The sequence below is a fragment of the Luteimonas sp. TWI596 genome, from assembly GCF_039674105.1.
Classification (GTDB): domain Bacteria; phylum Pseudomonadota; class Gammaproteobacteria; order Xanthomonadales; family Xanthomonadaceae; genus Luteimonas.
The window spans coordinates 110,090-151,620 of record NZ_JBDJMU010000010.1; the positions used below are offsets into that span (position 1 = coordinate 110,090).

Here is a 41,531-nt window from a genome sequence, read left to right on the forward strand (position 1 = left end):
ATCCCATTACAAGGAAGCACCATGCACCACTTCGTTCCTCGCTGCGTCCTGGCTGTCTCGCTGCTGGCCGCAGCGGTCTCGGCCGCGCACGCGCAGAGCGCGCTCGACCGGCTCAAGGGGTTGGGCGGCGGCCGGGCCCAGACCGCCCTGGATGTCGGTAGCGACGTCGTCAAAGGGCTGACGCTCAGCGATGCCGACATCGCCACCCTCGGCGCCGAGGCCGCGCTCGCCTACGATGCCGAGAATCTCGTCGCGCCCGCCAGCGATCCCTACGCGCAGCGGCTGGCGCGTCTGGTCTCCGGCTGGGAGAACGATGCCGGCCTGAATCTCAACTTCAAGGTCTACCGCACGCCCGAGATCAACGCCTTCGCCTTGCCCGACGGCTCGGTCCGGGTGTTCAGCGGCCTGATGGACGCGATGGACGACGACGAACTGCGCTTCGTCATGAGGCACGAGATCGGCCACGTCAAGCACGGCCACAGCAAGGCCCGGTTCCGCACCGCCTATCTCGCCCAGGCGGCGCGCAAGGGCGTGGCGAGTACCGGCAACGCAGCCGGCCGCCTGGCGGCGTCCGAACTGGGCGGCGTGGTCGAAGACGTGGTCAAGGCGCAGCATTCGCAGTCCAACGAGCTCGAGTCCGACGGCTACGGCCTGGGGCTGTTGCAGCGCGGCGGCTTCAATCCGCAGGCGGCCGTGACCGCATTGCAGAAGCTCGACGACGGCGGCCCCAAGGCCGGCATGCTGTCCAGCCATCCCGATCCGGCGCGGCGCGCACAGCGCATCCAGGCGCAGTTGCGCTGAGGGCGCGGGGCACGCGTCGCGAAACGCTGCGTTGTTCCGATTTGGCACCGGCTATGCGTATCGTAGCCGGGCCTTGTCGCCAGTTTGACCTCCGTCGGAGGACAATGGCGCATTCATCTAAGAGGAGTCCCGCTGATGGCCTACACCCTTCCCGAACTTGGCTACGCCTACGACGCGCTCGAGCCGCACATCGACGCCAAGACGATGGAGATCCATCACACCAAGCACCACCAGACCTACATCAACAACGCCAACGCCGCGCTCGAAGGCACCGAGTGGGCGGATCGCCCGGTCGAGGAACTGGTGGCCAACCTCGACAAGCTGCCCGAGGACAAGCGCGGTCCGCTGCGCAACAACGCGGGCGGCCATGCCAACCACTCGCTGTTCTGGACGGTGATGTCGCCCAAGGGCGGCGGCGCGCCGGTCGGCGATGTGGCCAAGCACATCGACAGCGACCTGGGCGGTTTCGATGCGTTCAAGGAGGCCTTCACCAAGGCCGCCATCAGTCGCTTCGGCAGCGGCTGGGCCTGGCTGTCGGTCGACAAGGCCGGCACGCTGAAGGTCGAGAGCAGCGCCAACCAGGACAATCCGCTGATGCAGGGCATTGGCTCGGGCAACACCCCGATCCTGGGTCTGGACGTCTGGGAACACGCTTACTACCTCAAGTATCAGAACCGTCGCCCGGACTACATCGCCGCGTTCTACAACGTCGTCGACTGGAACGAGGTCGAGCGCCGCTACCAGGCCGCGGTCAAGGGCTGAGCCTGCGCCCACGCCTGTGGCAACCGTTCCGGCCGCGCAAGCGGCCGGAATGCGTTCGGGGTGCCGGATCCGGCGGTCAGCGCGCGGTCCGGCGCGCGAGCGTCCGTGCGACCGGGCAGTCGGCGCGGTGCGCGCCGGGCAGATAGCCCAGGCTCATCAGGAACTCGCCGGTGATCTCCCCGCCGGTGAACCGGAATGTGCGCTTGAACAGCTTCACCCACGATGCCTTGTCGCGCGGCCGGCCGTCTTCGTTGGCGTGCGCGTCCAGCCACGCGGCGAAGCCGCCATGACTTGCACGCAGGCCCTGTACGACCTGGGCGTTGTGGACCGCCGCGTCGATCTTGAGCCGGTTGCGGATGATCGCCGGGTCGGCCAGCAGGCGCGCGCGGTCGGCCTCGCCGTAGCCGGCGACAGTATCGACATCGAAGCCGTCGTAGGCGGCACGAAAGCCCGCGCGCTTGCGCAGCACTGTCTCCCAGCTCAGCCCGGCCTGGTTGATCTCCAGCAGCAGGCGCTCGAACAGCACCGCTTCCTCGCGCTGCGGAAAGCCGTACTCGGTGTCGTGGTAGGGCCCGTGCAGTGGATGGCCGGGCGCGATGTCGCAGTAGCCGCTCATGCGCGCAGCATAGGCAGGCCCGGCGCCGGGCGCCAGACACCGGCTTGCGCCCTTCACGGGGGCCGCGCGACCATGCGCCATCGCCCAGCAGGAACTGCCGATGGAAATCGCACACCGTCGTGTCGCCACGGTCCACTTCACGCTGTCGGACACCTCCGGCGCGCAGATCGCCACGACCCGCGGCCATGATCCGCTGGTCTACATGCACGGCAGCGGCGCGATCATCCGTGGGCTGGAAGAGGCGCTCGAGGGGCACAGCGCGGGGGACACGTTCACCGTCGAGATCCCGCCCGAAGCCGGCTTCGGGCCGCGCCACGACGGCTTGGTGCAGCGCCTGCCGCGCAGCGTGTTCACCGGCAGCGCCGTGCCGGCGGTCGGCGAGAAGCTGCGTGCGCAGACCGAGAAGGGCCCGCTGGACGTCACCGTCACCGCGCTCGATGCCGACAGCATCACGGTAGACGGCAACAATCCGCTGGCCGGGCGCACGCTGCGCGCCGAGGTCGAGGTGGTCGGCGTGCGGGTGGCGACGCCGCAGGAGATCCAGTTCGGGCTGTGACGGCGCGGCGTCACAGCCCGGCCCGGACCGGCGACTAACGCCAGCCGGCGATGCCGATGCGGACCGCCAGGGGGCGGGCTTGCGCGGCAGGCGGCGAGGGTGGGCAGTGGATCGCGCCTGCGCGATGCTGGCCTTCAGGTCGTGCACGCGTCGCCTGCGGGGCGGCCGGCTAGAATGTCGCCATGTCGTTCTTCGCCAATCACCTGCTGGTCGCGCTGCCGGCGCTGCAGGATCCCGACTTCGCGCGCTCGGTCGCGCTGATCTGCCAGCATGACGCCGATGGCGCGATGGGTGTGGTCGTCAACCGGCCCTCGGAGTACACCCTGGGCGAGGTGTTCGAGCAGATGGGCATCGTGCTCATCGACCAGCGCCTGCGCGACCACCGTGTACTGGCCGGTGGGCCGGTGCATCCCGAGCGCGGCTTCGTGCTGCACGACGGCGACCCGCGCTGGGACTCGAGCCTGGCGATCGCCGAGGGGCTGAGCGTGACCACGTCGCGCGATGTGCTCGAAGCGATGGCGGCCGGCGAAGGGCCGGACAACGCGATCGTCGCGCTCGGCTGTGCCGGGTGGGGCGCCGGCCAGCTCGAGCAGGAACTGACCCAGCACAGCTGGCTGACCGTGCCCGCCGATGCCCCGTTGCTGTTCGACACCCCGCTCGACGCGCGCTGGCAGGCGGCGGCCGGCCGGATCGGCGTCGACATGACCCTGGTCGTCAGTCACGGCGGACGGGCGTGAGCGAGGCCGGGTCCGAATCCGCTGCCCCGGCGATCCGCCGCGACGGCACGGTGCTCGGGTTCGATGTCGGGGCGCGGCGCATCGGCGTGGCCGTGGGCAGCGCGTTCGGCCACGGCGCGCGCGCGCTGGCGGTGGTCGACGTGCATGGCGGCCAGATCGACTGGCCGGCGGTCGTGCGGCTGCACAAGGACTGGCGGCCCGACGGCATGATCGTCGGCGACCCATTGACCCTGGACGGCGGCGACCAGCCCGCACGGGTCCGGGCGCATGCGTTCGCGCGCGAACTCGTCGCCCGCTTCGGCCTGCCGGTCGTGCTGATCGACGAGCGGGCGAGTTCGATCGAGGCGGCCCGCCGCTTCGCTGTCGACCGGGCCGAGGGGCGCCGGCGCCGCCGCGACGCGGCGACACTCGACGCGGTCGCCGCGGCGGTCATCGTTGAGCGCTGGCTCGCCGCGCCGGACACCGGCACGCCGGTGATGCGCTGACCGACGCGCGCTATCCGCGCGGGCACCGGGTGCGGGACAATCGAGTTCCCGCCGCTGCCCGCCCACCGCGATGTCCCAGACCGCTTCTTCCGCGCAACTCGACGCCGACGGCCGCCTGCGCCATCTGCTGACCCTCGACGGCCTGCCGCGTGCGAGCCTGGAGATGCTGCTCGACCGCGCCCAGGCGATCCTCGACGGGGACGAGCGCAATGCGCGCTTGGCCGGCGTCGCGGTCTGCACGCTGTTCTTCGAGCCATCGACGCGGACCCGGCTGAGCTTCCAGCGCGCGACCCAGCGCCTCGGCGCCGACGTGCTCGGCTTCGACGCGTCGACCTCGTCGACGACCAAGGGCGAGACCGCGCTCGACACGTTCCGCAACATCGAGGCGATGGGCGTGCGCGGTTTCGTCGTGCGCCACAGTGCCGACGGCGCGGTGGCCGCGCTGGCGCAGGCCGCCGCGCCGGACACCGCACTGCTCAATGCCGGCGACGGGCGCAGCGCGCATCCCACGCAGGGCCTGCTCGACATGCTGACCTTGCGCCAGGCCAAGGGCACGGATTTCTCGGGTCTGCGCGTGGCGATCGTCGGCGATGTGAAGCACTCGCGGGTCGCACGCAGCGACCTGCAGGCGCTGCGCACGCTCGGCGCCGGCGAGATCCGCGTGTGCGGCCCGGCGGCGCTGCTGCCGGACGAGGCCACGCTGGCCGGCTGCGCGGTCTCGCACGATCTGGATGCCGCGCTCGACGGTGTCGACGCGGTGATGATGCTGCGGTTGCAGCGCGAGCGCATGGAGGAAGGCCTGGTCGGCTCGCTGGAGGACTATCACCGCGACTACGGACTCGACGCGCGCCGGTTGCGGCTGGCCGCGCGGGATGCGGTCGTGCTGCATCCCGGCCCGATGAACCGCGGCGTGGAGATCGCCGACGAGGTCGCCGACGGCCCGCAATCGTGGGTGCTGCGCCAGGTGCGCAATGGCGTCGCGGTGCGCATGGCGGCGCTGGAGGCGCTGCTGGCCTGAGCCCGGGCGCGGGCCGGTTACGGCGACGCGAATCGGGTATCGTGCCTGCCTTTCGACCCAGGCCGGCCCCGATGCAGCCCACCTCTACGCCCCGTCCCGAGGCCGCCCGCCCGGTCGCGGTCTCCGCGCACGCGCTCAAGCCGCGCCAGCTGGTGATGATGGGCCTGGGCAGCGCGATCGGCGCCGGTCTGTTCCTGGGCTCGGGGGTCGGCATCCAGGCCGCCGGTCCGGCGGTGCTGCTGTCCTACCTGATCGCCGGCGCGCTGGTGATCGTGGTGATGCACGCGTTGGGCGAGATGGCGGCGGCCAAGCCGGCCAGCGGCGCGTTCTCGGTCTACGCCGAGGACGCGATGGGCGCCACCGCGGGCGCGACGGTCGGCTGGCTGTGGTGGCTGCAAGTGGTGATCGTGATCGCCGCCGAGGCGGTCGGCGCGGCCGGCCTGCTGAAGACCCTGTGGCCCGGCCTCTCGGTGCCCGGGCTGGCGCTGACGTTCATGGCGGTGTTCACCGCGATCAATCTGCTGGGGGTGCGCAATTTCGGCGAGTTCGAGTTCTGGTTCGCGATCCTGAAAGTGGTCGCGATCCTGGCCTTCATCGCGGTTGGCGTCGCGCTGTTGCTGGGCTGGCTGCCGGACGTCGCATCGCCGGGGCTGGCGCATTTCCATGCCAATGGCGGCTTCGCGCCGAACGGGCTGATGGGCGTCGGCGCGGCGCTGCTGGTCGTGGTGTTCGCGTTCGGCGGTACCGAGATTGTCGCCATCGCCGCTGCCGAGACCGACGATCCGGCGCGCAGCCTGGCGCGTGCGATCCGCACCGTCGCCTGGCGCATCCTGGTGTTCTACCTGGGCTCGATCGCGGTGATCGTCGCCGTCGTGCCCTGGGACAGCCCAGCGCTGGCCTCGCCGTTCGCGGCGGTGTTGCAGGTGGCGCGCATTCCCGGTGCAGCGGCCGCGATCACCCTGGTCGCGGTGATCGCGCTGCTGTCGGCGCTCAACGCCAACCTCTACGGCGCGTCGCGGATGATCTGGTCGCTGGCCCGGCGCGGCGAGGCGCCGGCGGTGCTCGGGCGCAGCGATCGCCGCCAGGTGCCGGTCGCCGCGGTGCTGGCCAGCGTCGCGTTCGGTTTCCTTGCAGCGGGCCTGGAACTGCTGTTCCCGCAGCGGGTGTTGCCGGTGCTGCTCAACATCGTCGGCGCGACCTGTCTGCTGGTCTGGACGATCGCGCTGGTCTCGCAGCTGATCCTGCGCCGCCGCGCGGATCGGGCAGGCACGGCGCTGCCGTACCGGATGCGCGGGTTCCCCGTGCCGACGCTGGCCGCGCTGGCGATCCTGGGGCTGATCTTCGTGCTGTTGATCGCATCCCCGGACACCCGCGCGCAGTTCCTGTCGATGGTGCTGTTGACCACGGTGGTCGCCGCGCTCGGCGCGCTGGCACGCCGGCTGCGGACCGGGGCGCGGTCCGCGCGCTAGTTGCCTGTCGGGCGCGGCCGGCGATGCCGGCACGCGTTCTGCCCGGTCGACGCGTCGCTCAGCGCCGCTGCGCGAACAACCAGTCCCACATTGCTTGTGTGGCGTACGCCGCGTCCCAGCTGTTGTGATTGGCGTCGGGGAATTCGGTGTAACGCACGTCGGCGCCGACGCGCTGCAGCGCTGCGTACATCCGGCGCGACTGCTCCGGGGGCACGACGTCGTCGCGGGCGCCATGGAACAGCCAACTGGGGATATCGCGCAGCCGTTGCGCGGCGGCATCGAACGGGTCGGGCGCCTCGCGGGTCGATTCGACCTGCAGGCTGTTGAGATCGGGGCGGGTGCCGGGCGGGGTGATACCGCCGCAGACCGGCACCAGGGCCGCGAAGCGCTCGGGCGCTCGCAGGGCCAGCGACCAGGTGCCGTAGCCGCCGCGGGACATGCCGGTCAGCGAGGTGCGGCGCCGGTCGCCGTCGAACTCGACCGTGGCGGCATCGAGCGCGGCCAGCGCCATCGTCGCCACGTCGCCTTCCCACGATGTGCCCTCGGGCGATTGCGGAAACACCACCAGGGCCGGGAAATCGGCCGCGTGCGCGCGCACGTGGGGCCCCAGGCCGGCGTGGGTCTGCTTGTCGCCGTCGCTGCCGCGCTCACCCGAGCCGTGCAGGAACAACACCACCGGCAGTGGCCGGGGCACGGCCGCCGCCGGCACGAAGACCTGGTAGGCATGGCGGCGTCCGCCGACCTCGACCGCGCGGCGCACGAAGTGGCCCGATGCCGGTGTGGACGACAACGAGCGGCAACCGGCGAGCCAGGCCGCGCCACCGGCGCCGGCGAGTGCGAGACCGCGCAGCACGCGGCGGCGGGACGTGGAATCGGGGGGCAGGGACATGGGAGGCTCCAGGACGGGGGCGCGCTCAGGGGGCGGGCCGGAGGACGAGGGCGAGGGCGATCGCATGCAGCGCGATCATCGTCACGAAGACATGGCGGTAGGCGCGCTTGGCACTCTTGTGCCGCAGCAGGCGTTGCGCGAGCCAGGCGGCCGGCCAGCCGCCGAGCAGTTCGAACAGGTGCAACTGGGCCTCGGGTGTGCGACGGCGCCCGGCCTGCGCGGCGCGCTTGTCGAGCGCGTACATCCCGAACGTCACCAGGTTGAGGACTGCCAGCGCCGGGACCAGCGCTGCGGGCAGGCGGCCGATGGCGATGCCCCAGGCCAACGCCGCGGCCCACAACGCGATCGCCAGCGTCATCGCCAGCGCGCCGCCGTGCCCTCGTGCGTGCAACCGAGCCGCTGGCGGCGCCTGGCGCCGCCGCCGATCGCGGGCGGCGGTCAGTGACACACGAACCACCCGATGGGCGCGCCAGCGGCCATCGGGCTGGCGTTCGGGCGTGTAGCGCACGATCTCGCCGACGTCCGGCCGGCGGCCGCCCTGGTCGTAGTCGCGGATGTGGAAGAACGCGCGCGGCCCGTCGGCAGGATCGAGCGGCTCGACGAAGCCGTAGCCGCGGCCGTCGTCCCAACTGGCGATCTTTCCCGGTTGCGAGGTCGGCGGCATCGATGAGGCCCTCAGCGCAGCATGATCGCAGTGGCCAGGCCCAGAAAGCTGAAGAAGCCCATGATGTCGGTCACCGCGGTGACGACCACCGTGCCGGCGACTGCGGGATCGACGCGCATGCGCTTGAGCAGCAACGGCAGCAGCACGCCAGCGGTCGCGGCCGAGCAGAAGTTGATCACCAGCGCGGTGAAGATCACCAGCGACAGCACCCAGTCGTGGAACCAGACCAGCGCGACCAGGGCGACCAGGGTGCCGATCAACATGCCGTTGATCAGCGCCACGCGCAGTTCCTTCCACATCAGGATGCGGGCGTTGCTGGCGCCCACCTGGCCCAGCGCCAGGCCGCGCACCATCAACGTGAGCACCTGCACCGCGGCATTGCCGCCGATGCCGGCGACGATCGGCATCAGCACCGCCAGCGCCACGACTTTTTCGATCGTCGCCTCGAAGCGACCGATCACGAAGGCGGCCATGAACGCGGTCAGCAGATTGATGCCCAGCCACACCACGCGGCCGCGCACCGCGCGCCGGATCGGCGAGAACAGATCCTCGTCCTCGTCCAGACCCGCCGCGCCCAGGGCCTGGTGTTCGGCCTGCTCGCGGATGATGTCGACCACGTCGTCGACGGTGATCCGGCCCAGCAGCACGTTACCGTCGTCGACCACCGGCGCGGACACCCAGTCGTTGTCGGAGAACTGGCGCGCGACCTGGTCGGCCGATTCGTCGACATGGATCGAGTCGAGCTCGTCGTCGATCAGCCGATTGATCGGGGTGCCGGGGTCGCGGGTCACCAGATCCTGCAGCGCGACCCAGCCGATCAACTGGTGCCGGCGGTTGACCACGTACAGGTGGTCGGTGTGGTCGGGCAGTTCGCCGCGCAGGCGCAGGAAGCGCAGCACGACATCGACCGTGGTGTCGGCGCGCACCGTCACCACGTCGGGGTTCATCAATCGGCCGGCGGTGTCCTCGGGATAGGAGAGCACCTGCTCCAGGCGCTCGCGGTTCTCCCGGTCCATCGACCGCAGCAGCGTGTCGATGACCGCATCGGGCAGGTCCTCGACCAGGTCGGCGAGGTCGTCGATATCGAGATCTTCGACTGCGGCGACCAGTTCGTCGGGGTCCATGTCCGCGATCAGGCTCTCGCGGACCTCGTCGCCGACGTGGACCAGCACCTCGCCATCGTCGTCGGCATCGACCAGCCCCCAGACCACGATGCGCTTGTCGTGGGGCAGGGATTCGAGCAGGTTGCCGATCTCGGCCGGCGCCAGCGTGTTGACCATGCGCCGCACCGGCCCCAGCCGCCCGCTGTCGAGGGCATCGGAGAGCAGACGCAGCTGGCGCGCGGTCTTGTCGTGGCGGACGGCTTCGGCCATGAACGGCTCCGTTGCGCGTCGCGACGCACGCGGCGCGACTGGGTCAGATGTGCATCGGCGCATTATCCGCGCTGCCTGCCCATCTGCACACCCCGGTCAAGCGCGACGGTTCGCGCGCGTTGGGGTGGGGCACCGGCTCAGCCGGCTGTGCGCTCGGGCTGCGCGGCATCGAGCCAGCGTTCGATCGACGCACGGTCGCGTGCGCGCAGCAACGCCGGCGTCCGCGATCGCAGGGTGCCCAGGTCGATTCCGCGGATCGCGCGGCGCACTTCCAGCAGTGGGGCGGGGTGCAGGCTCAGTTCCTCGATGCCTAACGCCAGCAGCAGCGGGGTGAAGCGCGCGTCGCCGGCGATCTCCCCGCAGACCGAGGCCGAGATGCCGCGCGCACGCGCCACGCGCACGATGCCGTGCAGCAACCGGATCACCGCCGGGTGCAACGGTGAGTACAGGTCGCCGAGCGCATCGTTGTTGCGGTCGGCGGCCAGCAGGTACTGCACCAGGTCGTTGGTGCCGATCGACAGGAAGTCGAGCTCGCGCACGAACGTGGGCAGCGCGATCGCCGCCGACGGCACCTCGATCATCGCCCCCATCGCGATCCGCTCGGCGGTCTCGTGCCCCTCGGCGCGCAGGTCGCGCTGGACGCGGTCGAGCAACCGGCGCACTGCGACGATCTCCTCGCGGCCGCTGACCATCGGCACCAGCACGCGCACCGGGCCGTAGCCCGAGGCGCGTGCGATCGCCCGCAATTGGGTCTCCAGCAATCCGTTGCGCGCCATCGACAGCCGGACCCCGCGCAGCCCCAGTGCGGGATTGGGCTCGTGACGCAGGGCCAGGCCGGTGTCGTCGGCCTTGTCGGCGCCGATGTCGAGGGTGCGGATCGTGACCGTGCGGCCGGTCATGCCCAGCACCAGATCGCGGTAGGCACGGAACTGCGCGTGCTCGTCGGGGATCTCGCGGCTCTGCAGGAACAGGAATTCGGTACGGTAGAGGCCGACGCCGGCCACGCCGAGCGCATGCGCCTCGGCGACGTCTTCGCGCGATTCGGCATTGGCCCACAGCTTCATGTCGACGCCGTCGAGCGTCTTGCTCGGCTCGCGACGCAGTCGGCGCAACTGCTTGCGCTCGCGCTTCTCTTCGCGCACCCGCGCGCGATAGGCGCGCAGGTCCTCGGCATTGGGCTCGACGACGATCTCGCCGGTGGCGCCATCGACGACCAGCACCGCGCCATCGTTGATCTGGGCCAGCGCCTGCGGCGCGTTGACGATGAGCGGCAACTGCAGGCTGCGGGCGAGGATCGCCGAATGCGACAGCGTACTGCCGGTCGAGGTGACGATGGCCAGCACGCCCTGGGCCTGCAGCCGGCCGACCTCCGATGGCGCGATGGCATCGGTGACCAGGATCTCGCCGGCCACGCCCTGCAGCTCGGCCTCGTGCGCATGCAATGCGGCGTGGACCCGTCCGATGACGTGATCGATGTCCTCGATGCGGCTGCGGAAGTAGGCATCGTCCATGCCCTCGAACACCGCGGCCAGGCGGTCGCGCTGCAACCGCAGGGCGTAGTCGGCGCCATAGAGCCCGGTGCCGACGAGCTCGTCCAGGCCCTGCAACAGCTCGGGATCGTCGAGCAGCAGCGTGTGCAGATCGAGGAACTCGCCGACTTCGTGGGCCAGCGCGCCGTGCAACTGGTCGCGCATGATGCGGATCTCACCACGCACCTGGGCGATCGCGGCATGCAGCCGCGCCAGCTCGTCCGGCGCCTGCTCGGGGCCGATCCGCTCTTCGGCGACCTCGAGCGCATGCGGCTCGCGGACGCGCGCACGTCCCAGCGCGTTCCCGCGCGAGGCGCCGTGCCCGTGCAGCGACTGTCGCATCAGGCGCGCTCGCCCGCTACCGGACGGCAGGTCGCGCGCGCGGCCAGCGGGGTATCCATCATCCTTCCTCGTCGAACCGGCGTTCGAACAGCGCGGCGGCTGCGTCCATGGCGGCGGCCTCGTCATCGCCATCGAGCCGCAGCACGACCCGGGTGCCGTGACCGGCGGCCAGCAGCATCACCCCCATGATGCTCTTGGCGTTGACCTCGCGGCCCTTGGCGAGCAGCGTCGCATTGCAGCGGAAGCCCGACAGCACCTGCACCAGCTTGGCGGTGGCGCGCGCATGCAGGCCGAGCTTGTTGGCGACGAGCAGTTCACGTTCGATCATCGGGGGTGGGGCCTGTCCTGGAAGCGGGAGATGGGGGGCGCGTCAGGCGTCGTCGAGCACGACGCCGTTGCGGGCGCCCGCCGCGGCGGTGGCCGGCAAGGTGTCGAGCGCCTGCTCAGGATAATTCATCACCCGCAGCAGCATCGGCAGGCTGAGCGCGGAAATGCGCCGCGCCGGGGTGCCGAGCCGCGCGAGCTGCGCGGCGACGTTGCTGGGGCTGGCGCCGTAGAGGTCGGTGAGGATCAGCACGCCGTCGCCATCGTCCACCGTGCGCATCGCCGCGCTGGCCTTGGGCAGCGACACCTCGAGCGCTTCGTCGAAGGGCACCTCGAACACCGCGGTGCGCAGCGGCAGTTGCGTCAACAGGCGCACGGCCACGGCATGCATCGCCGTGCCGATGCCTTCGTGGGTCAAGAGGAGTACGCCGACGGCCATGCGTGGACGTTACCAGAGCGAGGGGACCGCCCGGAAGCGTCGCGGCCGTGATGCAGCGTCCGCGCCCGCCGCGCGGCCGCTTGCGCCGCATGCGCTGGGTCGGGCGACAGCGCTCAGTCGAGCTCGCGGTGCCAGGTCGCCACGTCCGGCCAACCGGTCTCGCGGGCATGGCGCGCGAGCGCCTCGGCCAGGTAGACCGAACGGTGCCGGCCGCCGCTGCACCCGAACGCGACGGTGACATAGCTGCGCGTGGCACTGCGCATGCGCGGCAGCCAGGTGTCGAGGAACTGCGTGACCTGGGTCGCGAACTCGCCGACCTCGGCATGGGCCTCGAACCAGGTCCGCACATCCACATCGCGTCCCGACAGCGGCCGCAGGCGCGGATCCCAATGCGGGTTGGGCAGCGCGCGCGCGTCGAACACGAAATCGGCATCGGGCGGCACGCCGCGCCGGTAGGCGAAGGATTCGAACAGCAACGACAGCGCGTCGTCGTCGGCGAGTTGCAGCTCGGTGACCACGCGCCGGCGCAACTGGTGGACATTGAGGTCGCTGGTGTCGATCACCGTATCGGCCAGCGCGCGCAGCGGGCGCAGCAAGGTGCGCTCGAGCGCGATCGCGTCGGCCAGCGACACGCCGACGCGGCTGAGCGGATGGCGGCGGCGGGTGTCGGCATAGCGGCGCAGCAGGATCTCGTCGCCGGTCTCGAAGAACACCAGGCGCGGGTCCAGGCCCATGCGGCCGACCTCGGCCAGCCAGGTCGGGATCCGCGACAGGTCGGTGTGCCGGTTGCGCACGTCGATGCCGACCGCGAGCCGACGCGGCGGCTCGTCGGCGCGGGTCACGTTGCCGACGAACTCGGCCAGCATGCCGGCCGGCAGGTTGTCGACGCAGTAGAAGTCCAGGTCCTCGAGCGTGCGCAGCGCGACCGACTTGCCGGCCCCCGACAGGCCGCTGACCACATACAGCAGCGGGGCGTCGGTCATGGCGCGCCTCGCTCGAGAAACTGCGAATGCCGGGCCAGGAACGCCGCTGCCGGGTCCAGGCCCTTGGTGCGCAGTACATGCGTGCGGGTCGCGGCTTCGGCGAGCACCGCCAGGTTACGGCCCGGCATGACCGGCAGCGTGATCAGGGGCACGTCCAGGTCGAGCACGCGGCGGATGCCCAGATCGCCAGTCAAGCGCACCATGCCGTCGCCGTCGCCGGCCAAGGGGTCGGCATTGGGCCGGCTCAGATGCACGATCAGCCGCAGATACTTGTTCCGCTTGACCGCGGTGTCGCCGAACATCTCGCGGATGTTGAGCACGCCCAGGCCGCGCAGTTCCAGCAGGTCCTGCAGCAGCTCGGGGCAGGTGCCGTCGAGCACGTCGGGTGCGATCTGGGTGAACTCGGGCGCGTCGTCGGCGACCAGGCGGTGTCCGCGGGTGATCAGCTCGAGCGCCAGTTCGCTCTTGCCCGAGCCCGATTCGCCGGTGATCAGCACGCCGATCGAGTAGATCTCCATGAAGACGCCGTGCAGCGTGATCCTGGGCGCGAGCACGCGCGCCAGGTGGTACTGCAGCAGGTTCAGCAATTCGTGGCCACGGTTGGGCGAGCTCCACAGCGGCGTCTGCGATTCTTCGGCCGCCTCGCGCAGGTCTTCGGGACAGGGCTGGTCCTTGCTGATGACCAGCGCCAGCGGCCGGTACTGGACGATGCGCTCGATGGTCTCCCAGCGCAGCCGCGAATCCAGCCCGTCGAGCCAGGCCAGTTCCTCGGTGCCCAGGATCTGCACCTTGTTGGGATAGATGATGTTGAGGTAGCCGGCGAGCGACGGGCGGCGGGCGATCGTCTCCACCGCCTCGAGCGAGCGCTGCGCGCCATGCTGGCCGGCCAGCCAGCGCAGCCCCAGCCGATCGTGCAACTGGGCGAACAGCTCCTGCGCTTCGATGGTCGCGTTCATGCGTCGGCTGCGGTGGATTGCCCGACGTCGTCGAGCAGCAGCGCCTGCAGCGCATGGCGGTCGCGGGCACCGCGCAGCGCGTCGCGGAAGGTGCCATCGGAGAAGCGCTCGACCAGGCCCGAGAGAAACTGCAGGTGCTGCTCGACCAGATGCTCGGGCACGCACATCGCGAACACCAGGTCGACCGACTCACCGTCCGCGGCGCCGAAGTCGACCGGCGACGATAGCCGCAGGAACGCCGCGCGCGGCTCGTGGAATGCGCCGCTGCGTGCATGAGGAATGGCGACGCCGCGTCCGATGCCAGTGCTGCCCAACTGCTCGCGTTCACGCAGCGCGCGGCCGAGCAGCGGAGTCATGGTCGGCGAATTGCCGGACAGCAGACGCGCAGCCGAATCGAGCACAGCGTCGCGGGAACCGGGCGCAACCAGCATCACGATGCGGTCGGCCGAGAGCAGATCGGAAAGAGGCATGCCGAGCGGGCTCGAGGACGGGCGTGGGGCCAGCAGTCTAGCCCGATTCGACGCCGGGCCGCCGCCGCGCGCGGTCCGCGCCGCGGCGGGCAGTTCGCTTGCGGCCTGGGAGAGGGCGGTACAGGGCGGCGTCGTGGGTCCGCGGTGCTGGCCGGCCGCATCGCAGCGGCCGGCCAGGGCTGCGATCAGCCGAACGTGCCGTCGCGTGCGGGATTCTCGCCGCGATGGTGGTCGACGATCTTCTTGCGATGCTTGACGACGATCCGGTCGAGCTTGTCGGTCAGCAGGTCGATCGCGGCGTACATGTCGACCGCGCTGGCATCGACGTGCTGGGTCTTGCCGGCGATCGTCAGCGTCGCCTCGGCCTTGTGATCGGGCTTTTCCAGGCTGAGCTGGACGCGGACCTCGAGCGGGCCGTCGAAATGCCGGGAGAGCTTCTGCAGCTTGGTCTCCACGTACTCGCGCAGCGCGGGCGTCACTTCGATCTGATGGCCATGGGTCTCGACGTGCATCGGCAACCTCCTTCAAGGTAGGAAACGGACCGTCGGCGCATGTCGCGGCGGTCCGGGTTCAGAGTAGCGCGGCCGGCGTGGCTGACAAGCGGCCACCGGTCGCACCCTTAGAGACCATCGTGCGGGGCGGGAAGTTCAGGCGATGCGAACACGCTCGTGGGACGAGGCGATCTGCATCGCCTCGCGATACTTGGCCACGGTGCGGCGTGCGACCGGCACCCCGGCGGCCTTGAGCGAGTCGGCCAGACGCGCATCCGACAACGGCTTGCGCGGATCTTCGGCGTCGATCAGGCCACGGATCATCTGCTGGATCGCGGTGCTCGAGGCTTCGCCGCCGCCTTCGGTGCCGATGCCCGATGCAAAGAACGCCTTCAGCGGCAGGGTGCCGCGCGGGGTGTGCACGTATTTGCGCGCGACTGCGCGCGAGACGGTCGACTCGTGCAGGCCGATCTCATCGGCGACCTCGCGCAAGGTCAGCGGCCGCAACGCGCGTTCGCCGAACTCCAGGAACCCCGACTGCTGGCGCACCAGACAGCGCACGACCTTGAGCAGGGTGTCGCCACGCGCCTGGAGATTGCGCAGCAACCAGCGCGCCTCCTGCAGGCGCCCGCGCAGATAGCCCGCGTCGCTGCTGCAGGCGTGCTCGATCATGCGCTCGTAGCCGCGGTGGATCGTCAGTCGCGAATGCTGACGGCCAGCCAGCGTCACGCGCCAGACGCCGCTGTGGCGGCTGATCACGCAGTCGGGGGTGACGTAGTTGTCGTGCGGCACGCCGCCGATCCGCGCGCCGGGCCGCGGGTCGAGGCTGCGCAGCAGCTGCAAGGCGGTCTGTGCCTGCTCGAGCGTGTGGCCCAGCGCGTCGGCCAGGCCCTGCGGGCCGAGTCTGGGCAGTCGCTCGATATGCGTGGTCGCCGCCTGCAGCGCGAGGGTGCGTCCGGGCGTGTCGGCGGGCAGCGCCTCGAGCTGCAGCCGCAAGCACTCGCCCAGGTCGCGCGCGCCAACGCCGGGCGGATCGAAGCGCTGGATCCGGCACAGCACCGCAGCGATCTCCGCCTCGGTGGCGCGGGTCTCGGGCAGCAGTGCCTCGGCGATGCCCGCGAGTGTTTCGCGCAGGTAGCCATCGTCGTCGATCGCATCGATCAGGGCGATGCCGATGTTGCGGTCCCGCGGCGAGACCGGGCTCAGGTGCCACTGCCAGGACAGGTGGTCGCGCAGGTCTTCGGACTGGACGATGCGATCGGCGGGATCGCCATCGCTGTCGCTGTCAGCGTCGCCCCGCTGCCCGCCGGACGCCCGCCAGCCATCGTCGCTGTCCCAGTCGGATGCTGCAGTCTCGTCGTGCGTCGAATTCTGCGTGTCGGGCGTGTCGTCGCTGGCGGCTGAGCCGCCGTGCTCGCCGGCAGAGCTGTCCGGGGTCGGCGCGTCATCCCAGTCGAGCAACGGGTTGCTCTCCACCGCCGCCGCGATCTCGGTCTCCAGTTCCACCGCCGAGAGCTGCAGCAGATGCAGCGCCTGACGCAACTGCGGCGTCAGAACCAGGTGCTGCCCCTGCGATGTCTGCAACCGTGGCTTCATCGTCCCCGGATCTCCATGGCCGGATACGCGAGCACGTTACAGACGGAAGGAATCTCCAAGGTAAACGCGGCGCACGTCCGGATCGGCCAACAGCGCCTCGGGCGCTCCCTGCGCGAGCACGCCGCCATCGCTGAGGATATACGCGCGGTCGCAGATTCCCAAGGTCTCGCGGACATTGTGGTCGGTGATCAGCACGCCGATACCGCGTTCCTTGAGATGGGTGACGATGCGCTGGATCTCGCCGACGGAGATCGGATCGACGCCGGCGAACGGCTCGTCGAGCAGGATCATCCGGGGATTGGCAGCGAGCGCGCGTGCGATCTCCACCCGGCGGCGCTCGCCGCCCGACAGGCTGGCGCCGGTCTGGTCGGCGACGTGGCTGATCTGCAACTCGTCCATCAGATCGGCCAGCGCCTTGTCGCGGCCCGGCTTGTCGAGGTCTTCGCGCAGTTCGAGCACCAGCATGATGTTGTCGGCCACGCTGAGCTTGCGGAACACCGAGGGTTCCTGCGGCAGGTAGCCGACGCCGCGCTTGGCCCGGGTGTACATCGGCTCGGCGGTGATGTCGTGGCCGTCGAGCACGATGCGGCCGGCATCGGCCGGCACCAGGCCGACGATCATGTAGAAACACGTGGTCTTGCCGGCGCCGTTGGGGCCGAGCAGGCCGACGACCTCGCCCGCTTCGAGCGTCAGCCCGAACTCCTTGACGACCTCGCGCTGCTTGTAGCGCTTGCGCAACCCCTCGGCGACGAGCATCAGCGGCCGCCTTCCGGCGTCGACCGGGACGCAGGCTGTGCGGCGGGCGTGGCGGGCGGCTGCGCCGGCTGGCGGTTGCGTGGCTCGAACTGCATGCGCACGCGGCCCTGGCCGTCGCCGCCCCCCTGCACCTGACCGGTGGACATGTTGTAGACGATGCGCTCGCCTTCCATGCGGCCGCGGCCGGGCTGGTTGACGACCGCATTGCCGGTCAGCACCACCGTGTCGTTGGGCATGTTGTAGTCGGCCTGGGCGGCGGTGGCGTCGACCCAGCCGCCATCGTCCATCTGCTGCTTCATCTTGACCGGCCCGCCTGTCAGGATCACGCGCTGGAACTCGCCCCCACGGCGGCGCACATCGGCGCGGCTGGCCTGGATCTCGAGCGTGCCCTGGCTGATCGTCACGCCGTTGGTGAACAGGCAGGGCAGCTGCTCGTTGCTGACCGAGCAGTCGCTGCCGCCGGCGTCGACCGACAGCGTCTGGTTGCGGTCGGCTGCCTTGGCCAGGACGGTGCCGGGCACGAGTGCCAGGACGAGGAGCAGGCTAGCGGCGGGAGTTGGGTTCATTGCGGAATTTGACCTGGGAAAGGAGTTCGATCCGCCCCGACGTAAGATCGGCGCGCATGCCCGTGCCTTGCATTGTAGAGCCGGGCTGGACCACGTCCACGAGCGCGTCGGAGGCCGCCTGGTTGCGTTGCGGGAACACATCGAGCGCCTCGGTGCGCATCGTCGTGGGGCGCGGCGCGCCGTCGGGGCTGGTCGCGGTGACCTCGCCGCGCAGACGCACCAGTTCGTTGTCGTCGGACACCCAGCCGGTCTTGGAGCGCACCTGCCAGTGGCCGCCGGACTCGGCAGGAATGTTGAACACCGGAGTGACCAGTTCCAGCGTGCGCGCGCCCGGAGTCTGCTGCAGTTGCGGCGCCTGCACCGCGAACGCTTCGCGGCCGTCGCTGTCGAGCGCGACGAGGTCGAAATCGCGCAGCAGATAGTCGGTGCGGGTGTCCGCGGGGCCGTCGATGGTCAACCGGTCCTTCTGGCGCCAGGCCGACCAGCCCGATATCAGCGCGCCGGTGAGCAGCAACAGGGTGAGTCCCAGGCGCCAGTTCACGAGACCCGCCCGTCGGCGTGGATCGTCGCCAGGCGACCCTGCGCATGCAGGATCAGGTCGCACAGCTCGCGGCCTGCACCGCGTCCGCCGGGCGCACGCGTGCACCAGTGCGCCGCCGAGACGGCGCAGGCGTTCGCGTCGGCGGGTGCCACCGCCAGGCCCGCTTCGCGCATCGCGCCGACGTCGGCCAGGTCGTCGCCCATGAACGCGACCTGGTCGTCATCCAGGCCGAGCTCGGCGCACAGCGCAATGACCCGGGCCCGCTTGTCGGCGACATGCACGTGCGCCTGCACGCCCAGGTCGGCGGCGCGGCGCTCGACGATGCCGCCGGGACGCGCAGTGACCATTGCCACCGTGATGCCGGCCTTGCGCAGCAGCACCAGGCCCTGGCCGTCGTGGACGTGGAAGGTCTTGATCTCCCGTCCGTCACTGTCGAAGCCGAGCCCGCCGTCGGTCAGCGTGCCGTCGACGTCGAAGCACGCCAGGCGCACGCGCGCCGCGCGCGCGAGCACATCGGGCGGCACGTGGTCGAACAGGGAGGCGGGCATCGGTATCGTTCTGTCCATGAATGGAGAGTGGGGTTACACCACGCGGGCGCGCAACAGGTCCTGAATATTGAGCGCGCCCACGACCCGGCGCCCGGCGTCGAGCACCGGCAGCATCGTGATCTTGCGCGTCTCCATCAGCCGCGCGGCTTCCACCGCCAGCGCGTCGGCGTCGATCGCGATCGGGTCGCGGGTCATGACGTCGGCGATACGGGCATCGCGCACATCGATGCCCGGGTCGGTGAGCGTGCGCCGCAGGTCGCCGTCGGTGTACAGGCCGATCAGCCGCTGGGCCTCGTCCACGACGACGGTCATGCCCAGCCGCTTGCGGCTCATCTCCATCAGCGCATCGGCCAGCGAAGCGTCCGCGCGCACGGCGGGCACCTCGTCGCCGCCGTGCATGACGTCGCGGATGTGCAGCAGCAGGCGCCGGCCGAGCGCGCCGGCCGGGTGGGAGCGAGCGAAGTCGTCGGCGGTGAAGCCGCGCGCGTCCAGCAGCGCCACCGCCAGCGCATCGCCCATGACCAGCGAGGCGGTCGTGCTGCTGGTCGGCGCCAGCGCCAGTGGGCAGGCCTCGGCCGGCACGCTGATGTCGAGATGGATGTCGGCGGCCGTGGCCAACGTCGATGCCGGGCGGCCGGTCATCGCGATCAGGCCGTTGCCCTGGCGCTTGAGCACCGGCAGCAGCATCAGGATCTCGTCCGATTCGCCCGAGTACGACAGCGCCAACACCACGTCGGCGTCGGTGATCATGCCCAGGTCCCCGTGCCCGGCCTCGCCCGGATGCACGTAGAACGCCGGGGTGCCGGTCGAGGCCAGGGTCGCGGCGATCTTGCGGGCGACATGGCCGGACTTGCCCATGCCGGTGCACACCACCCGCCCGCGGCACTCGAGGATGCGCGCGCAGGCTGCGGCGAAGGCGCCGTCGAGGCGGGCGGCCACCGCGTGCAGGCCCTGGACCTCGACCTCGAACACTTGGCGACCGCTGTCGGCGAACGCCGCCGTGGGCGTGGCGGGGCGGGCGGAGACGGCCTGGGCCGCGTCGTCGAACGTATCCGGCAAGGGTCTTTTCCGTTAGGCTAAGCCATTCATTTTATGCGCTTCCCGGCGTGAATGCCCCGCGACCGTCGGCGGCGTCGAAGACGGCTCATCCCCGCTTCACGCGAGGCGGCGCCCGGCCCCGTCCTGCGGCGCCCACAGGATCGAAGACTTGGATACCCGCACCATCACCGCACTCATCCAGCAGGGCATGCCCGACGCCCATGTGCACGTCGAGGGCGCCGACGGCGTCCATTTCGAAGCGCTGGTCGTCTCGCCCGCGTTCGCCGGCAAGCTGCCGCTGGCTCGCCATCGCATGGTGTATGCCACGCTCGGCACGCGCATGGGCGGCGAGATCCATGCGCTCGCGCTGCGCACGCTGACCCCCGACGAGCACGCGCGGCAGACGGGGCAGGGCTGATGGACAGCATCATCGTCTCCGGCGGCGCCACGCTGCAGGGCGAGGTCCGCATCTCCGGCGCCAAGAACGCGGTGCTGCCGATCCTGTGCGCGACGCTGCTGGCCGACGCGCCGGTCGAGATCGGCAATGTCCCGCATCTGCACGACGTGCTGACCACCGCCAAGCTGCTGGCCGGCCTCGGCGCCGGCGTCGAGCACGACGTCGACGGCGCGCGGGTGATCGTCGATCCGCGCGGCGTGCACAGCCATGTCGCGCCGTACGAACTGGTCCGCACGATGCGGGCCTCGGTCCTGGTGCTGGGCCCGCTGCTCGCGCGCTTTGGCGCGGCCGAGGTGGCGCTGCCCGGCGGCTGCGCGATCGGCGCCCGGCCGGTGGATCTGCACATCAAGGCGCTCGAGGCGCTGGGGGCGACGATCACCGTCGAGCACGGCTTCATCCGCGCCCGGGCGCAGCGCCTGCGCGGCGGGCACGTGGCGTTCGAGACGATCAGCGTCGGCGCGACCGAGAATGTGCTGATGGCCGCCACGCTGGCCGATGGCGACACGGTGATCGACAACGCCGCGCGCGAACCGGAGATCGTCGATCTGGCGCAGTGCTTGGTCGCGATGGGCGCCGACATCCGCGGCGCCGGCACCTCGCGGATCGAGGTCCGCGGCGTGGAGACGCTGCACGGGGCGCAGCACGCGGTCGTCGCCGACCGCATCGAGACCGGCACCTTCCTGGTCGCCGCGGCGATGACCGGTGGGCGGGTGACCGCCACGTCCGCGCGTCCCGATACGCTCGGCGCGGTGCTCGACAAGCTGCGCCAGGCCGGCGCCGAGGTGACCATCGACGGAGATCGCATCACGCTCGACATGCACGGCCGCCGCCCGCGCGCGGTCGACATCGTCACCGCGCCGCATCCCGGGTTCCCGACCGACATGCAGGCCCAGTTCATGGCGCTCAACTGCATCGCCGAGGGCCGCGGCACGATCGACGAGACGATCTTCGAAAACCGCTTCATGCACGTCAATGAACTGATGCGCCTGGGCGCAGAGATCGACATCGACGGGCCGCGGGCTTCGGTCACCGGGGTCGAGCGCCTGAGCGGTGCGCCGGTGATGGCGACCGATCTACGCGCTTCGGCGTCGCTGATCCTCGCCGGCCTGGTCGCCGAGGGCGACACCACGATCGACCGCATCTACCACCTCGACCGCGGCTACGAGCACATCGAGCGCAAACTCGGCGGCCTCGGCGCGAACATCCGGCGGGTGCGCTGACGATGGCGTTCCGCGGTCGCATGTCGAGCCGGCGGGTGGCGCTGTTTGCGACGCTCGCCGTGGTGTTGCTGGCGCTGGGCTGGATGCGCTACACCGGCGCGGCAGCCCTGAGCGGCATCGAGTTCAAGGACATGGACTGGAACGAGGATGGCGAACTGACCCGCAGCGAGGTGTTGCAGGGCTTCTTCACGATCGTCGCCGTGCGCACGACCGACGGTGCACGCAGTTGCGTCGATTACCGACGGCGCGGCTCGGGCGAGTCGATCCGTGTCGAGTGCCGGACCACGCCCGCCGCGCCGTAGCCAGCGGGCAGCGTGCGATTTTGCGAGGCGAAATCGCACGCTGACCCCGGTTTTGGCCCGGGCGATCGGCCGTCATCACGCCAATAGAGAAGGCCCCGCAATGCGGGGCCTTGTTCGTTCTGTCGTCAGCGGCGCTCAGTTCACCGATTGCAGGCGCATGTCGATATGGTCGCTGCCGTCGCGGCGCTGCAGCAGCCGGGCCGGGACCGGCAGGTCGTCGACGATCCAGGCCACGATCTCGCGTCGCCCGTCGGTGCGCACCACCTTGGTCGCTTGCAGCGTCCGGCCGCCGACGGTGACCGCCTCGGTCCCCTGGCGCTCGAACACCTGACGCTTGCTGCGGCCGTCCTCGACCAAGCGATAGCGTAGCGGTGAACGGCCGGCCTGCACGTCGCGCACCAGCACCAGGTTCATCAGCATGCCGTCCAGGTCGCCGGGCTGCAGCTTCACCGGACCGCCCTGGTCGTCCTTGACGTCGCCGCGCCAGCGCGCCTCGCCGGCGTTCCAGTCGTAGGTCGCGTTGACGGCGCGGCGCTTGACCAGCATCGCCGCCAGGCCCGACTCGCCACGCTGGGAATCGGTGCTGCTGATCGGCCGCCACTGCTCGCCATTGGCCTCGAACACCGTGCTCTGCTCGAGCCGGGCGCCGGCACCTGCGACATTGAGGCTGTACTTCCAGCGGTCGCTGCCTTCGCGGGCGAGCTTCATATCGGCCTGCGCGCGCAAACCCATGAAGGTCGTCTGGTAGGTCGCGGTGAAGGGCTCGAGCGCCAGCGCCGGCAGCGCGGCGAGCGACAGCAGGGCGGCGCCGCAGGCGGCGAGCAGGCGGGGGCGGCGGGTCGTCTGAGGCATTCAGGGGGCTCCTTGGTATTCAACGAGACGCAGGTCGATCGCGTCCTCGCCGTCTTCGCGTTGCAGGATGCGGATGGGGGTGGGAACGCCATCGGCGATCCAGACGATCATCTCGTCATTGCCGCCGTTGGTCCGTGAAACCCGCAACGCCGAGTAACTGACGTCGGCGACCTGGACGATCTCCGGCTCGGGCGCGGTGAGGTAGGCATAGTCGCGTGCGCGGCCGCCGTCGACGAAACGGTACTGCAGCGCAGCGCCGGGAGCGGCATCGCGGACGAGCGCCAGGTTGATCAGCAGCGCGCTCATGTCGCCGGGCTGCAGCGGCACCGGGGCACGGCGGCGCTTGCTGATGTCACCGGTCCAGGTCGCCACACCGCGTGTCCAGTCGTAGACGCCTTCGGTGCGACGGTTGAATAGCACCGCTGCCTTGCGCAGCGTGTGCTGGGTCAGCGGGCGGAAGGTCTCGCCGACGAGGTCGAAGCGGGTGCCCTGTTCGACGTTCAGCCCGAGGATGCCGGCGAACCCGCGGTTGCCGCGGATGCTTAAGTCGATCCGCCAATTCGGTCCGTCGGGCTGCAGGCGCATGGTCGCAGCGCCCGCCTGGCGGCCCTGGTACCAGGCCTCGTAGGTCGCGACGAACGGCTGCAGCGGTGCCGCGTGCCCGGCGGGCATCCAGGCGATCAGCAGGCCGGCAACGAGGGCAAGGAGAGGGCGCATCCCACCATCATGAAAAGCGCTGGTTGGCTGCCAGCTGAAGCGGCGCCGCCGCATCCCGGCCGTCGATCTGCACCGCGCCGGCCGCGTTCAGCCGGACCCGCCCGGCGGCGATCCAGCGCAGCGTTTCCAACAACAGCGGGTGCTCGCGCGCCAGCACCCGCTGGGCGAGCGTGGCCTCGTCGTCGCCGGGGTGTACCGGGACGCGCGCCTGCGCGATCACCGGCCCCCCGTCGAGGTCGGCGGTCACGAAATGCACGCTGGCCCCGTGTTCGTCGACCCCGGCCGCCAGTGCCTGGCGATGCGTGTGCAGGCCCTTGAAGGCCGGCAGCAGCGAGGGGTGGATGTTGATCATCCCGCCCGCGCGCCCCGCGACGGCCGCCGCGCCGATCAGGCGCATGTAGCCGGCGCAGACGATCAGGTCGGGCGCGGCGACGTCGATCGCCGAGAACAGCGCGGCGTCGTGGGCGCGGCGGTCGGCGTGATCGCGGGGGCGTATGGCCTGCGCGGGCACGCCCGCGGCGCGTGCGCGATCCAGTGCGCCGGCATCGCTGCGGTCCGACCACACGCCGGCGACCGTCGCGTCGAGCGTGCCGGCGGCGACCGCGTCGAGGATCGCTTGCAGATTGCTGCCCCGGCCCGAGGCGAGCACCGCGATGCGCAGCGTCATCGTGCAGTTCCCGTGGCAGCGAACGCGGCGCGCACGTCGGGGCGCGAGAGCACGAGCAGCGCATAGACCCCGAGTGCGGTGCCGAGCGGGATGTTCAAGCACACGAGCGCGGCGACCGCCACGCACAGGCCGTGGCGACGGCGGCGGGCGAGGTCGAGCCCGCCGCGGATGCACAGCGCGCCACCGGCCAGCGCGGCCACAACCAGGGCCCCGACCACCGCGATCATGCCGATCCCGGCGGGGTCGGCGAAATCGTCTGCCGCTTCATTGGCGATTCCGAAGACCAGCAGCACCACCAACGGCAGGCTCCCGGCCAGCGACAGTGCCCCCAGGACGTGGTGCAGCACCGACAGCGTGCGCAGTTGCCCGTCGATCTGCGCCGGCACCGTCACCGGCGCCCGGGGCGGCGCGTAAGGTGCATGGTCGAGGTCGGCGCGCATGCGGCCGGCTCAGCCGATGCGCACGCGCTCGCCGTCGCCGTGCGCGACGACCTCGCCGATCGCCCAATGCGCCAGGCCCAGCCCGTCGAGCGCGGTGCCGAACGCCCCGACGCTGTCGGCCGGCACCACCAGTACGAAGCCGATGCCGCAGTTGAAGGTGCGCCACATTTCGTGGTCGGCCACCGCGCCTTCGCGCTGCAGCCAGTCGAACACCGGCGGCAGCGGCCAGGACGCGGCGTCGATCGTCAGGCCGAGGCCGTCGGGAATCACCCGGATGATGTTCTCGGTCAGGCCGCCGCCGGTGACGTGCGCCATCGCGTGCAACTGCGGCCCGAGCGGCCCGCGCAGCAACGCGAGCACCGGCTTGACGTACAGCGTGGTCGGCGCCATCAGCGCATCGACCAGTTTCACCCCGCCAACCTCGACATCGGCCGGGCTGCCCGCACGCTCATAGATACGGCGGATCAGCGAATAGCCGTTCGAATGCGGGCCGCTGGACGCGATGCCGACCAGCACATCGCCGGCCCGGACCTTGCCGCCGTCGCGCAGCTCCGACTTCTCGACCGCGCCGACCGTGAAGCCGGCCAGGTCGTATTCGCCAATGCCGTACATGTCCGGCATCTCGGCGGTCTCGCCGCCGATCAGCGCGCAGCCCGACAGCTCGCAGCCGCGAGCAATGCCGCCGATGACCGCGGCGGTGGTGTCGATGTCGAGCTTGCCGGTGGCAAAGTAGTCGAGAAAGAACAGCGGTTCGGCGCCCTGCACCAGCACGTCGTTGACGCACATCGCGACCAGGTCGATGCCGATGGTGTCGTGGCGGCCCAACTGCTGGGCGAGCTTGAGCTTGGTGCCCACGCCGTCGGTGCCCGAGACCAGCACCGGCTCGCGGTACTTGCCCGACAGGTCGAACAGCGCACCGAATCCGCCCAGGCCACCCATGACCTCGGGTCGGAAGCTGCGCTTGACCAGCGGCTTGATGCGTTCGACGAGTGCATTGCCCGCGTCGATGTCGACGCCGGCATCGCGGTAGGTCAGGGGAGTGGGGGCGGTCACGGCGGCCGTCGCGAAGCGGAAAGGACCGGGGATTCTAGCAGCCGCGGCTCGCTCGCCGCGGCTGGCGCGGGAATGGATCGCGACGGACCGCTCGCACGGTTTGTGGCACCATCCCGCGTCGATGTCCCCCCGACCCAGGATCAACCGGATGCACCGCCCGAAGCGCTCGTTGGGAATGATGGCGTGGCTGCTGGCCGCCTTGCTGCTGGCCGCCGGCCAGGCGGCTGCACAGCGCGTGGAAGGCGACCGCGCCGAAGGAACCGGCCTGTACTCGGCCGAGATCCCGGTGCGCAGCCAGAACGAGAACGAGCGCACCGCGGGCTTTTCGCGCGCGCTGGCCCAGGTGCTGGGCAAGCTGTCGGGCGACCGCGGGGTCGCCCAGCGGCCGGGCGTATCGCAGGAACTGCGGCGTGCAGAACAGTACGTGGAGGGCTACGACTACCGCCAGGACGAGGGCGTGTCCTCGCGCGGCTCGCCGACCTTCACCACGACTCTGGTGGTGCGCTTCCGCCCCGAGGACGTCGACGGCGTGGCCGCCGCGCTCGGCCTGCCGGTGTGGCCCGACCCGCGGCCCAAGCCGGTGCTGTGGCTGGCGATTGACGACGGCTCCGGGCCGCGGCTGGTCGGGCTGCAGCAGAACAACGTCGCCCGGCCCGTGCTCCAGCGCGCGATCGAACGCGGCTACCGGTTGGGCCTGCCCGGCGGCAGCGCCGCCGAGCAGGCCGCCGTCGGCGCGATCTGGCGCGGCGACACTGCCGCGATCGCCCGCATCTCGGCGCGCTACAACCCGCCGATGCAACTGGTCGGCAAGCTCTACCGCGACGGCAGCGGCTGGAAGGCCGACTGGATCTTCGTTGATGGCGGCCGCGTGCTGGCGCGCTGGAGCGAAACCGGCGACGACGCCCGGCGGATCCTGCCCACTGGCGCCGATGGCGCCGCCGACGCGCTGACCCGCCGCTATGCCAAGGCCAGCCCGGCGGGCGCGCCCTCGACCGAGGCGATCCTGTTCACCGGCATCAACAGCAGCGCCGATTTCATCCGCTTGTCGGCGCAGTTGCAGCGCATGTCGGTGGTCCGTGCGATCCGCCCGGTGCGCGCGACTCCGCGCGGGCTGGAGGTCCAGCTGGACCTGCTGACCGGTCTGAGCGGGTTTCGCCGCATGGCCGACGAGAATGTGCTGGTCGAGGCCGACGGCGCCCCCGAGGGCGTGACCCCCACCTTCCACCTGCGCTGACCGCGCCAGGATCGCCATGACCGAGCACGATCCCGCGACCGCCGACATCGCGCGTTTCCTCCGGCGCCTGCAGTGGGGGCTGGCGCTGGTTGTGGTCGCCTGGGTGATCGGGCAACTGGGCCCGGTGCTCACCCCGTTCGTGCTGGCCGCATTGCTGGGCTGGCTCGGCGACCCGCTGGTCGACCGCCTCGAACGCCGCGGCCACTCGCGCACGCTGTCCGTCTCGCTGGTCTTCGCGCTGATGACGCTGTTGCTGGCGCTGGTGCTGATCATCCTGGTGCCGATGATCGAGCGGCAGATCGTGACCCTGGTCGACAGCCTGCCGGCGTATCGCGATTGGATCATCGGCACCGCGCTGCCGTGGATCGAACAGCGCACCGGCTACGAAGTGGTCGCCTGGCTCGACACCGATCGGCTGATCGAGTTGATCCGCGAGCACTGGCAGCAGGCCGGCGGCGTGGCCGCAGCGGTGCTGGGCTACCTGTCGCGCTCGGGCTTCGCGCTGTTGGCGGTGGTCATCAACCTGGTGCTGGTGCCGATCCTGACGTTCTATTTCATGCGCGACTGGGACCTGCTGGTCGAGCGCTGCGCGTCGCTGGTGCCGCGCGACCACATCGGCACCGCCAACCGGCTGGCGCGCGAGACCAGCGACTCGCTCGGCGGCTTCCTGCGCGGCCAGTTCCTGGTGATGCTGGGGCAGGGGGCGATCTACGCGGTCGGCATGTCGCTGGTGGGCCTGCGCCTGGGCCTGCTGATCGGCATGATTGCAGGCCTGATCAGTTTCATTCCGTACCTGGGCGCGACCGTCGGCATCCTGATGGCGTTGATCGCCGCGATCGTCCAGGTCCAGGGCTTCGACTGGACGCTGCTGATCCTGATCGGCGTGGTGTTCACGATCGGCCAGCTCGTCGAGAGCTATGTGCTGACCCCGCGCCTGGTCGGCGACCGGATCGGCCTGCATCCGGCCGCGGTCATCTTCGCGGTGCTGGCCGGTGGCCAGTTGTTCGGGTTCCTGGGCATGCTGCTGGCGTTGCCGATGGCAGCGGTGGCCAACGTGCTGTTGCGCTATGCGCACGAACGCTATACCCAGAGCAAGCTGTACGCGGGCGACAAGCCGACGATCGCGTTGTCGGGCCGCACGATCGTGCTGCCCGCCGACAGCCGCGACGGCCGCGACGACGAGCCGGTCGATCCGACGCGATGAGTGCGCCATCGCCGCAACTGCCGCTGGCGCTGCGCTATCCGCCGGACCAGCGGCTGGACACGTTCGTCGCAGACGATCCGGCGCTGCTGCCTCAGCTGCGCGATTTCGCACTCGCCGGCGTTCGCCGCGCGCTGTACGTCGCCGGTCCGGCGGGGACCGGGAAGACCCATCTGGCGATCGCGCTGTGCGCGCAGGCCGAACAACTGGGACGCAGCGCCGTCTACCTGCCACTGCGCAGCCTGGCCGGGCGCGTGCGCGCCGCCGCCGAGGCGTTGCAGGGCCACGATCTGGTCGCGGTCGACGGCCTGGAGGCGATCGCCGGGGACCGCGACGACGAGGTTGCGCTGTTCGACCTGCACAATCGCCTGCATGATGCCGGTCGCAGCGTGTTTTACACCGCCGACCAGCCGCCCGAGGCGCTGGCGCTGACCTTGCCCGACCTGCGTTCTCGCCTCGGCCAGAGCGTCCGCGTGGTGTTGACCCCGCTGGACGACGCCGGCCGGCACGCGTTGCTGCGCCTGCGTGCGGAACGCCGCGGTCTGCAGGTGGATGCAGCGACGATCGACTGGTTGCTGCGGCGTGTCGATCGCGACCTGCCTGCGCTGACCGCGCTGCTCGACCGGCTCGACCGGGCCTCGCTGGCCTCGCAGCGCCGGCTCACCGTGCCGTTCGTGCGTCAGGTGCTGGCCGAGGCCTCGTAGCGGCAGTCGCGGCGCCTGCGCGCCGTCATTCCTTCAGACGCGGGCGGATCGTCGCCAGGTTGCAGGGGCGGGTGGTCGAATCGAGCTGGTGGCGGATGATCCGCTCCCAGGCCGTCGTGCAGGCCGAGGTCGAACCGGGCAGAGCGAAGACGAAGGTCGCGTTCGCCAGGCCTGCGAACGCGCGCGACTGCAGCGACGAGGTGCCGATCTCCTCGAACGACACCGCGCGGAACAGTTCGCCGAAGCCCGGCATTTCCTTGTCGAGCAGCGGCAGCAGCGCCTCGGGCGTCGAATCACGGCCGGTGAAGCCGGTGCCGCCGGTGACCAGGATGCCGTCGACATCGGGATCGGCGATCCAGCGCGAGACCAGCGCGCGCATCGCGTAGCGGTCGTCGGGCAGCAACGCGCGCTCGGCGACACGATGACCATCGCTGCGCAGCGCGTCGGCGAGGTAGTCGCCCGAGGTGTCGTTGGCGGCGGTGCGGGTGTCGGAGACCGTCAACACACAGATGGACAGCGGAATACGTTCGTTCAGTGCGCTCATGCAGTCAGATTACCACCGGCATGCGCATGCCCGGCGCGCAGCCGGGTGTGACGGATGGTCGCGATGCCTGCGCTTGAGTTGACTCGAAACGCATGCAGGTCCGCGCACACCCTGGCGGCCCCCCGCCTGCGCGGGGAAGGTTGCAGTCCATGGGGCTTGCGGCGCGGCGCCCATTACGCCCCTCCCCCGCGCGCGGGGGAGGTCGACGCCGGAGGCGTCGGGTGGGGGCTGTCACTGCGCGGTCAGCTGCGCCAGCGCGTCGGCCTGGTGTTCCTGCGACAAGCGGTCGACGAGGGGTTCGAGCTGGCCCTCGAGCACGTTGGGCAGGTCGTAGAGGGTGAGGCCGTCGACCCGATGGTCGGTGATCCGGCCCTGCGGGTAGTTGTAGGTGCGGATGCGCTGGCTGCGGTCTCCGCTGCCGACCTGCAGTCGGCGGATCTGCGCCGTCGCGGCCGCGCGGCGTTCGGCCTCGGCCTCGGCCAGCATCGCGCGCAGCCGCTTCATCGCCTTGTCGCGGTTGGCGTGCTGGCTGCGTTCGGTCTGCGACTCGACCACGGTGCCGGTGGGCACGTGGGTGATGCGGATCGCCGAGTCGGTCTTGTTGACGTGCTGTCCACCCGCGCCCGAGGAGCGGAAGGTATCGACCTTCAGGTCGGCCGGGTTGAGCACGATATCGGTGGCCTCGTCCTCGATCGGAATGATCGCCACGGTTGCCGCCGAGGTGTGGATCCGCCCTTGCGATTCGGTCTCGGGCACGCGCTGCACACGGTGGGTGCCCGACTCGAACTTCAGCCGCGCGTAGGCGCCGGCGCCCTCCACGCTGGCAACGATCTCGCGAAAGCCGCCGTGCTCGCCGGGGCTGGCCGATTCGACCTCGACCCGCCAGCCGCTGCGCTCGGCGAAACGCTGGTACATCCGGAACAGATCGCCGGCGAAGATCGCGGCCTCGTCGCCGCCGGTGCCGGCGCGGATCTCCAGGTACAGGCCGCCCTCGTCGCGGGCGTCGCGAGGGACCAGCAGCGCGAGCAGTTCGGCCTCGAGCGCCTCGAGCCGCGCGGTCGCCGCAGCGATCTCCTCTTCTGCGAGTTCGCGCAGGTCCGCGTCGTCGAGCATCGCGCGCGCAGCCGCAAGGTCGGCATGGGCGGCCCGTTCCTGCGCCAGCGCCACCGACAGCGGTTCGAGCTGGGCGAACTCGCGCGACAGCGCACGGTAGCGGGCCTGGTCGGCGACCGTGGCCGGATCGGAGAGCAGGCGTTCGACCTCGTCGCGACGCTCGGCCAGGGCCTCGAGCTTAGCGCGCAGGGTCGGCAGCATCGGCATCGGTCCGGGCGGGGGCAGGCGGCAGCAGCCGGTCGAGGCTGTCGGCCAGTGCGTCGTCGCCGCGCAACGCGGCTTCGCGCAGCGCGGCGGTAGGCAGGTGCAGCAGCCGGTTGGTCAGGGTGTGGGCAAGCAGCTCGAGCACCGCCTCGGGGGGCTGCCCGGCTGCCAGTTGTTGGCGCGCGCGCGCCAGCGAATCGCTGCGGATCGCGTCGCCGTGCGCGCGCAGCCGCTTGACCGGAGCCAGCCGCGCGCTCGCCGCACGGGTTTCGCCGTAACGGCTGACCTGCAGGTCGATGATCGCCTCGGCATCGTTCGCGGCCTCGCGCCGGCTGCGCCGGTTGTCGTCGAGCGTGCGTTCGAGGTCGTCGACCGTGTACAGGAACACGTCGCGCAGATCGGCGACATCGGGTGCGATGTCGCGTGGCACGGCGAGATCCATCAGCAGCATCGGGCGGTGCTTGCGCGCGGCCAGTGCGGCGGCGACCTGCGGCCGGGTCAGCACCGGCTCGCGGCTTGCGGTGGCCGAGAACACGATATCGGCCAGAAACAGATGGCGATCGATCTCGTCGAGCGGCAGCGCGATGCCGCCGTGCCGTGCCGCCAGTTCCTGGGCGTGGGCATAGGTCCGGTTGGCGACCAGCAGCCGTTTGACCTTGGCCTGCGCCAGATGCCGTGCCGCCAGTTCGATGGTCTCGCCGGCGCCGACCAGCAACACCGCCGAATCGGACGGCCGCGAGAACGATTCCTGCGCCAGCCGCACGGCGAGCGAGGCGACCGACACCGGGCTGTTGCCGATCCGGGTTTCGCTGCGCGCGCGCTTGGCGGTCACGAACGCATGCTGGAACACGCGGTCGAGCTCGCCGCCCAGCGTGCCGGCGCTGCGTGCGGTGGCCCAGGCCTGCTTGACCTGGCCGAGGATCTGCGGCTCGCCGAGCACCAGTGAGTCCAGCCCGGTCGCGACCCGGAACAGGTGGCGCACCGCATCGTCGTCGCGATGGCGGTAGAGATAGGCGTCGAGCGAACCGCCGCCAGTGCCGCCGTCCTGGTCGGGATGGGCGCCCAGCCAGTGGGCCAGCGCGCTGCCGTCGTCGTCGGCCACCGCGTAGAGCTCGGTGCGGTTGCAGGTCGACAGCAGCGCGACCTCGCGCACCGGGGGCAGCGATTTGAGTTCGGCCAGCGCCGTCTGCAGCGCGTCCCCGGAGAACGCGACACGCTCGCGCAAGGCGACCGGCGCGGTCTGGTGGTTGATGCCGAGGGCGTACAGACTCATGGGCTGGCGGGCTCTCCGGGGATGGCGCATCCCGTTCAGGCGCTTGCGATAAGCTTCCGGTGAAGCGCCCATTTTACGGCCCGGTTGCCCCAGATGCCCGTTTTCGATTCCATTCCGGTCGCCCGATTGCGTGCGGCCCTGCTGGTGCCGTTGCTTGGCCTGGCCTGCGTGGCACAGGCGCAACGCCCGTCCGAGGCCGCCGACCCGCTCAGGCGCGACGTGCTGGGCGCCACGCTGGCCGGCGAGTTCGCGGTCCAGGCCGGGCGTCTGGACGAGGCCGCCAATTGGTATCTGGACGCAGCCCGCCACTCGGATGGCGATGCCGGGCTGGCCGAGCGGGCGACCCGCATCGCGCTGCTCGCTGGCGATGACCGTCGCGCGGGTCAGGCGCTGGATCTGTGGCGTCGTCATGCGCCTCAGTCGCTGCCGATGCGGGCTGCCGAGGCGACGCTCTCGCTGCGCAATGGGCGCGACCGCGCTGCGCGACGCCAGCTCGAAGCCTTGTTGCGCAGTGGTGATCCCACCGGCTGGCGCCATGCCTTCACGGTGTTGTCGGGCGGCGGCCGCGACCCGCAGCAGGCGGCGCGGTTGCTTGAGCGGATCGTCGCCGACGGCGCGATTCCCGATGAGTTGCAGGCATGGATGGCGTTCGGCGGTTTGGCCCAGCGCCTCGATCGTCCCGACTTGACCGAACGTGTTCTCGACAACATCGTCGCGCGCTTCCCTGGCGAGCCGCGGGTCGCACTGCTGCGGGCCAGCCAACTACGCGAATCCGGTCGTACCGACGAGGCCCGCGCGGCGCTGGCGGCGATGGCCGAGGCGGCGCTGGCCGCGCCTGACCTGCGTCTGGCGATCGCAAGCGAGTACGAGGCGATGGGCGATCTCGACGCCGCCGAAGCCACGCTGGCCAACGGGCCGCAGGACGGGCGCACCTATGTGCTGCGGGCCTCGCTGCTCGCCCGCGCCCAGGACAAGACGCGGCTGGGGGCGCTGTACGAGGAGGTCAAGGCCGTGGCGCTGGCGCCCAATCCCGCGCAGCGCCTGCTGCTGGGGCAGATGGCCGAGTACCTCGAACAGTACGATCAGGCGCTGGAGTGGTACGACGCGGTGCCGGGCGGCGAAGAACGCTTCCAGGCCAGGCTGCGCGGCGCCCGGGTATTGCACGAGTTGGGGCGCCGGGACGAAGCCTGGGCGCGCTTGCGCGCGCTGCAGGCCGACGGCGCTGCCGATGACGAGTTCCGCCGCAGCGCCTACCTGCTGGAAGCCGAGCTGCGCCAGTCGGCCGACGATCCGGCCGAGCTCGATGCCTACAACCGCGGGCTGTCGGCGATGCCCGACGACCCGGCCCTGCTTTACGCACGCGCCCTGATGTGGGAGCGCCGAGACGACATTCCGCGCGCCGAGGCCGACCTGCGCCGGTTGCTGGTGGCCGAGCCGGAGAACGTGGCCGCGCTCAATGCGCTGGGTTACACGCTGGCCGACCGCACCACCCGTTACACCGAGGCGCTGGAACTGATCGACCGCGCGCGCGTGGCCGAGCCCGACAACGCCGCGATCGTCGACAGCTACGGCTGGGTGCTGCACCGGCTGGGACGCAATGCCGAGGCGCTGGTGGAGCTGCGCCGGGCCTATTCGATGATGAAGGACGCGGAAGTCGCTGCGCATATCGCCCAGGTGTTGTGGGCGATGGGGCGCCGCGATGAGGCCCGCAAGTACTTCGAGGAGGCGCGCGCCATCGACCCGGAGAACCGGTCGCTGCTGCGTGCGCTGGAAGTCACCGGCGCATGAGGCGCTGGCGTGGGATGGCGATGCTCGCGGCGATGGTCGCGCTGTCGGCCTGCACCAGCGTTCCGGTCCGGCCGCCCGCCGAGGTCGTGCGGCTCGACGCCGACGCGCGGGCGGCGGCCGATGCCCGGCTCGCCGCGCGTGAGGCGGCAGTGCGCGCCCTGTCCGAGTTCGGCTTCGCCGGGCGCGTCGCGATGTCCAACGGTCGCGATGGCGGCAGTGGCCGCATCGAGTGGCAGCAGCAGGGCGCGCGCTATCGCGTCGTGCTCAGTGCGCCGGTCACGCGCCAGAGCTGGCAACTGCAGGGCGGGCCGGAAGGCGCGCGGATCGACGGCCTGGACGGCGGCCCGCACGAACGTGCCGATGTCGGGCAACTGCTGTGGGAGACCACCGGCTTCGAGATCCCGGTGGCGGCAATGGCCGCCTGGGCGGCCGGCGCGCGCGCTGACGCCGCACTGTCGGGCGAGGCCCAGGTCGACTACGACGCCGCGGGGCGGCTGGCACGGCTGCACCAGGACGGCTGGACGATCGACTACCTGGAATGGCAACCCGAGACTGCCGGGGCGCTGGCGCTGCCGACCCGCGTGAATGCCGCGCGCGGCACTGCGCGGGTGCGGCTGGTGGTCGATGCCTGGACGCTTCCCGACGTCGCGCCGGCAGCGCCCGTGACGCCATGACCCCGCGGGACGAGGCCGGCTGGTCCAGTTGGCCGGCTCCGGCCAAGCTCAATCTGTTCCTGCGGATCACCGCCCGGCGCGCAGACGGCTACCACGCCTTGCAGACGGTGTTCCGGATGCTCGACTGGGGCGACACGGTGCGCCTGCGGCTGCGAGACGATGGCCAGGTCCGCCGGATCGGTGCCTCGGTCCCGGGTCTGTCGGAGGACGATGATCTCGTTGTGCGCGCGGCGCGATCGCTACAACGTGCGGCCAATTGCACGCAAGGCGTCGATATCGCCGTCGAAAAGCAAATCCCCACGGGTGCAGGGCTGGGCGGCGGATCGTCCGATGCAGCGACTGTGCTGCGTGCGCTCGACCGGCTGTGGGACACCGGTCTGGGCGAGGATCGGCTGGCCGCGCTGGGGCTGGCGCTGGGGGCCGACGTGCCGGTCTTCGTCCGCGGGCGCAATGCCTGGGCCGAGGGGGTGGGTGAGACGTTGACGCCGGTGGCGCTCGAGCCAGCCTGGTATCTGCTCGCCGACCCCGGCGTGCACGTGAACACCGCGGGTCTGTTCCAGGCCCCTGAATTGACGCGAAATGCCCAGCCCGCGACAATGGTCGACTTCGTTTCAGGTGCATCGCTCGGCAACGCGTTCGAGCCGGTCCTGCGGCGCCGCGAACCTGCCGTCGAGGCGGTGTTTGCTGCGCTCGCAACGATCGGCACGCCGCGCCTGACCGGGACGGGCAGCGGCTGCTTCGTCGAATTCGCGACCCGCGAATCCGCCGAGGCCGCCCAGGCGCAGGTCGCATCGCGGGCTCAGACCCGCGTCGTCGCCGGTGCCGCCCGCTCGCCGCTGCTCGACGCACTGGAAATGGAGATCCGGAGTTAGGGATTGGAGATCTGGAGGGCCTGGTGCCTGCCCGATTCCTGATCCCCGATCTCCAGTCCTGTTCGCCATAGGGGCGTCGCCAAGTGGTTAAGGCACCGGGTTTTGATCCCGGCATTCGCAGGTTCGAATCCTGCCGCCCCTGCCATGCCCGTGCGCGCGTGCGTGCGCGGTCCTTCCATCCGCTCGGTCAGAGCGACGCGGAATCTCCGACATGAAAGAAGAACGCAATCTCCTGATCTTCTCGGGCAACGCCAATCGCCCGCTCGCCAAGTCCGTCTGTCGCGAGTTGGGCGTGCGCCAGGGGCGGGCGCTGGTGTCCACGTTCTCCGACGGCGAGGTGCAGGTCGAGATCGAGGAGACCGTGCGCCGCCAGGACGTGTTCGTCCTGCAGCCCACCTGCGCACCCTCGGCCGAGAACCTGATGGAGCTGCTGGTGCTCATCGACGCGCTCAAGCGCGCATCGGTCTCGAGCGTCACCGCGGTGATTCCGTACTTCGGCTACTCGCGCCAGGACCGCCGGCTGCGTTCGAGCCGTGTGCCGATCACTGCCAAGGTCGCCGCGCGCATCATCACCGCTGCCGGCGCCGATCGCGTGCTGACGGTCGACCTGCACGCCGACCAGATCCAGGGGTTTTTCGACATCCCGGTCGACAACGTCTATGCCTCGCCGTTGCTGCTGGCCGACATCTGGCGCGCACACGGCACCGACAACCTGATCGTCGTGTCCCCGGACGTCGGGGGCGTGGTGCGCGCGCGCGCGATCGCCAAGCGCCTGGACGATGCGGAGCTGGCGATCATCGACAAGCGCCGTCCGCGTGCGAACGTCGCCACGGTGATGAACATCATCGGCGACGTGCAGGGCAAGACCTGCGTGCTGGTCGACGACATCGTCGATACCGCCGGTACGCTGTGCGCCGCCGCCGCCGCGCTCAAGGCGCAGGGGGCCATCAAGGTCGTCGCCTACTGCACGCACGCGGTGCTGTCGGGGGCTGCGATCGACAACATCAACAAGTCCCAACTCGACGAAATGGTCGTCACCGACACCATTCCGCTGTCGGAGGCTGCGCGCAACTGCGCGCGCATCCGCCAGCTCAGCGTCGCCGAACTGCTCGCCGAGACGATCCGCCGGATCGCGTTCGGCGAGTCGGTCAGTTCGCTCTACGTCGACTGACCTGCTGCAACGTCTCGTCTGGTCGCGGACGAGACGCATCACCGCCGCGAGGCGGTTCCAACCTAGAAAAAGTGAACACCAACATGGCTACCACGCATGAAATCAAGGTGCAGCGCCGCGAGGACGAGGGGAAGGGTGCGAGCCGCCGCCTCCGTCACGCCGGTGAAGTGCCTGCCGTCGTCTACGGCGGCGACCTCGCACCGGTGAGCATCAAGCTCAGCCACAACGATGTCTGGCTCGCCAGCCAGCACGAGTGGTTCTACGCGTCGATCCTCGACCTGAGCCTCAACGGCGACGTCCAGAAGGTGCTGCTGCGCGACATGCAGCGTCACCCGTTCAAGCAGCAGATCCTGCACCTGGACTTCCAGCGCGTGAACGACAACGAGGTGATCAAGACGGCGGTGCAGCTGCACTTCCTCAACGAGGAGACCTCGCCGGCCGGCAAGGCGGCCGACGTGATCGTCATGCACGAGCTCACCGAAGTCACCGTGACCTGCCTGCCCAAGGACCTGCCGTCCTCGATCGAGGTCGACCTGGCCGATCTGGCTGTCGGCGACATCATCCACCTCTCGGCGCTGAAGCTGCCCAAGGGTGTGGAGATTCCCGAGCTGGCGCTGGGTCCCGATCACGATGTGGCCGTCGTCGTCGCCAAGCACGGTCGCGTCGAAGCCGAGCCGGAAGAGGGCGAGGGCGCATCGGCCGACGTGCCGGCGACCAAGGCCGCGAAGGACGAGTGATTCCGTCCAGGACGCGTGCGCCCGTCGGCGCGCGCGTCCAGGCGGCGTTGCAATGACGACCGGTCTGCAATTGATCGTGGGGCTGGGCAATCCCGGTCCCGAGTACGCGCGGACCCGGCACAACGCCGGGTTCCGCGTCGTCGACGAGCTCGCCGCACGTGCCGGCGAGGCCTTCGGCATCGATGCCAAGCTGTTCGGCGAGACCGCGCGGGTGCGGATCGGCGGCCATGACGTGCGGCTGCTGAAGCCGGCGACCTTCATGAACCTGAGCGGCAAATCGGTGCTGGCCGCGCAGCGCTTCTGGAAGATCGATCCCGAGTGCACGCTGATCGCCCATGACGAACTCGATCTGCCGCCCGGTGTGGCCCGGCTCAAGTTCGACGGCGGGCATGGTGGCCAGAACGGCCTGCGCGACACGATGCGGCTGCTGGGGCACGGTCGGTTCCATCGCCTGCGCATCGGCATCGGCCATCCCGGCCACCGCGACAAGGTCACGCCCTGGGTGCTGGGCCGACCGAGCGTCGAGGACGACATCCTGATCGGCCGCGCCGTGGACGACGCGATCGACGCGCTGCCGCGCGCGCTGGCGGGCAATGTCATGGACGCGATGACGCGGCTGCATACGGCGAAGCCGTAATTGGTGATTGGCGATTCGTCGCGGCATGCGCCGGCTTGTTCGAATCCCCAATCACGAATTACGAATCACGAATCACGGACGCGCCATGGGCATCAAATGCGGCATCGTCGGCCTGCCGAACGTCGGCAAGTCGACTCTCTTCAATGCGCTGACCAAGGCGGGTATCGCTGCGGCCAACTTTCCGTTCTGCACGATCGAGCCGAACGTCGGCATCGTGCCGGTACCGGATCTGCGTCTGAACGCGCTGGCGACGATCGTCAAGCCGCAGAAGGTGTTGCCAACGGCGGTCGAGTTCGTCGACATCGCCGGGCTGGTCGCCGGCGCGGCCAGCGGCGAGGGCCTGGGCAACAAGTTCCTGTCGCACATCCGCGAGGTCGATGCGATCACGCACGTCGTGCGCTGCTTCGAGAACCCGGACGTCATCCACGTCAACAACAAGGTCGATCCGATCGCCGACATCGAGACGATCGATACCGAACTGGCGCTGGCCGATCTCGATTCGGTCGAGCGCGCGCTGCAGCGCGCCGAGCGTTCGGCCAAGACCGGCGACAAGGAGGCGAAGGTCCGCGCCGAGGTGCTCGGCCGCGTGCACAAGGGGCTGGCCGACGGTCAGCCGGTACGGTCGCTCAAGCTGTCGGACGACGACCGCGCAGCGATCCGCGATCTGTTCCTGCTCACGGCCAAGCCGGTGCTGTACATCGCCAACGTGCTCGAGGATGGCTTCGAGAACAATCCGCACCTCGACGCGGTGCGCGCGCGCGCGGTGGGCGAGGGCGCCGAGGTTGTGCCGGTGTCGGCAGCGATCGAAGAGGAGCTGTCGCAGCTCGACGACGCCGACCGTGATGCGTTCCTGGCCGATCTCGGGCTCGACGAGCCAGGCCTGAACCGGGTGATCCGCGCCGCCTACGGCCTGCTGGCGTTGCAGACCTACTTCACTGCCGGCGTCAAGGAAGTGCGGGCCTGGACGGTGAAGATCGGTGCGACCGCGCCGCAGGCCGCGGCGGTCATCCATACCGACTTCGAGAAAGGCTTCATCCGCGCCGAGGTCGTCGGCTACGACGACTTCATCCGCTACGGCGGCGAATCGGGTGCCAAGGAGGCCGGCAAGTGGCGCCTGGAAGGCAAGGAGTACATCGTCAAGGATGGCGATGTGATGCACTTCCGCTTCAATGTGTGATCGCTGCTGCGTGGGCTCTCGCGTGTGAACTCCACGATGTGAGTCCGCGGCGGCGATCTCGCCAAAGGCGTCCTTCGGGGCGCCTTTGGCGCTTCTGGCGTCGCGGCGCGTCCGAGCGCGAGGGCCGCGCCGCGTCGCATGTCGGCTCGGTACGTCCCGGCGGCGTGTCGCGCCTACACTCGGGGTTTCGTCACACCACCGGAATCCCAATGCGCGCACTTGCCCTGTCCGCCTGCCTCCTGCTGTCGAGCGCGGCCATCGCCCCCTCCCTGGCCGCCGCGTCCGACGCGGCCCCGGCCCCTGCTGTCGCCGGTCCGGTGCTGGCGATCCACGGCGGCGCCGGCGTCGTGCGCGGCAATCTGACGCCCGAGGAAGAAGCGTCGGCGCGCGCGGCGTTGACCCTGGCGCTGCGCACCGGCCACGCCTTGCTGCGCGAGGGGCGGCCGGCGCTCGATGCGGTGGTCGCGGCGGTCACCGTGCTCGAGGACGATCCGGCGTTCAACGCCGGCCGTGGCGCGGTGTTCACCCACGAGGGGCGCAACGAGCTCGACGCCTCGCTGATGGACGGTGCCACGCGCGCCGCGGGCGCGGTCGCGGGCGTGCGACGGATCCGCAATCCGATCCAGCTCGCGCGTCGGGTCATGGAGGACTCGCCACACGTGATGCTGATCGGCGAAGGCGCCGAAGCGTTCGCGCAGTCGCAGGGCGTCGAACTGATCGTTCCGGCCTGGTTCCGGACCGAGAAGCGCTGGCAGCAGTTGCAGAAGGCCCGCGCCGAAGGGGCGGCGGCCGAGCGCGCGGCGAGCGTCGTCGCCGATGACCCGCTGCGCTACTTCGGAACCGTCGGCGCGGTCGCGCTCGACGCGCGCGGTGCGCTGGCCGCGGCGACCTCGACCGGCGGCATGACCGACAAGCGCTGGGGGCGGGTGGGCGATGCGCCGGTGATCGGTGCCGGGACCTGGGCCGATGCGCGGTGTGCGGTCTCGGGCACCGGCTGGGGCGAGTTCTACATCCGCAGCGCCGCCGCGCATGCGATCTGCAGTCGCGTCGGGCTGTTGGGCGAGAGCATCGACGAGGCGGCCGCCGCGGTGATCGACCGGGAGATCCCGGCGATGGGCGGCAATGGCGGTGCGATCGCGCTCGATGCCACCGGCCACGTCGTCATGCCGTTCAATACCGAAGGCATGTATCGGGGCTGGATCGGTGCCGATGGCGTGCCGCATGTCGCGATCGGGCGCGACGATGTGGCCGTAGAGGATGGCGCGCCGGCGCGTTGACCGGTACTATGCGCGCCCCGCCATCGCGTACCGCAGGTACCGGGGCGGGGCAGCCTGGCTCCATCGCATCGCGACGTTGACAGGAAGGGAAACTGGCCCCAAAATCGCGGGCTGTTTTCACCGGCAACGCGAAATCGCCGGAGGGATACCCAAGCGGCCAACGGGGGCAGACTGTAAATCTGCTGGCTTACGCCTTCGGTGGTTCGAATCCACCTCCCTCCACCATCTTGCAGTCCGGTGGAACGAACAAGCAGTGCGACAGGTTGTGCGGCAGGCTGGATCCCGGTGCGGGAGTAGTTCAATGGTAGAACCTCAGCCTTCCAAGCTGATGGTGCGGGTTCGATCCCCGTCTCCCGCTCCATTGACGGCTCCGGCCGCATCCAGAGGTTGAAATCGTTGCTCACGTAGCTCAGTCGGTAGAGCACCTCCTTGGTAAGGAGGAGGTCGAAGGTTCGATTCCTTTCGTGAGCACCATATATGCGGATCCTTCCGCGAAGAGCCCGGCCATTCATGGCCGGACTTTTCATTAAGGCAGTCAATTCACAAACGTTCAGCGAGACAAGGCAGCCATGGCAAAGGGTAAGTTCGAGCGCACCAAGCCGCACGTCAATGTCGGCACGATTGGTCACGTCGACCACGGCAAGACGACGCTGACGGCGGCGCTGACGAAGATCGGCGCCGAGCGTTTCGGCGGCGAGTTCAAGGATTACTCCTCGATCGATGCGGCGCCCGAAGAGAAGGCGCGCGGCATCACGATCTCGACCGCGCACGTGGAATACGAGAGCCCGACGCGCCACTACGCGCACGTCGACTGCCCGGGCCACGCGGACTACGTCAAGAACATGATCACCGGTGCGGCGCAGATGGACGGCGCGATCCTGGTGTGCTCGGCCGCTGACGGCCCGATGCCGCAGACGCGCGAGCACATCCTGCTGTCGCGTCAGGTCGGCGTGCCGTACATCGTCGTGTTCCTGAACAAGGCCGACATGGTGGACGACGCCGAGTTGCTCGAGCTGGTCGAGATGGAAGTGCGCGAGCTGCTGAGCAAGTACGAGTTCCCGGGCGACGACACCCCGATCATCTCGGGTTCGGCGCGCCTGGCGCTGGAAGGCGACCAGTCGGAGATCGGCGTGCCTGCGATCCTGAAGCTGGTCGAGGCGCTGGACACCTGGATTCCGGAGCCGGAGCGCGACATCGACAAGGCGTTCCTGATGCCGGTCGAGGACGTGTTCTCGATCTCGGGTCGCGGCACGGTGGTCACGGGCCGT

At 70.4% G+C, this 41,531-nt stretch carries 47 protein-coding genes and 4 tRNA genes; 26 read left to right on the plus strand and 25 right to left on the minus strand.

Going from position 1 to position 41,531, the window contains the following annotated elements; translation table 11 throughout:
- Positions 1-21 precede the first annotated feature (21 nt).
- Together ABE487_RS09740 and ABE487_RS09745 are read left to right on the plus strand one after the other, a co-directional pair.
- Positions 22-801, plus strand: coding sequence for a M48 family metallopeptidase (locus tag ABE487_RS09740; RefSeq protein WP_346451203.1), 780 nt, complete (start codon positions 22-24; stop codon positions 799-801).
- Between the two features lie 135 nt (positions 802-936).
- Positions 937-1,563: a superoxide dismutase gene (locus ABE487_RS09745; RefSeq protein WP_183427425.1), complete on the plus strand. Its 627-nt coding sequence runs from the start codon at positions 937-939 to the stop codon at positions 1,561-1,563.
- 76 nt (positions 1,564-1,639) lie between these two features.
- Here the strand turns inward: ABE487_RS09745 and ABE487_RS09750 are convergent, their stop codons facing one another.
- Entirely contained in the window at positions 1,640-2,179 is a 540-nt protein-coding gene (locus ABE487_RS09750) for a DNA-3-methyladenine glycosylase I (protein ID WP_346451204.1), read from the minus strand.
- A 100-nt stretch (positions 2,180-2,279) separates the two neighbouring features.
- On the opposite strand from ABE487_RS09750, the gene ABE487_RS09755 reads away from it, so the two are divergent.
- The 5 genes from ABE487_RS09755 (at position 2,280) to ABE487_RS09775 (ending at position 6,444) form a co-directional block, all read left to right on the plus strand.
- On the plus strand, positions 2,280-2,735 hold the full coding sequence (locus ABE487_RS09755; RefSeq protein ID WP_346445184.1) for a peptidylprolyl isomerase: 456 nt from the start codon (positions 2,280-2,282) through the stop codon (positions 2,733-2,735).
- A 182-nt stretch (positions 2,736-2,917) separates the two neighbouring features.
- A complete protein-coding gene (locus ABE487_RS09760) occupies positions 2,918-3,472 on the plus strand; it encodes a YqgE/AlgH family protein (protein ID WP_346445185.1) in 555 nt (184 codons plus the stop codon).
- Positions 3,469-3,957: a Holliday junction resolvase RuvX gene (gene ruvX, locus ABE487_RS09765; protein WP_346445186.1), complete on the plus strand. Its 489-nt coding sequence runs from the start codon at positions 3,469-3,471 to the stop codon at positions 3,955-3,957. Before ABE487_RS09760 ends, ruvX begins: the two co-directional genes overlap by 4 nt.
- Before the next feature lie 70 nt (positions 3,958-4,027).
- Positions 4,028-4,975 (plus strand): aspartate carbamoyltransferase catalytic subunit, encoded by a 948-nt coding sequence (locus ABE487_RS09770; protein WP_346451205.1) that lies wholly within the window; start codon positions 4,028-4,030, stop codon positions 4,973-4,975.
- A 71-nt stretch (positions 4,976-5,046) separates the two neighbouring features.
- Positions 5,047-6,444, plus strand: a complete 1,398-nt coding sequence (locus tag ABE487_RS09775; protein ID WP_346451206.1) for an amino acid permease — start codon at positions 5,047-5,049, stop codon at positions 6,442-6,444.
- A gap of 58 nt (positions 6,445-6,502) precedes the next feature.
- On the opposite strand, the gene ABE487_RS09780 is transcribed toward ABE487_RS09775, so the two are convergent.
- From ABE487_RS09780 to ABE487_RS09855, 16 genes are all read right to left on the minus strand, one after another.
- Complete coding sequence (locus ABE487_RS09780) at positions 6,503-7,333, minus strand: prolyl oligopeptidase family serine peptidase (protein ID WP_346451208.1); 831 nt, start codon at positions 7,331-7,333, stop codon at positions 6,503-6,505.
- 25 nt (positions 7,334-7,358) lie between these two features.
- Entirely contained in the window at positions 7,359-7,997 is a 639-nt protein-coding gene (locus tag ABE487_RS09785; protein WP_346451210.1) for a DUF1294 domain-containing protein, read from the minus strand.
- Positions 7,998-8,008: 11 nt separating this feature from the next.
- A complete protein-coding gene (mgtE, locus tag ABE487_RS09790; protein ID WP_337244287.1) occupies positions 8,009-9,370 on the minus strand; it encodes a magnesium transporter in 1,362 nt (453 codons plus the stop codon).
- A 137-nt stretch (positions 9,371-9,507) separates the two neighbouring features.
- A complete protein-coding gene (gene ptsP, locus ABE487_RS09795; protein WP_346451211.1) occupies positions 9,508-11,241 on the minus strand; it encodes a phosphoenolpyruvate--protein phosphotransferase in 1,734 nt (577 codons plus the stop codon).
- Positions 11,242-11,299: 58 nt separating this feature from the next.
- Positions 11,300-11,569, minus strand: coding sequence for an HPr family phosphocarrier protein (locus ABE487_RS09800; RefSeq protein ID WP_241945511.1), 270 nt, complete (start codon positions 11,567-11,569; stop codon positions 11,300-11,302).
- Between the two features lie 42 nt (positions 11,570-11,611).
- Positions 11,612-12,004: a PTS fructose IIA subunit family protein gene (locus tag ABE487_RS09805; RefSeq protein ID WP_337244290.1), complete on the minus strand. Its 393-nt coding sequence runs from the start codon at positions 12,002-12,004 to the stop codon at positions 11,612-11,614.
- Positions 12,005-12,117: 113 nt separating this feature from the next.
- A complete protein-coding gene (gene rapZ, locus ABE487_RS09810) occupies positions 12,118-12,987 on the minus strand; it encodes an RNase adapter RapZ (protein ID WP_346445192.1) in 870 nt (289 codons plus the stop codon).
- Positions 12,984-13,943: an HPr(Ser) kinase/phosphatase gene (gene hprK, locus ABE487_RS09815; protein ID WP_337244292.1), complete on the minus strand. Its 960-nt coding sequence runs from the start codon at positions 13,941-13,943 to the stop codon at positions 12,984-12,986. The genes rapZ and hprK overlap by 4 nt, the downstream gene beginning before the upstream one ends.
- On the minus strand, positions 13,940-14,413 hold the full coding sequence (locus ABE487_RS09820; RefSeq protein ID WP_346445193.1) for a PTS sugar transporter subunit IIA: 474 nt from the start codon (positions 14,411-14,413) through the stop codon (positions 13,940-13,942). The genes hprK and ABE487_RS09820 overlap by 4 nt, the downstream gene beginning before the upstream one ends.
- 185 nt (positions 14,414-14,598) lie before the next feature.
- Positions 14,599-14,925, minus strand: a complete 327-nt coding sequence (gene raiA / locus ABE487_RS09825; RefSeq protein ID WP_183427396.1) for a ribosome-associated translation inhibitor RaiA — start codon at positions 14,923-14,925, stop codon at positions 14,599-14,601.
- A 135-nt stretch (positions 14,926-15,060) separates the two neighbouring features.
- Entirely contained in the window at positions 15,061-16,500 is a 1,440-nt protein-coding gene (locus ABE487_RS09830) for an RNA polymerase factor sigma-54 (protein ID WP_346445194.1), read from the minus strand.
- Between the two features lie 36 nt (positions 16,501-16,536).
- Positions 16,537-17,256, minus strand: coding sequence for an LPS export ABC transporter ATP-binding protein (lptB, locus tag ABE487_RS09835; RefSeq protein WP_346445195.1), 720 nt, complete (start codon positions 17,254-17,256; stop codon positions 16,537-16,539).
- Complete coding sequence (gene lptA / locus ABE487_RS09840; protein WP_346445196.1) at positions 17,256-17,822, minus strand: lipopolysaccharide transport periplasmic protein LptA; 567 nt, start codon at positions 17,820-17,822, stop codon at positions 17,256-17,258. Before lptA ends, lptB begins: the two co-directional genes overlap by 1 nt.
- Positions 17,800-18,363 carry an LPS export ABC transporter periplasmic protein LptC gene (lptC, locus tag ABE487_RS09845; RefSeq protein WP_346445197.1) on the minus strand — a complete coding sequence of 188 codons (564 nt, stop codon included), beginning with the start codon at positions 18,361-18,363 and terminating at the stop codon, positions 17,800-17,802. Before lptC ends, lptA begins: the two co-directional genes overlap by 23 nt.
- On the minus strand, positions 18,360-18,911 hold the full coding sequence (locus ABE487_RS09850) for an HAD hydrolase family protein (protein WP_346445198.1): 552 nt from the start codon (positions 18,909-18,911) through the stop codon (positions 18,360-18,362). Before ABE487_RS09850 ends, lptC begins: the two co-directional genes overlap by 4 nt.
- A 33-nt stretch (positions 18,912-18,944) precedes the next feature.
- Positions 18,945-19,883, minus strand: coding sequence for a KpsF/GutQ family sugar-phosphate isomerase (locus tag ABE487_RS09855; RefSeq protein WP_346445222.1), 939 nt, complete (start codon positions 19,881-19,883; stop codon positions 18,945-18,947).
- Between the two features lie 235 nt (positions 19,884-20,118).
- Here ABE487_RS09855 and ABE487_RS09860 point away from each other — a divergent pair, with 235 nt between their 5' ends.
- From ABE487_RS09860 to ABE487_RS09870, 3 genes are read left to right on the plus strand one after another with little or no spacing between them, the layout of a single operon-like run.
- A complete protein-coding gene (locus tag ABE487_RS09860) occupies positions 20,119-20,367 on the plus strand; it encodes a BolA/IbaG family iron-sulfur metabolism protein (RefSeq protein WP_241945522.1) in 249 nt (82 codons plus the stop codon).
- Positions 20,367-21,626 (plus strand): UDP-N-acetylglucosamine 1-carboxyvinyltransferase, encoded by a 1,260-nt coding sequence (gene murA, locus ABE487_RS09865; RefSeq protein WP_346445199.1) that lies wholly within the window; start codon positions 20,367-20,369, stop codon positions 21,624-21,626. The genes ABE487_RS09860 and murA overlap by 1 nt, the downstream gene beginning before the upstream one ends.
- A 2-nt stretch (positions 21,627-21,628) precedes the next feature.
- Positions 21,629-21,928 (plus strand): hypothetical protein, encoded by a 300-nt coding sequence (locus ABE487_RS09870; protein ID WP_346445200.1) that lies wholly within the window; start codon positions 21,629-21,631, stop codon positions 21,926-21,928.
- A 135-nt stretch (positions 21,929-22,063) separates the two neighbouring features.
- Here the strand turns inward: ABE487_RS09870 and ABE487_RS09875 are convergent, their stop codons facing one another.
- From ABE487_RS09875 to purM, 5 genes are read right to left on the minus strand one after another with little or no spacing between them, the layout of a single operon-like run.
- Positions 22,064-22,780, minus strand: coding sequence for a DUF3108 domain-containing protein (locus tag ABE487_RS09875; RefSeq protein ID WP_346445201.1), 717 nt, complete (start codon positions 22,778-22,780; stop codon positions 22,064-22,066).
- A complete protein-coding gene (locus tag ABE487_RS09880; protein WP_346451212.1) occupies positions 22,781-23,497 on the minus strand; it encodes a DUF3108 domain-containing protein in 717 nt (238 codons plus the stop codon).
- Positions 23,498-23,504: 7 nt separating this feature from the next.
- Positions 23,505-24,164 (minus strand): phosphoribosylglycinamide formyltransferase, encoded by a 660-nt coding sequence (purN, locus tag ABE487_RS09885; protein ID WP_346446840.1) that lies wholly within the window; start codon positions 24,162-24,164, stop codon positions 23,505-23,507.
- Positions 24,161-24,604, minus strand: coding sequence for a hypothetical protein (locus ABE487_RS09890; protein WP_346451213.1), 444 nt, complete (start codon positions 24,602-24,604; stop codon positions 24,161-24,163). The genes purN and ABE487_RS09890 overlap by 4 nt, the downstream gene beginning before the upstream one ends.
- A 9-nt stretch (positions 24,605-24,613) precedes the next feature.
- Complete coding sequence (gene purM / locus ABE487_RS09895) at positions 24,614-25,657, minus strand: phosphoribosylformylglycinamidine cyclo-ligase (RefSeq protein WP_346451214.1); 1,044 nt, start codon at positions 25,655-25,657, stop codon at positions 24,614-24,616.
- 148 nt (positions 25,658-25,805) lie between these two features.
- Here purM and ABE487_RS09900 point away from each other — a divergent pair, with 148 nt between their 5' ends.
- From ABE487_RS09900 to hda, 3 genes are read left to right on the plus strand one after another with little or no spacing between them, the layout of a single operon-like run.
- Positions 25,806-26,891 (plus strand): DUF2066 domain-containing protein, encoded by a 1,086-nt coding sequence (locus tag ABE487_RS09900; RefSeq protein WP_346445206.1) that lies wholly within the window; start codon positions 25,806-25,808, stop codon positions 26,889-26,891.
- Positions 26,892-26,907: 16 nt separating this feature from the next.
- Positions 26,908-28,095, plus strand: a complete 1,188-nt coding sequence (locus tag ABE487_RS09905; protein WP_346451216.1) for an AI-2E family transporter — start codon at positions 26,908-26,910, stop codon at positions 28,093-28,095.
- Complete coding sequence (gene hda, locus ABE487_RS09910; RefSeq protein ID WP_346445208.1) at positions 28,092-28,796, plus strand: DnaA regulatory inactivator Hda; 705 nt, start codon at positions 28,092-28,094, stop codon at positions 28,794-28,796. The genes ABE487_RS09905 and hda overlap by 4 nt, the downstream gene beginning before the upstream one ends.
- A gap of 25 nt (positions 28,797-28,821) precedes the next feature.
- On the opposite strand, the gene moaB is transcribed toward hda, so the two are convergent.
- From moaB to hemA, 3 genes are all read right to left on the minus strand, one after another.
- Entirely contained in the window at positions 28,822-29,340 is a 519-nt protein-coding gene (moaB, locus tag ABE487_RS09915) for a molybdenum cofactor biosynthesis protein B (RefSeq protein ID WP_346451217.1), read from the minus strand.
- 231 nt (positions 29,341-29,571) lie between these two features.
- The gene (gene prfA / locus ABE487_RS09920) at positions 29,572-30,654 is read right to left on the minus strand and encodes a peptide chain release factor 1 (RefSeq protein ID WP_346445210.1); all 1,083 of its coding nucleotides are present in this window, start codon (positions 30,652-30,654) and stop codon (positions 29,572-29,574) included.
- Positions 30,632-31,930 (minus strand): glutamyl-tRNA reductase, encoded by a 1,299-nt coding sequence (hemA, locus tag ABE487_RS09925; protein WP_346445211.1) that lies wholly within the window; start codon positions 31,928-31,930, stop codon positions 30,632-30,634. Before hemA ends, prfA begins: the two co-directional genes overlap by 23 nt.
- A gap of 93 nt (positions 31,931-32,023) precedes the next feature.
- Between hemA and ABE487_RS09930 the strand changes: the two genes are divergently transcribed.
- The 13 genes from ABE487_RS09930 to ABE487_RS09990 form a co-directional block, all read left to right on the plus strand.
- Positions 32,024-33,718, plus strand: a complete 1,695-nt coding sequence (locus ABE487_RS09930; RefSeq protein WP_346445212.1) for a tetratricopeptide repeat protein — start codon at positions 32,024-32,026, stop codon at positions 33,716-33,718.
- Positions 33,715-34,392: a lipoprotein insertase outer membrane protein LolB gene (lolB, locus tag ABE487_RS09935; RefSeq protein ID WP_346445213.1), complete on the plus strand. Its 678-nt coding sequence runs from the start codon at positions 33,715-33,717 to the stop codon at positions 34,390-34,392. Before ABE487_RS09930 ends, lolB begins: the two co-directional genes overlap by 4 nt.
- Positions 34,389-35,264 (plus strand): 4-(cytidine 5'-diphospho)-2-C-methyl-D-erythritol kinase, encoded by an 876-nt coding sequence (gene ispE / locus ABE487_RS09940; RefSeq protein WP_346445214.1) that lies wholly within the window; start codon positions 34,389-34,391, stop codon positions 35,262-35,264. Before lolB ends, ispE begins: the two co-directional genes overlap by 4 nt.
- 69 nt (positions 35,265-35,333) lie before the next feature.
- A tRNA-Gln gene (locus ABE487_RS09945) sits at positions 35,334-35,409 on the plus strand.
- 66 nt (positions 35,410-35,475) lie between these two features.
- Positions 35,476-36,435 (plus strand): ribose-phosphate diphosphokinase, encoded by a 960-nt coding sequence (locus ABE487_RS09950; protein ID WP_346445215.1) that lies wholly within the window; start codon positions 35,476-35,478, stop codon positions 36,433-36,435.
- Positions 36,436-36,518: 83 nt separating this feature from the next.
- The gene (locus ABE487_RS09955) at positions 36,519-37,172 is read left to right on the plus strand and encodes a 50S ribosomal protein L25/general stress protein Ctc (protein ID WP_346445216.1); all 654 of its coding nucleotides are present in this window, start codon (positions 36,519-36,521) and stop codon (positions 37,170-37,172) included.
- A gap of 52 nt (positions 37,173-37,224) precedes the next feature.
- The gene (gene pth, locus ABE487_RS09960) at positions 37,225-37,809 is read left to right on the plus strand and encodes an aminoacyl-tRNA hydrolase (RefSeq protein ID WP_346451218.1); all 585 of its coding nucleotides are present in this window, start codon (positions 37,225-37,227) and stop codon (positions 37,807-37,809) included.
- Positions 37,810-37,894: 85 nt separating this feature from the next.
- Positions 37,895-38,986, plus strand: a complete 1,092-nt coding sequence (ychF, locus tag ABE487_RS09965; protein ID WP_346445218.1) for a redox-regulated ATPase YchF — start codon at positions 37,895-37,897, stop codon at positions 38,984-38,986.
- Between the two features lie 209 nt (positions 38,987-39,195).
- On the plus strand, positions 39,196-40,263 hold the full coding sequence (locus ABE487_RS09970; protein WP_346451219.1) for an isoaspartyl peptidase/L-asparaginase: 1,068 nt from the start codon (positions 39,196-39,198) through the stop codon (positions 40,261-40,263).
- Positions 40,264-40,402: 139 nt separating this feature from the next.
- Positions 40,403-40,488: transfer RNA gene (locus tag ABE487_RS09975), tRNA-Tyr, on the plus strand.
- Between the two features lie 62 nt (positions 40,489-40,550).
- Positions 40,551-40,624: transfer RNA gene (locus ABE487_RS09980), tRNA-Gly, on the plus strand.
- A gap of 37 nt (positions 40,625-40,661) precedes the next feature.
- Positions 40,662-40,737: transfer RNA gene (locus ABE487_RS09985), tRNA-Thr, on the plus strand.
- 95 nt (positions 40,738-40,832) lie between these two features.
- Positions 40,833-41,531, plus strand: a 699-nt coding sequence (locus tag ABE487_RS09990) for a GTP-binding protein (protein WP_346445220.1), incomplete at its 3' end; no start/stop codon positions are given.

Excerpts from the sequence above, each read along its gene's own strand:
- ABE487_RS09740 (WP_346451203.1), top strand. The coding sequence starts at position 22 with ATGCACCACTTCGTTCCTCGCTGCGTCCTGGCTGTCTCGCTGCTGGCC.
- ABE487_RS09745 (WP_183427425.1), top strand. The coding sequence starts at position 937 with ATGGCCTACACCCTTCCCGAACTTGGCTACGCCTACGACGCGCTCGAG.
- ABE487_RS09750 (WP_346451204.1), bottom strand. The coding sequence starts at position 2,179 with ATGAGCGGCTACTGCGACATCGCGCCCGGCCATCCACTGCACGGGCCC.
- ABE487_RS09755 (WP_346445184.1), top strand. The coding sequence starts at position 2,280 with ATGGAAATCGCACACCGTCGTGTCGCCACGGTCCACTTCACGCTGTCG.
- ABE487_RS09760 (WP_346445185.1), top strand. The coding sequence starts at position 2,918 with ATGTCGTTCTTCGCCAATCACCTGCTGGTCGCGCTGCCGGCGCTGCAG.
- ABE487_RS09770 (WP_346451205.1), top strand. The coding sequence starts at position 4,028 with ATGTCCCAGACCGCTTCTTCCGCGCAACTCGACGCCGACGGCCGCCTG.
- ABE487_RS09775 (WP_346451206.1), top strand. The coding sequence starts at position 5,047 with ATGCAGCCCACCTCTACGCCCCGTCCCGAGGCCGCCCGCCCGGTCGCG.
- ABE487_RS09780 (WP_346451208.1), bottom strand. The coding sequence starts at position 7,333 with ATGTCCCTGCCCCCCGATTCCACGTCCCGCCGCCGCGTGCTGCGCGGT.
- ABE487_RS09785 (WP_346451210.1), bottom strand. The coding sequence starts at position 7,997 with ATGCCGCCGACCTCGCAACCGGGAAAGATCGCCAGTTGGGACGACGGC.
- mgtE (WP_337244287.1), bottom strand. The coding sequence starts at position 9,370 with ATGGCCGAAGCCGTCCGCCACGACAAGACCGCGCGCCAGCTGCGTCTG.
- ptsP (WP_346451211.1), bottom strand. The coding sequence starts at position 11,241 with ATGCGACAGTCGCTGCACGGGCACGGCGCCTCGCGCGGGAACGCGCTG.
- ABE487_RS09800 (WP_241945511.1), bottom strand. The coding sequence starts at position 11,569 with ATGATCGAACGTGAACTGCTCGTCGCCAACAAGCTCGGCCTGCATGCG.
- ABE487_RS09805 (WP_337244290.1), bottom strand. The coding sequence starts at position 12,004 with ATGGCCGTCGGCGTACTCCTCTTGACCCACGAAGGCATCGGCACGGCG.
- rapZ (WP_346445192.1), bottom strand. The coding sequence starts at position 12,987 with ATGACCGACGCCCCGCTGCTGTATGTGGTCAGCGGCCTGTCGGGGGCC.
- hprK (WP_337244292.1), bottom strand. The coding sequence starts at position 13,943 with ATGAACGCGACCATCGAAGCGCAGGAGCTGTTCGCCCAGTTGCACGAT.
- ABE487_RS09820 (WP_346445193.1), bottom strand. The coding sequence starts at position 14,413 with ATGCCTCTTTCCGATCTGCTCTCGGCCGACCGCATCGTGATGCTGGTT.
- raiA (WP_183427396.1), bottom strand. The coding sequence starts at position 14,925 with ATGCACGTCGAGACCCATGGCCATCAGATCGAAGTGACGCCCGCGCTG.
- ABE487_RS09830 (WP_346445194.1), bottom strand. The coding sequence starts at position 16,500 with ATGAAGCCACGGTTGCAGACATCGCAGGGGCAGCACCTGGTTCTGACG.
- lptB (WP_346445195.1), bottom strand. The coding sequence starts at position 17,256 with ATGCTCGTCGCCGAGGGGTTGCGCAAGCGCTACAAGCAGCGCGAGGTC.
- lptA (WP_346445196.1), bottom strand. The coding sequence starts at position 17,822 with ATGAACCCAACTCCCGCCGCTAGCCTGCTCCTCGTCCTGGCACTCGTG.
- ABE487_RS09850 (WP_346445198.1), bottom strand. The coding sequence starts at position 18,911 with ATGCCCGCCTCCCTGTTCGACCACGTGCCGCCCGATGTGCTCGCGCGC.
- murA (WP_346445199.1), top strand. The coding sequence starts at position 20,367 with ATGGACAGCATCATCGTCTCCGGCGGCGCCACGCTGCAGGGCGAGGTC.
- ABE487_RS09870 (WP_346445200.1), top strand. The coding sequence starts at position 21,629 with ATGGCGTTCCGCGGTCGCATGTCGAGCCGGCGGGTGGCGCTGTTTGCG.
- ABE487_RS09875 (WP_346445201.1), bottom strand. The coding sequence starts at position 22,780 with ATGCCTCAGACGACCCGCCGCCCCCGCCTGCTCGCCGCCTGCGGCGCC.
- ABE487_RS09880 (WP_346451212.1), bottom strand. The coding sequence starts at position 23,497 with ATGCGCCCTCTCCTTGCCCTCGTTGCCGGCCTGCTGATCGCCTGGATG.
- purN (WP_346446840.1), bottom strand. The coding sequence starts at position 24,164 with ATGACGCTGCGCATCGCGGTGCTCGCCTCGGGCCGGGGCAGCAATCTG.
- ABE487_RS09890 (WP_346451213.1), bottom strand. The coding sequence starts at position 24,604 with ATGCGCGCCGACCTCGACCATGCACCTTACGCGCCGCCCCGGGCGCCG.
- ABE487_RS09900 (WP_346445206.1), top strand. The coding sequence starts at position 25,806 with ATGCACCGCCCGAAGCGCTCGTTGGGAATGATGGCGTGGCTGCTGGCC.
- ABE487_RS09905 (WP_346451216.1), top strand. The coding sequence starts at position 26,908 with ATGACCGAGCACGATCCCGCGACCGCCGACATCGCGCGTTTCCTCCGG.
- hda (WP_346445208.1), top strand. The coding sequence starts at position 28,092 with ATGAGTGCGCCATCGCCGCAACTGCCGCTGGCGCTGCGCTATCCGCCG.
- moaB (WP_346451217.1), bottom strand. The coding sequence starts at position 29,340 with ATGAGCGCACTGAACGAACGTATTCCGCTGTCCATCTGTGTGTTGACG.
- prfA (WP_346445210.1), bottom strand. The coding sequence starts at position 30,654 with ATGCTGCCGACCCTGCGCGCTAAGCTCGAGGCCCTGGCCGAGCGTCGC.
- hemA (WP_346445211.1), bottom strand. The coding sequence starts at position 31,930 with ATGAGTCTGTACGCCCTCGGCATCAACCACCAGACCGCGCCGGTCGCC.
- ABE487_RS09930 (WP_346445212.1), top strand. The coding sequence starts at position 32,024 with ATGCCCGTTTTCGATTCCATTCCGGTCGCCCGATTGCGTGCGGCCCTG.
- lolB (WP_346445213.1), top strand. The coding sequence starts at position 33,715 with ATGAGGCGCTGGCGTGGGATGGCGATGCTCGCGGCGATGGTCGCGCTG.
- ispE (WP_346445214.1), top strand. The coding sequence starts at position 34,389 with ATGACCCCGCGGGACGAGGCCGGCTGGTCCAGTTGGCCGGCTCCGGCC.
- ABE487_RS09950 (WP_346445215.1), top strand. The coding sequence starts at position 35,476 with ATGAAAGAAGAACGCAATCTCCTGATCTTCTCGGGCAACGCCAATCGC.
- ABE487_RS09955 (WP_346445216.1), top strand. The coding sequence starts at position 36,519 with ATGGCTACCACGCATGAAATCAAGGTGCAGCGCCGCGAGGACGAGGGG.
- pth (WP_346451218.1), top strand. The coding sequence starts at position 37,225 with ATGACGACCGGTCTGCAATTGATCGTGGGGCTGGGCAATCCCGGTCCC.
- ychF (WP_346445218.1), top strand. The coding sequence starts at position 37,895 with ATGGGCATCAAATGCGGCATCGTCGGCCTGCCGAACGTCGGCAAGTCG.
- ABE487_RS09970 (WP_346451219.1), top strand. The coding sequence starts at position 39,196 with ATGCGCGCACTTGCCCTGTCCGCCTGCCTCCTGCTGTCGAGCGCGGCC.